Annotated in this window: 42 protein-coding genes (2 of these 42 only partly in view); 8 read left to right on the top strand and 34 right to left on the bottom strand. The window is 69.6% G+C overall.

Annotated features, from left to right (window positions below):
• The 23 genes from AC3A6B_RS08975 to tssK form a co-directional block, all read right to left on the bottom strand.
• Positions 1-1,505, bottom strand: the 5' portion of a protein-coding gene (locus AC3A6B_RS08975; protein WP_487836368.1) for a type VI secretion system Vgr family protein. 877 nt of this gene lie to the left of the window's left edge; only the first 1,505 of its 2,382 coding nucleotides appear in the window; it begins with the start codon at positions 1,503-1,505; its stop codon lies off the left edge, out of view.
• Between the two features lie 31 nt (positions 1,506-1,536).
• Complete coding sequence (locus AC3A6B_RS08970) at positions 1,537-1,932, bottom strand: DUF4150 domain-containing protein (RefSeq protein WP_487836367.1); 396 nt, start codon at positions 1,930-1,932, stop codon at positions 1,537-1,539.
• Between the two features lie 15 nt (positions 1,933-1,947).
• Positions 1,948-2,583 (bottom strand): DUF3540 domain-containing protein, encoded by a 636-nt coding sequence (locus tag AC3A6B_RS08965; RefSeq protein ID WP_487836366.1) that lies wholly within the window; start codon positions 2,581-2,583, stop codon positions 1,948-1,950.
• A gap of 19 nt (positions 2,584-2,602) precedes the next feature.
• On the bottom strand, positions 2,603-3,661 hold the full coding sequence (locus AC3A6B_RS08960; protein WP_487836365.1) for a pentapeptide repeat-containing protein: 1,059 nt from the start codon (positions 3,659-3,661) through the stop codon (positions 2,603-2,605).
• A gap of 9 nt (positions 3,662-3,670) precedes the next feature.
• Positions 3,671-6,307, bottom strand: a complete 2,637-nt coding sequence (locus AC3A6B_RS08955; RefSeq protein WP_487836364.1) for a DUF2169 family type VI secretion system accessory protein — start codon at positions 6,305-6,307, stop codon at positions 3,671-3,673.
• Positions 6,308-6,338: 31 nt separating this feature from the next.
• Positions 6,339-8,714 carry a type VI secretion system Vgr family protein gene (locus AC3A6B_RS08950; RefSeq protein WP_487836363.1) on the bottom strand — a complete coding sequence of 792 codons (2,376 nt, stop codon included), beginning with the start codon at positions 8,712-8,714 and terminating at the stop codon, positions 6,339-6,341.
• Positions 8,715-8,737: 23 nt separating this feature from the next.
• Positions 8,738-10,096 carry a tetratricopeptide repeat protein gene (locus tag AC3A6B_RS08945; protein WP_487836362.1) on the bottom strand — a complete coding sequence of 453 codons (1,359 nt, stop codon included), beginning with the start codon at positions 10,094-10,096 and terminating at the stop codon, positions 8,738-8,740.
• Between the two features lie 37 nt (positions 10,097-10,133).
• Positions 10,134-10,940 (bottom strand): hypothetical protein, encoded by an 807-nt coding sequence (locus AC3A6B_RS08940; RefSeq protein WP_487836361.1) that lies wholly within the window; start codon positions 10,938-10,940, stop codon positions 10,134-10,136.
• A 41-nt stretch (positions 10,941-10,981) separates the two neighbouring features.
• Positions 10,982-13,657, bottom strand: coding sequence for a type VI secretion system ATPase TssH (tssH, locus tag AC3A6B_RS08935; protein ID WP_487836360.1), 2,676 nt, complete (start codon positions 13,655-13,657; stop codon positions 10,982-10,984).
• Between the two features lie 38 nt (positions 13,658-13,695).
• Positions 13,696-14,787: a type VI secretion system baseplate subunit TssG gene (gene tssG / locus AC3A6B_RS08930; RefSeq protein WP_487836359.1), complete on the bottom strand. Its 1,092-nt coding sequence runs from the start codon at positions 14,785-14,787 to the stop codon at positions 13,696-13,698.
• Positions 14,751-16,655, bottom strand: coding sequence for a type VI secretion system baseplate subunit TssF (gene tssF / locus AC3A6B_RS08925; protein ID WP_487836358.1), 1,905 nt, complete (start codon positions 16,653-16,655; stop codon positions 14,751-14,753). The genes tssG and tssF overlap by 37 nt, the downstream gene beginning before the upstream one ends.
• A 100-nt stretch (positions 16,656-16,755) precedes the next feature.
• Positions 16,756-17,256: a type VI secretion system baseplate subunit TssE gene (gene tssE, locus AC3A6B_RS08920; protein WP_487836357.1), complete on the bottom strand. Its 501-nt coding sequence runs from the start codon at positions 17,254-17,256 to the stop codon at positions 16,756-16,758.
• Entirely contained in the window at positions 17,249-18,052 is an 804-nt protein-coding gene (locus tag AC3A6B_RS08915) for a type VI secretion system accessory protein TagJ (RefSeq protein WP_487836356.1), read from the bottom strand. The genes tssE and AC3A6B_RS08915 overlap by 8 nt, the downstream gene beginning before the upstream one ends.
• Positions 18,053-18,060: 8 nt before the next feature.
• Positions 18,061-18,615 (bottom strand): hypothetical protein, encoded by a 555-nt coding sequence (locus AC3A6B_RS08910; RefSeq protein WP_487836355.1) that lies wholly within the window; start codon positions 18,613-18,615, stop codon positions 18,061-18,063.
• A gap of 9 nt (positions 18,616-18,624) precedes the next feature.
• On the bottom strand, positions 18,625-20,583 hold the full coding sequence (locus AC3A6B_RS08905; protein ID WP_487836432.1) for a caspase family protein: 1,959 nt from the start codon (positions 20,581-20,583) through the stop codon (positions 18,625-18,627).
• A 2-nt stretch (positions 20,584-20,585) separates the two neighbouring features.
• A complete protein-coding gene (locus AC3A6B_RS08900) occupies positions 20,586-21,677 on the bottom strand; it encodes a hypothetical protein (RefSeq protein ID WP_487836354.1) in 1,092 nt (363 codons plus the stop codon).
• 24 nt (positions 21,678-21,701) lie between these two features.
• Complete coding sequence (locus tag AC3A6B_RS08895) at positions 21,702-22,466, bottom strand: hypothetical protein (RefSeq protein WP_487836353.1); 765 nt, start codon at positions 22,464-22,466, stop codon at positions 21,702-21,704.
• 4 nt (positions 22,467-22,470) lie between these two features.
• Positions 22,471-24,108 (bottom strand): murein transglycosylase A, encoded by a 1,638-nt coding sequence (gene mltA, locus AC3A6B_RS08890; protein WP_487836352.1) that lies wholly within the window; start codon positions 24,106-24,108, stop codon positions 22,471-22,473.
• Positions 24,109-24,161: 53 nt separating this feature from the next.
• Positions 24,162-26,036 carry a serine/threonine-protein kinase gene (locus AC3A6B_RS08885; RefSeq protein WP_487836351.1) on the bottom strand — a complete coding sequence of 625 codons (1,875 nt, stop codon included), beginning with the start codon at positions 26,034-26,036 and terminating at the stop codon, positions 24,162-24,164.
• Positions 26,033-26,680, bottom strand: a complete 648-nt coding sequence (gene tagF, locus AC3A6B_RS08880; RefSeq protein ID WP_487836350.1) for a type VI secretion system-associated protein TagF — start codon at positions 26,678-26,680, stop codon at positions 26,033-26,035. Before tagF ends, AC3A6B_RS08885 begins: the two co-directional genes overlap by 4 nt.
• Positions 26,677-30,276, bottom strand: a complete 3,600-nt coding sequence (gene tssM, locus AC3A6B_RS08875) for a type VI secretion system membrane subunit TssM (RefSeq protein WP_487836349.1) — start codon at positions 30,274-30,276, stop codon at positions 26,677-26,679. Before tssM ends, tagF begins: the two co-directional genes overlap by 4 nt.
• On the bottom strand, positions 30,273-31,598 hold the full coding sequence (locus AC3A6B_RS08870; protein ID WP_487836348.1) for a DotU family type VI secretion system protein: 1,326 nt from the start codon (positions 31,596-31,598) through the stop codon (positions 30,273-30,275). The genes tssM and AC3A6B_RS08870 overlap by 4 nt, the downstream gene beginning before the upstream one ends.
• 33 nt (positions 31,599-31,631) lie before the next feature.
• Entirely contained in the window at positions 31,632-32,963 is a 1,332-nt protein-coding gene (gene tssK, locus AC3A6B_RS08865; RefSeq protein WP_487836347.1) for a type VI secretion system baseplate subunit TssK, read from the bottom strand.
• A 193-nt stretch (positions 32,964-33,156) separates the two neighbouring features.
• Between tssK and AC3A6B_RS08860 the strand changes: the two genes are divergently transcribed.
• A complete protein-coding gene (locus AC3A6B_RS08860) occupies positions 33,157-34,614 on the top strand; it encodes a caspase family protein (RefSeq protein ID WP_487836346.1) in 1,458 nt (485 codons plus the stop codon).
• 1 nt (position 34,615) lies between these two features.
• Here AC3A6B_RS08860 and AC3A6B_RS08855 read toward each other — a convergent pair whose 3' ends face one another.
• Both AC3A6B_RS08855 and AC3A6B_RS08850 read right to left on the bottom strand, forming a co-directional pair.
• Positions 34,616-35,635, bottom strand: a complete 1,020-nt coding sequence (locus AC3A6B_RS08855) for a Bug family tripartite tricarboxylate transporter substrate binding protein (protein ID WP_487836345.1) — start codon at positions 35,633-35,635, stop codon at positions 34,616-34,618.
• Positions 35,636-35,702: 67 nt separating this feature from the next.
• The gene (locus AC3A6B_RS08850) at positions 35,703-36,779 is read right to left on the bottom strand and encodes a CAP domain-containing protein (protein WP_487836344.1); all 1,077 of its coding nucleotides are present in this window, start codon (positions 36,777-36,779) and stop codon (positions 35,703-35,705) included.
• Between the two features lie 180 nt (positions 36,780-36,959).
• On the opposite strand from AC3A6B_RS08850, the gene AC3A6B_RS08845 reads away from it, so the two are divergent.
• The gene (locus tag AC3A6B_RS08845; protein WP_487836343.1) at positions 36,960-37,235 is read left to right on the top strand and encodes a DUF4242 domain-containing protein; all 276 of its coding nucleotides are present in this window, start codon (positions 36,960-36,962) and stop codon (positions 37,233-37,235) included.
• A gap of 24 nt (positions 37,236-37,259) precedes the next feature.
• On the opposite strand, the gene AC3A6B_RS08840 is transcribed toward AC3A6B_RS08845, so the two are convergent.
• Positions 37,260-37,892 (bottom strand): LysE family translocator, encoded by a 633-nt coding sequence (locus AC3A6B_RS08840; protein ID WP_487836342.1) that lies wholly within the window; start codon positions 37,890-37,892, stop codon positions 37,260-37,262.
• A gap of 71 nt (positions 37,893-37,963) precedes the next feature.
• On the opposite strand from AC3A6B_RS08840, the gene AC3A6B_RS08835 reads away from it, so the two are divergent.
• Complete coding sequence (locus tag AC3A6B_RS08835; RefSeq protein WP_487836341.1) at positions 37,964-38,338, top strand: VOC family protein; 375 nt, start codon at positions 37,964-37,966, stop codon at positions 38,336-38,338.
• A 24-nt stretch (positions 38,339-38,362) separates the two neighbouring features.
• Here AC3A6B_RS08835 and AC3A6B_RS08830 read toward each other — a convergent pair whose 3' ends face one another.
• The 4 genes from AC3A6B_RS08830 to phnD form a co-directional block, all read right to left on the bottom strand.
• Positions 38,363-38,992 carry a hypothetical protein gene (locus AC3A6B_RS08830; protein ID WP_487836340.1) on the bottom strand — a complete coding sequence of 210 codons (630 nt, stop codon included), beginning with the start codon at positions 38,990-38,992 and terminating at the stop codon, positions 38,363-38,365.
• Positions 38,993-39,211: 219 nt separating this feature from the next.
• Positions 39,212-41,281 carry a hemagglutinin repeat-containing protein gene (locus AC3A6B_RS08825; protein ID WP_487836339.1) on the bottom strand — a complete coding sequence of 690 codons (2,070 nt, stop codon included), beginning with the start codon at positions 41,279-41,281 and terminating at the stop codon, positions 39,212-39,214.
• A 186-nt stretch (positions 41,282-41,467) separates the two neighbouring features.
• Complete coding sequence (locus tag AC3A6B_RS08820) at positions 41,468-42,529, bottom strand: phosphate/phosphite/phosphonate ABC transporter substrate-binding protein (protein WP_487836338.1); 1,062 nt, start codon at positions 42,527-42,529, stop codon at positions 41,468-41,470.
• Positions 42,489-43,517, bottom strand: coding sequence for a phosphate/phosphite/phosphonate ABC transporter substrate-binding protein (gene phnD / locus AC3A6B_RS08815; RefSeq protein ID WP_487836431.1), 1,029 nt, complete (start codon positions 43,515-43,517; stop codon positions 42,489-42,491). The genes AC3A6B_RS08820 and phnD overlap by 41 nt, the downstream gene beginning before the upstream one ends.
• 236 nt (positions 43,518-43,753) lie before the next feature.
• Between phnD and AC3A6B_RS08810 the strand changes: the two genes are divergently transcribed.
• The 4 genes from AC3A6B_RS08810 (at position 43,754) to AC3A6B_RS08795 (ending at position 49,596) form a co-directional block, all read left to right on the top strand.
• The gene (locus AC3A6B_RS08810) at positions 43,754-45,646 is read left to right on the top strand and encodes an ATP-binding response regulator (protein ID WP_487836337.1); all 1,893 of its coding nucleotides are present in this window, start codon (positions 43,754-43,756) and stop codon (positions 45,644-45,646) included.
• A gap of 170 nt (positions 45,647-45,816) precedes the next feature.
• Positions 45,817-46,818, top strand: a complete 1,002-nt coding sequence (locus AC3A6B_RS08805; protein WP_487836336.1) for an ABC transporter substrate binding protein — start codon at positions 45,817-45,819, stop codon at positions 46,816-46,818.
• Positions 46,815-48,800, top strand: coding sequence for an ATP-binding response regulator (locus AC3A6B_RS08800; RefSeq protein WP_487836335.1), 1,986 nt, complete (start codon positions 46,815-46,817; stop codon positions 48,798-48,800). Before AC3A6B_RS08805 ends, AC3A6B_RS08800 begins: the two co-directional genes overlap by 4 nt.
• Positions 48,801-48,816: 16 nt before the next feature.
• Positions 48,817-49,596 (top strand): hypothetical protein, encoded by a 780-nt coding sequence (locus tag AC3A6B_RS08795; RefSeq protein ID WP_487836334.1) that lies wholly within the window; start codon positions 48,817-48,819, stop codon positions 49,594-49,596.
• A gap of 9 nt (positions 49,597-49,605) precedes the next feature.
• Here the strand turns inward: AC3A6B_RS08795 and AC3A6B_RS08790 are convergent, their stop codons facing one another.
• Positions 49,606-50,010 carry a RidA family protein gene (locus tag AC3A6B_RS08790; RefSeq protein WP_487836333.1) on the bottom strand — a complete coding sequence of 135 codons (405 nt, stop codon included), beginning with the start codon at positions 50,008-50,010 and terminating at the stop codon, positions 49,606-49,608.
• A gap of 143 nt (positions 50,011-50,153) precedes the next feature.
• Between AC3A6B_RS08790 and AC3A6B_RS08785 the strand changes: the two genes are divergently transcribed.
• Positions 50,154-51,071, top strand: a complete 918-nt coding sequence (locus tag AC3A6B_RS08785) for a LysR family transcriptional regulator (protein WP_487836332.1) — start codon at positions 50,154-50,156, stop codon at positions 51,069-51,071.
• A gap of 15 nt (positions 51,072-51,086) precedes the next feature.
• Here AC3A6B_RS08785 and AC3A6B_RS08780 read toward each other — a convergent pair whose 3' ends face one another.
• The 3 genes in view from AC3A6B_RS08780 to AC3A6B_RS08770 are tightly spaced (at most 1 nt apart) and all read right to left on the bottom strand, a layout consistent with a single transcriptional unit that may run on beyond the window.
• Positions 51,087-54,839: a two-partner secretion domain-containing protein gene (locus AC3A6B_RS08780; RefSeq protein ID WP_487836331.1), complete on the bottom strand. Its 3,753-nt coding sequence runs from the start codon at positions 54,837-54,839 to the stop codon at positions 51,087-51,089.
• A 1-nt stretch (position 54,840) separates the two neighbouring features.
• Positions 54,841-56,511: a ShlB/FhaC/HecB family hemolysin secretion/activation protein gene (locus AC3A6B_RS08775; protein ID WP_487836330.1), complete on the bottom strand. Its 1,671-nt coding sequence runs from the start codon at positions 56,509-56,511 to the stop codon at positions 54,841-54,843.
• Positions 56,508-57,671: the 3' portion of a CHAT domain-containing protein gene (locus AC3A6B_RS08770; RefSeq protein WP_487836329.1), read on the bottom strand. It continues 948 nt past the right edge of the window; 1,164 of the gene's 2,112 nt are visible here — the last part of the coding sequence; the start codon falls outside the window, past its right edge; it ends in the stop codon at positions 56,508-56,510. The genes AC3A6B_RS08775 and AC3A6B_RS08770 overlap by 4 nt, the downstream gene beginning before the upstream one ends.

Genomic DNA, 57,671 nt, shown 5'->3' with positions numbered 1-57,671 from the left:
TCGTTGTACACGCGCCCGACGATGATCGGCCGGTCCGGGTCGCCGTTCAGGAAGTCGACGATCACCTCCTGGCCGATGCGCGGAATGAAGTAGCCGCCCCAGCCCTTGCCGGCCCAGGGCTGCGACACGCGCACCCAGCAGGTCGATTTTTCGTCGCTCCCGTCGTAGCGGTCCCAGTGGAAATGCACCTTCACGCGGCCGAAGTCGTCCGCGTAGATCTCCTCGCCCTTCGGCCCGACCACGATCGCGCTCTGCGGGCCGGGCATGGCCATGCGCGGCGTCAACCGCGGCGGCCGGAAGGGCACGTCCAGCGGCAGCACCGTCAGCAGGAAGGCGCTCGCCCCCGGCGTGCCCGCACGCAGCACCGGAGTGCTGCGCACGAGTTCCTCCAACACGTCGCGCGTGTCCGCATTCACGGCGTCGCCGGCCAGCGCCTCGTGCAGCAGCGCGGCCACGGACTCCGAGCGCGCCGGCGTCGTCTCCACGCTCTCGTAGCCGGGGTGGCTGGCGACGAAAGTGCAACCGGCGATCAGGTAGTCGCCATCGCGGGTCTGGTCGGGGTCGTCCTTGAAGGTGAAGGTCTTGCCGACCGTTACGTCGGGCCAGCTCGTCAGCGCCCAGTGGCGTTGGCGACGGGCACCGAGTTCCTCGCCGCGCACCTTGGCCTTCCCGTCGGCATCGTCGCCGGAGAAATAGCCGCCGGCGAACTCGAAGGCCTCGAGATCGGCCAGCTCGTGCGCGTCCGGCTCGCCGCCGCTGGCTTCGAGCAGCTTCCGGATGGCCTTGAAGTCGCTGTCGCGCGAGTCGAACTTGCCGGTGTCGAGCTGGCGCGCGCTGATCCATCGCGTGATCTCGTTGTGGCGCGCTTCGCTCACGCCGCTCGCGATGTAGCGCAGCGTGTCGGATGCGGGCAGCTTGTCGTGCGCCACGTCGCTCGCGTCCGACAGGTGCATGGTGCCGGGCGCGTCGTGCGCATCGAACCAGTAGTAGATGCCCTCGTCCTCCAGCAGGCGCGAGACGAAGCGATAGTCGCTCTCCTGATGCTGCACGCAATAGCGCCGCGCCTTGTGCGCGCCGATCACGCTGTCGGACCGGGTCTTCTTGAAGCCCCTGATCGGACTGTCCTCGAAAACGGCATCGATCACGTCGAGCACCGGCTTGTCCTGCAGGATGCGCGAGTTGGTACGGCGCGTCAGCAGCCAGAACCACGAGCACAGCCGGATGCGGTATTCGAAGTAGCGCCCCACCTGCTCGGCCCGCATGAAGCGCACCGCATGCCCCTGGCAATGGCGCTCGTGCCGTCCGTCGTCGGCATCGAGGAACTCGATGCCGACGTCGAAGGCGTGGCCGAGGATGTCCTCGGCGGCGATCTTCTCGTTCTTCGAGAGCACGGCCAGTTCGTAGAACGAAGGGCGCGAGAGCGCTTCGTGCCCCACCACGCGCCAGAACATCAACTCGTCCACCGCGGGCGAGTCGCTCTTGATCTGGAACGAGGTCTCTGCCATGGCGAGTTGTCCAATCTACGGGTCCTGCGGTTCAGGGGGCGAGCAGCAGTACCTTCACCTGGCTCGGCACCACGCGGCAGCCGGGCGCGTTGGTGCTGTTCTGCAGCGACATGCTGGTCATGCGCGTGGCCGGCATGCCCTTGAGCAGCACGGTGAAGGCAGCGGTGAGATGCCGGCTCGGCCCCATCACCATGCCCGAAGCGACGCCGGTCGCGAGCCCAGCGTTGTCGCCGTTCGTCATCGGGATGGTGGTACCCATGTTGTGCGCCGGCGCGCCCGTGAAGAGGATGGTCGGCACGTTGGGCACCGCCATCGGCCCCATCGCGATGTTCGGATAGGGAATCGGCACCGGGCCTGCTGGGCTCGGCGTGAGGCAGACGTCGGGGAAGGCCGTGTCGGTCCCCATGAGTTGGCAGTTGGCGAACATGTGGTGCTCCCGTGGTCAGCCGAGGTGGATCTGTTCGCCGTCGACCTTGACCAGGTTGGCGGCATTGGCGAGGAGGTTGTCGGCCTGCAGCTGCAGCATCTGCTGCGCGCGGTAGTCGATCTGCCCGGCGCGCACCTGGTCCGTGCCCTCGACCGTGCGCTGGCTCCAGCGCGAGAACTGCAGCAGCCGCTCGGCAAAGGACTCCAGGAGCTCGCTGACGATCCTGATGCTGCCGAAGGAACAGACCGCCTCGCGGCCGACGCCGGTCAGCTTCTGCACGCTGAGCGCGGCGTCGTCGGCCTGCACCGACAACTGCCGGCTCGCCAGCCTGAGGCTGTCGGCATGCAGCGTCAGCGCGCCCTGCGCCACCTCGAGGCTGCTGCCCGGCGGCAGGCAAACGCGCGGCGGCGCGGCCTCGCTGCGCTCCAGGATCGCCGTCACGTAGAGGCCCTGCTCGAGGTCGCCTGCGAGCCAGACCCGGTCGCCGGCCTGCGGCGCCAGGAAGCAGCTCGCGGCTTGCCTGGCGCCCAGCTCGCCTTGCAGGGTGCGGACCGCGCAGACGCCCCTCTCCTGCGCGACCGACACCACCGTGCCGACGCCCTGCAGGGGCATGGCGCAAAGCTGCATCAAGGGGTCGTCTCGTGTGCTCATGGTCAAACGCGCTCCATCGTCATGAGGTCAGGGGAACCGGCTGCCATCGCTCGGCCGCCAGCAGTTCGGGTTCGCTCTCCAGTGCACGGACCCGGTCGGTGTATCGCGCGCCCGCGTCCGTCACCGCGTGCAGCCTGGCGCGGAACATCTGCGCCCCGCGCAGGTCGGCGTTCGTGAGGTCGGCATGCGAGAAATCGGCATAGGTCAGCTCGCAGCCGCTGAGCACGGCGCCCGGCAGCATGGCGCCGGTCCAGTTGCTCTGGTACAGGTCGGCCGACGCGAACCGCGCCCCCGGTGCCTTGGCGCCGACGAACAGGGCCTGGGTCAGCACGGCATGGTCGAAGCGCGCCGCCGCCAGGTCGGCCTCCATGAAGATCGCATTGGGCGCGTGCGCCTTCTCGAAGCTGGCCTCCACCACCTTGGCGCCCTGGAAGTTCGCCTGCGGGATGCGCGCGTGCGAGAAGTCGCATCCGCTGAGGTCGGCGCCCATGAACTGCGCGTTGACGAAGGACTGATGGGCAAAGCTGCGGCCCGCCAAGTTGCACTTGATGAAGACGACCGTGGAAAACGCAGCGCCTTCGAAGCGGCATTGGCGCAGGTCGCACCCCAGCAGCACCGTGCGTTCCAGCTTCGCGCCCGACAGATCGATCTCGCCGGTCGCGCAGTCGGTCAGCGTGACCTTCTCGAGCGCGGCATTCTTCAGTAGCAGCTTGTGGAGAGCGCACTGCGCGAAGTTCACGAAGTCCAGCGTCGCGTCGTTCAGCACCAGCGCCTGAACGTCGCACTTGTAGAAGGTCACATTCTTCATCGCGGCGTGGTCCATCACCACGCGCTCGAAGGCCGACTCGGCAAACACGGTCCCGAAGGCATTGCAGCCGCTCATCGCGCTGCGCACGAAGCGGCAGTGGAGGAACTGCGTGTCCGTGAGGTCCGCGCCATTCATCTGCGTGCCGTCGAACACGCAGCGATCGAAGACGGTGGCCGACAGGTCCTCCCGCGAGAGGTCCAGGCCGGAGAGATCCTGCTCCATCACGGGCTCGGCACGTTGCACGCAGCGCAGGATCTCGGCCTTGTCCATGGCTGCTTCTCAGGCCGCCGCCGGCGGCCGATGGCGCGGAAGGGTGCGCATCCGCGTGGTCAGCGCCGCGTCGAAGCGCAGCCCGGCGCCCAGGCGCACCCGCGCGAAGTCGCTCTGGAACAGGTTGGCATGCCGATAGTCGGTTTCGTCCAGCTCGGCGTGTTGGAAGACTGCCTCCATCAGGTTGGCGGCCGCGAACAGTGTGCGCGCCAGCCCGGCGCGCACGAAGCGGGCCTGGCGCGCGTCGGCCTGCCGGAAATCCGCCTGCGAAAGATCGCATTCGCTGAAGTCCGAACCTTGCAGGGACGCGCCCCGAAACACGGCACCCGCCAGGGCCGCGCCGCGGAAGTTCATGTTGGCAAGCCGTGCGCCTGTGAAGTCGGCCCCCGTGAGCGCGCAGCCCTGCGCGAAGCAGCCCGACGCGATGTGCAGGCCCTTGAACACGGCGCGCTCGGCCTTGAGCTTGACGAAGCCGCACTTCTCGAACTCGGCGTCGGACAGGTCCGCGCCGGACAGGTTGCATTCGATGAAGGCGCATTGCTTGAAGCGCGCACGCGCGAAGCTGCAGCCGCGCAGGTCGCGCCGGAAGAAGACGAGCATCGCCTCGCTGACGGCGCCGCTGCAATCGAGCCCGGCCAGCACCGCGTCGTCGATGCGAATGCCGTCCAGCCGCGCGCCGCGCAGGCTCACGTCGAGCAGGCGCGCCTTGACGAAGATCGCGTCGGTCAGATCGCCACCGGCGAAATCGGCCTTCTCGATGCGTGCACCGCCCAGGTTGGCGCGCGCGAGCTTCGCGCCCTGGCATTGGGTCGACAGCAGCGTGGCGTGCGCGAGCACCGCGTCCTGCAGATTGGCTTCGGCGAGGTTGGTGCCGGTCAGGTTGGTGCGCTCCATCAGCGCGCCCTCCAGGTCGGCGCCCTTCAGGTCCATGCCCGAGAGGTTGGCGCCGGTCAGGTCCCAGTTCCTGAAGCTCTGATGCTGCGCATGGTGCGCCGCCACGCGCCGACGCAGCGCCTGCCCCGCCTCGCCCTCGACCGGATCGGCAGGGATCTGGTAGTGCGCCAGCAGGCGGTAACCCATCATCTGTTTCCTGTCGCCGTCCTGCCACTGGCGCTGGATCTTCTGGTCCACCACCATCTGCTCGAGTTCCGACACGTCGCCCTTGGCTGCCTTGCCGCGTTCGATGAACTCGTTGAAGCTGGCCACCAGGGCCTCGGCAAACGGCTTCGGCGGCCCGCGCGTGTCCATGCCCGACATCTCGCGCTCGATGACGCCGAAGTCCATCTTCTCGCGTTCGAAGATCGTCTTGATGTCATGCAGCGCCGCGGCCTTGGCCTCCTCGCCCTGCTTGCGCATCGCTGCGCTCTGGGCCTCCATCTTCTGCTGCACCTGCATGAGGTCGTCCAGCGACCGGATCTCCGGCTGCGCAGGGCCCTTGACCGCCGGGGCATGCCCGTCGTCCGGATCCATGCCGTGGGCCTCCACCGTCTTGCGGGCTTCCGCGCGGTGCGCCTCGGCCCGCTGCTGCCAGCGCGCCAGGGCCCGGTTCTCGACCGGTGCGAAATCGATGAGCGGCACCACCAGGTCGGCCGGCATCAGGTCGTCCTCGCGCATCGATTCGATCGCGCCGTGCGTCCTGTCGAGCCGCTTGTCGCGCACTGCGAGGTAGTGCTCGGCCGGGCGCGGCTGGTCCAGATATTCCAATGCGGCCATCAAATGGACGATGTCGGCCCCGTCGTCCTCGGCGATCTCGTGCATGCCCTGGAACGCCAGCACCGCACGCTCCGCATCGGGAAAGAGCCAGAGGGTGTTGAGCCGAAGCCGCACTTCCTTGAACTTCTCTTCCCCGCCCGCGCGATGGGTGACGAAGGCGCGGGCGCGCAGGCCCGGCAGCATCCCTTCGAGCACGGGCCGGGCCGGGTGCATGTTGCGCAAGGCGTAGCGTTCGTCGCCGCGGAAGGGCTCGATCTGCTGCTGGTCCTCGGGCGCGATGTTGAAGAAGCGCCAATCGGTATCGGAGGCGATGGCCGGGAACTCGTTCTTGAGCCAGGCCTCGTCATAGCGGCCATGGAAGGCCGCGCGCTGCGGCCAGCTCTGGTCGATGGGGCCGAAGCCGGCCGGCGTGCCGGCCTGCGAAGGCAGGGACAAGGGCTGGCGCGGATCCTCGATGTTGGGCAGGAAGTGCAGCTGCGTGCCGTCGACCTTCACCGGCGCGGCGCCCTTGCCCAGCGGATTGGCTGCGAAGCCCTCGCCGCCGTATGCGTGGGACCAGCGCAGCGGCATGCGTTCGAAGGGGCGGGGCGCTGTCGCCTGCTCGCCTTCCCACAGGCGCTCGCCACGCACCAGCAGTTCCTTCTGCAGCTGGCCGACTTCCGCTGCCACGGCGCAGGCCCGCCCGTCGGTGCCGTGCGGATAGGCAAAGCCGGAAACGAGGTACTCCGCGCGGGCGCGGAAGATGCCGTCGTCCAGCGGCGCCTCGGCCTCGGGGCGCCCGGACCAGAACTGCCACAGGTCCTTTTCGAGATGCACCCTGGCCGGCCGCCCCAGGTCAACCATCACCAGGCCCGTGACGCCCATCCAGCAGCGCCCGCGCTGCTCGAAGCAGCGCACGAGCGGCGAGACCGTCAGCGGCTTGAAGACTTTCATGAGCGCAATCCCCTCGGCATCCGGCGGCTCGTCACAGGTGGATCTGCATGCTGGACAGGAGCATGAAAGCGGCCACCGTCGCCACCTTCGCGGCCGAGATCGCCTCGGTGCGGAGTTCCTTGGTCGAGATGTCGGCACCCAGCTTCTCGAACTTCAGGCCAAGGAAGGCGTTGGTGGAGCCGGTCATCTCGACCTTGACCGCATTGCCTTCCAGGTTCAGCAGGTTGTAGTTCAGGCCGCTCGCGTACGACTCCAGGATGACGCCGCCGATCCGGTCGAGGGACTTGTCGATCACCTTGGTGCCGCCGGGTGCGACGATCGTGAAGCCGCCGGCGGCGTTGAAGGTCATCGGCCCGCCGGACGACACGGTGATGGCGCCGCCCACCGACTGGGTGTAGCCGGCGCCGATCGATTGCGTCAGCGATGCACCGACCGTGTCGGTGCGCGATGCGGCGACGGTGATCGACTCGCTGGCACCTACCGTCTTGGTGTCGTCTGCGCCGATGGTGTGATCACGCGCCGCGCCGATCGTCACGGTCTCGCTGGCGCCGACGGATTCGGTACGGTTCGAACCGACGGTGATGTCCTCGTTGGCGCCCACGGTCTCGGTGCGGTTGGCGCCGATGTCGATCTTCTCGTCGACGCCGACCTTCTCGGTGCGGTTGTTCTTGATCTCGTTGGTCTCGTCGTTGTCCACCGTCTTCCTGCGGTCGTGGCCCACCCAATGCGTCTCGTCGTTCTCGACCTCGATGTCCTGGTTCTTCTCGGCATGCAGGAAGACCTGCTCCGAGCCTTTCTTGTCCTCGAAGCGCAGCTCGTTGCAATTGGCCGCGCTGCCCTTGGGCGTGGAGCGCGTGCGGAAGCCGCTCTGCGTGTGCGAGTCGAAGGGCTTGGGCTGGTCGTCGTTGTACACGCGCCCGACGATGATCGGCCGGTCCGGGTCGCCGTTCAGGAAGTCGACGATCACCTCCTGCCCGATGCGCGGAATGAAGTAGCCGCCCCAGCCCTTGCCGGCCCAAGGCTGCGACACGCGCACCCAGCAGGTGGACTTCTCGTTGCTCTCGTCGTAGCGGTCCCAGTGGAAATGCACCTTCACGCGGCCGAAGTCGTCGGCGTGGATCTCCTCGCCCTGGGGGCCGACCACGATCGCGCTCTGCGGGCCGGGCATGGTCACGCGCGGCGTCAGCCGCGGCGGGCGGAACAGGGTTTCGGCCGGCAGCACGGTGAGCAGGAAGACGCCGTTGCCGCGCACCGGTTGATGCAGCTCCGGCGCGCCGCGCGCGATGTCCTGCAGCGCCTCGATCCAGTGGGCGTTGATCGGGTCCTCGCGCAGCAGCTCGAGCAGCACCTGGCCCTGCCGGTCGACCCGGCTGTCGTTCTCGCTCATGCCCTCGTAGCCCGGATGCGTCACGACGAAGGCGCAGCTCGCGATCAGGTAGTCGCCGTCGGCCCCGCCCGCCGGGTGGCCCTTGAAGCTGAAGTTCATGCCGGCGGCCACGTCGGGCCAGCGCGTGATCGCCCAGTTCAGGCGGCGGCGCGCCACCAGTTCCTCGGTGCGCACCTTGGAGGCGTCTTCGGTATCGGCTTCGCGAAAGTAGCCGCCGGGAAATTCGAAGCTTTCGAAATCGGCCAGCTCGTGGACGTCGGGGTCGCCCTTGTCGGCGCTGAGCTTCTTGCGGATGGCCTTGAAGTCGCTGTCGCGCGAGGCGAAGTTTCCGGTGTCGAGACGCCTCGAATCCACCCACAGGCTGATCTCGTTGAAGCGCGCCTCGCTGGCACCCGGAGCCACGTAGTTCAGCGTGTCGACGACCGGCAGCTTCTTGTGCGCCACGTCGCTCGCGTCGGCAAGATGCATGGTGCCGGGCGCGTCGTGCGCGTCGAACCAGTAGTAGACGCCCTCGTCCTCGAGCAGCCGCGAGAGGTACTGGTAGTCGCTCTCCTGGTGCTGCACGCTGTACCGCCGCGCATCGTGCGTGCCGATGACCTTGTCGGTCTTGATCTTCTTGAAGCGCTTGATCGGGCTGTCCTCGAACACGGCGTCGAGCAGGTCCAGTACCGGCTTGTCCTGCAGGATGCGCGAGTTGCTGCGCTTGGTAAGCAGCCAGAACCACGAGCGCAGCGTGAAGCGGTATTCGAAGTAGCGCCCCACGCTTCCCTTGCGCATGAAGCGCACCGCATGCCCCTGGCAATGGCGCTCGTGCTTGGCGCCGTCGGCATCGAGGAACTCGAACACCACGTCGAAGGCACGGCCGAGAATGTCCTTGGCGTCGATCTTCTCGTTCGCCGACAGCACGGTCAACTCGTAGATCGCCGGACGCGACAGGCTTTCCTGGCCCACCACGCTCCAGAACATCAGGTCGTCGTTGACGGGCGAATCGCTCTTGATGATGAATTGCGTATCGGCCATGTTTTTTCTTTCCGGGTGCTTTTCTAGGACGAACGGGAGGCCGCCGCTTCGCAGGCTTGCGCCGACACGATCCAGCCGTCGACCGGCTTGCCGCCTTCGATGCGCAGGTGCGCGGCCGCCACCGCGCCGACGGCCAGTCCCGCATCCGCGAGCACTTCGCGCAGGTAGCCTTCGCGATGGCTGTAGCGGCCGTGGTGGTTCAGACGGAAGCCGCCCTCTGCGGGCGCATCGAGCGCCTCGACGGTGAACACCAGCCATCCGCCCGGCCGCAGCGCCCGGGCCGTGGCCTTCGCCACCGCGCGCAGGTCGCCGAAGTAGCACAGCGTGTCGGCAGAGATGACGAGGTCGTAGGAGGCCGGCGCCGCGCTTTCGATGAAGGCCGTGAGTTCGGCCTTGGCCAGCGCGTCGTAGACCTGCCGCAGCCGGGCCCTGGCCAGCATCCGCTCCGAGAGATCGACGCCTTCCAGGCGTCGAGCGTAGGGCGCGAGCAGCGGGCCGCACAGCCCGGTGCCGCAGCCGGCGTCGAGCACGGCGAGCTCGCCCTGCGGCTCGCCCAGCAGTCCGGCCACGGTCTGCGCGATCAGCTCCGGCGCGCGGTAGTGCAGGTGCGCCAGCTTGGCGTCGAAGCTGTCGGCAAAGCCGTCGAACACCTTCTCCACGTAGTCGTCGGCAGCGCGCGCCGGCACGCCTTCGCCCGAGCAGGCCGCGAGATGATGGCGCGCCGCCGGGTTGCCGGGTTCGTCCTTCAGCCAGTCGCGGTACACCTGCGCCGCCTCCTCGAAACGCCCGAGCGTGTAGTAGGCCAGCCCGAGCGCTTCGCGCGCCGGCGCATGGCCGGGCTTCAGCAGCAAGGCCTCGCAGAAGCAGCGCATCGATTCCTCTTCGCGTCCCACGCTGTTGAGCAGGCGGCCGAGATTGGTGTGGGCCTCGACGTTCTTCGGATTCAGCTCGATGGCGCGCCGGTAGGCGCTCTCCGCTTCTTCGCTGCGGCCCTGCTCGCGCCGCAGCACGCCGAGGTTGTTGTGGATGTCGGCGCGCGCAGGCGCCAGGCGCACGGCCTCTTCGTAGGCATCGGCGGCAGCGTCGACCTGGCCGGTTTCAAGCAGCACATTGCCGAGGTTGTTGTGCCAGTCGGGCACCGCGGCATTCAGCGCGATCGAGCGGCGGATCAGTTCGAGCGCCTCTTCGCTGCCACCGCGCTGGTGCCGCAGCACGCCCCTGAAGTGCACCGCATCGGCGCTGTCCGGAGCCGCCTCCAGGATGCGTGCGTAGAGCTCATCTGCATCGTCGAGGCGATTGGCCCGGTGCATCGCGATCGCGAGCGCCAGCGCCTCATCGAGGCGCAGATGGGTGGCGGGCTCGTAGCCTGCGGGGATCGTCATGCGGCTCACGGTGTGCTTCTGTTCTCCCAGGAATGCGTCAGGGCAGCGAGAGGTTCTTCAAGCCCTGATAGTCCAGGGCCTGATCGGCTGCGATCGACATCGCCGCATAGGCGAAGCTGTCGGCATTGGTCAGCATATGGTCCGGGGTCTGAAAGTCGTAGTTCGCGTCGTGGCAGTACTTGACGTCGAGCGTGTAGCAGAAGGTGTGCGTGGCCTCGTGGATGATGATTCGCGCCATCTCTTCCGGCGAATAGCTCTTGGCCAAGTCGAAGGCCACGTGAATGGGTCCGGAGGACGATCCTCCCAGCGTCTTCAGCACGCCATCCCGCTTCTGGACATAGCCTTCGATGTTCGTGGAGACCACGTGCGTTTTCGCGCTGCCCACAGGCGCCGCCTGCTTCCAGCCGGCGTCCAATGCATCGATGTCGAAATCGCCGACGATCGTGCGATGCCCGGCATCCACATCCAGCAGATAGACCCCGGTGCTGAGATGAAAAGACACCGACAGCATCACCTTGCGGACCTTGCCGAGAAATCTTCTGCGGTTCTTGCTGTTGACCAGCTTGTTGTTCGCGCGCGTGCTGGCGTAGCCGGCGTCGCGATTCAGGCAGAAGTGCTTGTCGAGGATCGCGCTCATCACCTGCGACTCGTCGCGATGGAAGAGCACGATCTTGTCGACCTCCCAGACGGTCGAGCGCATGACCCGGCCCGCCATGCCGACCGACTTGCGCAGGAAGCGCCTGGTCGCATCGTCCGGCGGCCGGGCCGAGTGGTACTTGAGAACCAGGTTCGGGGCGATGATCTCCCGCGTGTCCAGGTGCTTGGGTTGGGCCTTGGTCGGCATGAGTTGCTCCAATCGTGAGAGGTGCCGGGCTCTTGTCGGCGTCAGTCGAAGGTGTAGCCAAAATTGCCTTCCCGCACGCCCACTTGCACCCTCTCGATCGCCTTGCCTTCCATCATCCGGTTCAGGAACTCGCGGCTGACGTCGGGCAGCATGGTGTTGGTGAGGATCGCGTCGATCATCCGGCCGCCCGATTCGCTCTCGGTGCAGCGGCTGACCACTAGCTTGACGACCTCGTCCGAGTAGTCGAAGGGGATCTGATAGCGCGCCTCGACCCGCTTCTTGATGCGCTTCAGCTGCAGCTCGACGATCTTGCCCAGCATCTCGTCGGACAGCGGGTAGTACGGGATGGTGACCAGCCGGCCCAGCAGCGCGGGCGGGAAGATCTTCAACAGCGGATCGCGCAGCGCCTTGGCCATGCCCTCGGGCTCGGGCATCAGTTCCGGGTCCTTGCACATGCTGGCGATCAGGTCGGTGCCGGCGTTGGTAGTGAGCAGGATCAGCGTGTTCTTGAAGTCGATGCTGCGGCCTTCGCCGTCTTCCATGAAGCCCTTGTCGAAGACCTGGAAGAACAGTTCGTGCACATCGGGATGGGCCTTCTCCACCTCGTCCAGCAGCACCACGCTGTAGGGCCTGCGGCGCACGGCCTCGGTGAGCACGCCGCCTTCGCCGTAGCCGACATAGCCGGGCGGCGCGCCCTTGAGCGAGCTCACGGTGTGCGCCTCCTGGTACTCGCTCATGTTGATGACGATCATGTTCTGCTCGCCGCCGTACAGCGCCTCGGCCAGCGCGATCGCGGTCTCGGTCTTGCCCACGCCGGAGGTGCCCGCCAGCATGAACACGCCGATCGGCTTGCTCGGGTTGTCCAGCCCCGCACGCGAAGTCTGGATGCGCTTGGCGATCATCTCCATCGCATGGTCCTGGCCGATCACGCGCTGGCCCAGCAGCTTCGGCAGGTTGAGCACGGTCTCGATCTCGTTGCGCTGCATGCGACCGACCGGGATGCCGGTCCAGTCGGCCACCACCGAGGACACGGCTTGCGCATCGACCGAAGGCAGGATCAGCGGCGACTCGCCCTGCACGCTGCTGATCTTGGTTTGCAGTTCGTGGAGTTCGGCGAGCAATGCGGCGCGGTCTCCATCTTCTGGTGTCGCCGCATCCACCGGCTTGTTGCCGGCGCGCAGCTTGCCGCGCAGTTCGAGCAGCCGGTCGATCAGGCCCTTCTCCTCCTTCCAGCGCGCATTCAGCTTCTCCAGCTCGGTATTGGATTCGGCGAGCAGCGCCTGCACCTGCGCGGAGCGCTTGCTCACGTCGATGCCGATCGCCTCCTCGCGTCCGATGATCTCGCTCTCGACCGTGAGCGCCTCGATGCGGCGCTGGCAGTCTTCCACCTCGGGCGGCATGGCGTGCTGCGACACCGCGACGCGCGCGCAAGCGGTGTCGAGCAGGCTCACGGCCTTGTCGGGCAGCTGCCGCGCGGGGATGTAGCGGTGCGACAGCTTCACTGCCGCCTCGATGGCCTCGTCGAGCAGCTGCACGCGGTGGTGCTTTTCGAGCACGCTGGCCACGCCGCGCAGCATCAGGATCGCCTTGGTCTCGTCGGGCTCGGGCACCTGCACCACCTGGAAGCGCCGCGTCAGCGCCGGGTCCTTCTCGATGTACTTCTTGTACTCGGCCCAGGTGGTGGCGCCGATGGTGCGCAGGTTGCCGCGCGCCAAGGCGGGCTTCAGCAGGTTGGCCGCGTCGCCGGTGCCGGCCGCGCCGCCCGCGCCCACCAGCGTGTGGATCTCGTCGATGAACAGGATGATCGGCGTTGGCGAGGCCTGCACCTCGTCGATCACCTGCCGCAGGCGTTGCTCGAACTCGCCTTTCATGCTGGCGCCGGCCTGCAAGAGGCCGATGTCGAGCGTAAGCAGCTTCACGTCCTTGAGCTGCGGCGGCACGTCGCCGCGCGCCAGGCGCTGCGCGAAGCCTTCCACCACCGCCGTCTTGCCGACGCCCGCCTCACCCGTCAGCAGCGGGTTGTTCTGGCGGCGCCGCATCAGGATGTCGACGATCTGGCGGATTTCCTCGTCCCGCCCGGTCACCGGATCCATCTCTCCCTTCTTCGCCTTCTCCGTGAGGTCGACAGCAAACTTCTTCAGCGCATCGCCCTTGCCCATGGCGGCCGGCGCCATCGCGCCGCTCTCTTCGCCGGGGGCGCCGCTTCCCATGCCGGTGCCGTCCTGCGCGCGCATCTTCGATTCGGGCGAGGCATCGCAGATCCTGGCGAAGTTGTCGGCCAGGTCCTCGACCTTGACCTTGTCGAACTGCTTCGACAGACCGAGCAGCGGATTGCGCAGGCTCGGCGTCTTCAGCATGCCGACCAGCAGGTAGCCGGTGCGGACCTGCGCCTCGCCGAACTGGAGCGTGGCGTAGGTCCAGGCGCGCTCGATCGCGTTCTCGATGTGCGGCGAGAAATCGCTGATCGCGGTGGCGCCGCGCGGCAGGCGGTCGAGCGCGGCCGTCATGTCCTTGGCGATGACGGAAATGTCCAGCTGGTAGTGCTGGATCACGCGGTGCAGGTCGGAGTCCTGCGCCTGCAGCAGCTGGGCGAACCAGTGCTCCAGTTCCACGTACGGGTTCCCGCGCATCTTGCAGAACACCGTGGCGCCCTCGATCGCCTTGTAGGCCAGCGAATTGAGCTTGCCGAACAAGGCAGTGCGGCTGATTTCACTCATGAGCTTCTCCGTGTGTGCATGACGAACAACCCTCGTGTTTATTGAAGAGCGGCATGCGAAAGAACGGCATCGCCGTCGATGCGGACATCGGGCGCATCGCGCTTGCGCTTGCACTCGCCGAGCCACGAAGCCCAGCCCAGGCGCGGCGCGTTGCCCTTCCGCTCGCCGAGGCGCGTGGGCGGCACCTGCTGCTTTTCAAGAATCAGCTCGGCATCCCAGTACAGCTCGTCGCCCAAGAGCTGCTGCATCCAGCGCTGCAGCGCGGGCCGTGCCGAACTGTTCGGCAGGAACATGCGATAGCGCTCGAAGCCGAGTGGCCCGAGATGCAGCCGCACGCGGTGCTGGCGATCCCAGGCGCGCCGGCCGAGCATCGCGCCCATGCCCAGCGAACGCGAAGCCTCGCCGCGGCCCAGGCGGGTGAGCTCTTCGGGCGGCAGCGTCATCCAGTGCCCGACCCAGCGCTCGAGCCGCACCGGCACGCCGAAGTAGCTTTGCAGCACCGCCTCCACGCCCTCGGCGTTGTGCACGCGGCGCGCGAGCCAGCCCGAGAAGTGCAACCGCGCGTCGTCGTGGATCTCGTCGCGCTCCTGTCGCGCGGCGGTGCCGATGCCGACCAGCGCACCCACCTGGCGGCGGAAAGCGTCGTCCTTCGGCCGGTCCAGTCCGACCGCCGGCCTGGCCTGCGCCCAGGCGCGGTAGAAGAACAGGCTGAAGCGGTGCGCGAAGCTGTCGAGGAAGGCGAGCCAGGTCGGATCGCCATGGTTGATCGTGCGCTCGCGGATGAAGTCGCTCAGGTGCACCGGCAGCGGGCCGTTGGGCCCGAGGTAGCCGAAGAAATGCTGGCGCAGCCGCGGCGGCGAGTGCGCGCCGGCCGGCTCGAAGCTGCTGAAGCTCGCCGGCGCGAAGGACAGCGATGGCTCCTGCCCCACGCGCACCGGCTCGGCGCCGGGCAGCAGCGCGCGGCCCCAGCGCGGCGACGGCGCGGCCAGCGCCTCGAGCCGCCGCATGAGCGCGAAGTAGTCGTAGGCCCAGGGCTGGTCCGCGCACGCGTGCAGGCGCTCGGCCACGCTCTCGGGCCGCGCCGCCGGCACCGCTACAGGATCGGGCGTGCCCCGCACAGCGGCCTCCATCGCATGATCTCGCCCTTGCCCGAGGCGGTGAGCACGGTCTCGACGAAGTGGTTGACCTCCACGTGGCGCGCCAGGTAGCGCGCCATGACGGCGCCGAACAGGAAGGCGCTGTGGCCGTGGAAGGCATTGCGGTCGACCTCGAGCGTGACTTCGAGCCCGCGGCCGAAGGCGATCGGCCCGGCCAGCGGCAGCCGGCGCGCCACCGGCCTGGCGCGCACCGACAGCAGCCCGCGCACCTGGCTCTGGCGCACCTCGTCGGCATGCGTCGCATAGAGCATCAGCATCTCGCGCAGCGCCGCGGCGCCCTCCTCGCGCGAGCTTTCGGCGAGCGACAGGTAGTTGAGCGCCAGGTGGTCGACCACGCGCCAGCCCAAGCCCTGGCCCACCACCGGCGAGACCGGCCGCGAGGGGCCGCGCACCATGCGTATGCGCTGCACCGGAGACGAATCGATGCAGTCGAAGTCGCTCTCTCGGCCCAGCGGCATCAGGAGCGGCAGGTCGCGGTTGGTCACCAGCGCAGTCACGGCCAGTTGCCTCAGCGCGCCGGAATAAGGCGCCTGCTGCGGATCGACGATCTGCATGTAGAGCTCGGAGCCGATGTGGCTGCTGCGATGCCCCTCGGTGCGCTGCTTGACCGAGAGCATGCGCGGCTCGCGCGTGGTGGTGAAGTAGGCCGGATGGCTGTGGCGGCTGCCGTGGAAGGCCGCGTAGAAGGGCAGGAAGGGCTGCTCCAGCGCCGCGCCGGTGGTGCCGGGGTTGCCGTGGCCGACCACCTCGGTCACAGTGTGCACCTCGAAGTCCTGCGGGCGCGTGCGGTCGGGCACCAGGTGGAACTGGCTCACGCCCTCGGTCACGGCCACGCGGTCGAGCCGCTTGCCGAAGAGGTTGACGACCGGCACGCAATGCAGCTGCACGTTGTCGGCGCTCACCAGTTTCTCGAGCGCCGCATCGCCGCGCGAGAACAGCACCACGATCTCCACCTCGGTCACCGCCATCGACGCGAGCACGCGCTGCAAGCCGGTGATGCGCGCGAACTGGAAGCGCTGCGGAAAGGCGAAGTACTCCTGCACCAGCCGATGGCCGGAGAAGCCGGTCGCGGTGACGGGCAGGAGCGCCTCGTCGTCCTCGAAGCCCGCGGGCTGCACCGCGCTCGCGGGCAGGTGGCGCACCGCGCTGCCGGCCGCGCCCGTGGCCGCGCCGCCGGCGGCCAGCGGCTGCACCATCACGCCGATGGGTTTGCCGAGCATGCACTCGTGCAGCTGCCAGGCGACGTCTTCGGCGCCGCCGAAGTGGATCAGCAGTTCGTCGAGCGGGATCTGGTCGAACTTGAGGCCGGCGGTGGCGCGCAGCGCGATGCGCAGGCCGCCGCGGATCTCGCGCGACTGCGCATGCTGGGCGAGCGGCAGGTCGGGCGCGTAGCTGAAGTACTGTGCCCGCAGCACTTCGATTGGCCAGAGGCGCAAGGCCCGCGCGGTGCGGAACTCGCAGTGCGTGTTCTGCCCGACGGCCTGGCGCGCGCGCAGCCCGCTGCCGCGCGGCAGCGTGGGCCCGGTCGCGAGATTGGCATCGTCGGGGTCGACCGCCATCGACACCACGGCCATCGATGGCGTGGGCGCCATGAAATGCGGATAGACGATGTCGAGCAGATGCCCGGTGAAGCGCGGGTACTCGGCATCGAGCTTCAAGGCGACGCGCGCCGACAGGAAGGCGGTGGCCTCGATCAGCCGTTCGACATAGGGGTCGGCGACCTCCTGGCCCTCGATGCCCAACCGGTTCGCGATCTTCGGGAAGGCGCGCGCGAACTCCGCCGAGCTCTCGCGGAAGTAGCGCAGTTCCTGTTCGTACAGGGTCAGCAGGCGCGGGTCCATTTGCGTCAGATCCGGACGCCGCCGGGCCGCCCCAAGGCGGCCGGGCCTCCCCCACGGGGGGTGGAGTTACACGAGCGGAGCTCGTGAAAAGCCGGGGGGCTCATGTCTCCTCGATCTCGATACGACCTTCTTCGAGGTCGATCCGGCTGCGCATCAAGAACTCCAGCGGCACAGGCTGGGCCCAGAGCATGCCGCGGATCCGAAGGCCGATGCGGTTGTGGGAATCAAGTGCCGAGCCTTCCATGACGAGTTCAACTTCGAGTGTGCGAGGCAGGATGCGGGGCTCGAACTGCAGGATGGCGTTCTTCAGAGCCTGTTCCATGCTGACACGCTGAACGGAGGACGTGAACTGGCCGGACAGCATAGGCAATCCGTAGTTGAGCACCGAGCGCGCAGCATTCGGAAAACGCTTGTCGTCGAAGGCGAGGCCGTGGCCCGTGGCATTGAAGAGCCAGCTCAGGTCGCGCAGCACGGCCTGGCGCAGCGCCTGCCGGGTCAGCGTGCGCTTGTCGTCGCTCTCGCGCTGCTCGCCGGGCGCATGGTCGACCAGGCGATCGAGCAGCGAGGGCTGCAGGCGTTCCTGCGCGGTGAGCTCAGGCATCGCCGGTCGAGAACAGGATCTCGCGCACGTCCATCAGCGCATGCTCGGCGCCATCGCTGCCGCTCAGCATGCGCTGGCCGAGCCCGGCCCAGACCTCGGGCTGCAGCTCGCGCCACTCGGTCTTGCGCGCGAGCTGCAGTGCGCCGTCGCCGCTCTTCTCGGTGCCTTCGTAGCGCACGGGCACCAGCGCCAGCGTCTCGCCGCCGTTCTCGAACTGCAGGTGCGCCGGCAGCCACACGCAGTCGCGCAGGTCTTCGGGCGGATCGAGCTTGACGTGCGCCAGCCGCGCATAGGGGATCCAGTAGTAGCGGCCGTTCACGAAGGCTTCGAGCACCGGGCCCAGGCGCATGTCGGCGTCGGCGAGCCATTCGAAGGGCTGGCCGTCGAGCGTGCCCGCGGTGGCAGGCGCGGCATCGAAGGCGCGCTGGCGCAGGTCTTCGGCCATCGTCGCGTCGCCCGCGCCCTGGCGCAGCAGCGATTCGATCAGGAGCGCCAGCCACTCGTCGGGCTGGCCGAAGACCATCGGTGTGCGCGTGCCGGCGAACACGTCGGCGCGCAGGCCCTCGCAGCGCACGGCCTCGCCGTAGACCTGCTTCATCGGAATGGCCATCGCATCGAGCTCGGCCGCGACGTTGAGCTGGTTGAGCGCGCGCTCCCACTGGCCGAGCACGCACAGCAGCTGGGCCAGGAAGACGCGCAGCTTGCTGTCGGCGGGCTTGGCGCGCACCTCGTCGGTCAGGGCCTTGAGCGCCGCCGCGGGGTCGGCGGATTGGAGATATTCGGCAGAGTTGGTCATGTCCGGCCTCACTTCTTGATGGTGCAAGTTCTGACGGCGCCGCGCAGGCCCGTCTCGCTCTGCGGCGCGGAGCGGATCTCGAGCCCCTGGTATTCGATCTGGATGATTTCGCGCGGCCGCGCCGACCTGGCGGCGGTGAGCATCGTGTGGTTCAGCAGGCGCGCCTGGGTCAGCTCCAGCTCCAGGTGCGGCTGGAGGTCTTTGGAGGTATCGCCGCCGGCCTTGTAGACCGAGATCACCACCTTCAGGTCGCTCACCTGGTCGCGCAGCAGGCTCGCGATCGAAGCGCTCGCGGCATCGCAATCGCGAACGACGAAGACCGCGGCGGCGCGCAGCTGCCCCTTGGTGGAACCCGGCGGCGAGAACACGTCCAACTGGTAGCGGAAGCCCCCGACCTCCAGGCGCGGCTTTCCGTCCGCGAAAGGGCGCGCCGAATCGCCTTCGATCGCCTTGCCCTTGGATTCGAGCAGCATCCAGTAGTCGTCGCCCGCCTCTTCGGAGACCAGGTCGAGCAGGCGCAGGCCCTCGTCCGGGTCCACCGAGCCATCAGAAGTCCAGCCCATGTCGATCTCCTAGAAAAAAACCACCGCGGCAAAGAGCTGCCGCTCCTTCAGTGCATTGAACAGTCCACGCACGCGCAGATCGGCCAGCGCCGGATCGACGCCCGCGCCGAACAGGCGCGGCGCGCTGTGCGGCACGGCCGGCGTCGCCAGCACGAAGAGGCGCGCACCCGCGCCCGCCAGCCACGGCAGCTCGAAGTGCTTGGCCGCCGGCAGCTCGCGCGTGCCGCGTTCGAAACGGTTGCTCGCGCCCGCAGCGTCGGGGTACACCGGCCGCAGGGCGCCTTCCGCGTCGATGCCGACGATCACCATGTCGAGCGAGCTCCCGCCGGTGTTGCGAACGTGGAGCACGAGGCGCTCGCCCGCGAGCAGCGGGTTCGGCGTGGCGCCGCGCGCGAGGGGCTCGCTGCGCAGCATGCGGTCGGCGCGCCAGGTTTCCAGCGCGGCCTCGAAGCCGTCGAGGCGCGCGCCGCCGGCCAGCCGGTTCAGTTCGCCGAGCCACTTGAGACGCGCCAGGCCCTGCAGCCGATCGCGCAAGGCCGCAGGGTCGGCCGCGACGCCGCTCGTGCCCGCGCCGAGCGCAGGCGAGAGCAGCTCCAGCCGATGGCCGGCAGCGCCGAGATCGGTCCAGCGCAGATCGGCTTCGCTCGCGTCCTCGCCCGCGCGTGCCAGGCGTATGGAGGCGGGGTAGTCGAAGCTCAGTCCCGCGGGCAGGGGCCTGTCGGCGCGCACGCGCAGCGCGAAGGCGGCCGGCTCGGCCAGCGGCGTCACGCTCCACAGCGCGCTGCCCGGTACATCGCGCAGCGCGGCCGGCACCAGCAGCTGCGCGCTGCCGAGTTCGAGCTGCGCGAGCGCGGCGGGGGCGCTACGCCGGGTGCCGTCTTCCAGGGTCGCGAGCACGCGCAGTTCCTGCCGCGGCACCAAGCCGTCGAGCTGGCCGGCCTGGATCGCGAGGCTTGCGCCGCTGCGCTGGGCACGCCACGCCGGCCGCGTGGCGAGCGGCTGCGCGCCGTTGGCGAACAGCGGCGCATCGAGATTGCCCTCGGCCACCGGCGAGGGCAGCTCGCGTTGCGGAAAGCGCGCCTCGAGTTCGGCGATCACCGGCTGGTAGAGCGCGAGCACGCCGTCGAAGAGTTCGCGCCAGGTTGCGGGCCGGCGCTGCAGCGCCTCGGCCACGGCCCAGGTGAGCAAGCCCTGGGGCTGCGCATCGCGGCTCCTGCGCGGCAGCCTCAGCTCGGGCGTGACCTGGTGGCTTTCGGATGCGAAGAAGGCCACGTAGCGCGCCCGCGGCACGGCTGGCGACGCGGGCGCGGGGGGCATGGCGGCGCCGGCAGCGCCCTGCGCCAGCAAGTCGGCGCGGATGCCGCGAAAGCGCACTTCGTCGTCCGGCGGACCCGCAACGACCTCGGCGCCCGCGGGCGCACGGCCGCGCGTCATCGAAGCGGCCGAGCAGGTGTCGAACACCGACCAGACGAACACGTTGCGCGCCAGGAAGGCCTGGACCCAGCCGTCGATATCCACGTCGCGCAGGCCGCCCGGCAAGGCGCCGCTGCCGCCCACCGCGCCGCGCACATCGCGCGCGAGGAAGTTCTCGGCCAGGCCGTCCGGCTCCTGGTAGCGCTTGCCGGCGTCGCGCCAGCGCGTGCCGTGGCCCGAGAAATACAGCAGCACGAAGTCGCCGCTTTGCGACTGCTCGAGCAACCGGGCCAGCGCCTCGTGGATGCGCTGCGCCTCGGGCAGCGCGGCGCCGCTCACGCCATCGGCCAGCACCGCGATGTCGACGGCCGCAAAGCCCTGCTTCAGCAAGGCCTGGCGCATCAGCACCACGTCGTTGCGCGGCGCCTGCAGCCACAGCGACGCAGGCTGGTTGACCAGTTCCGACACGCCTACCAGCAAGGCGCGCTGCGCCGCACCCGCGCAGGCGGCTGCGGCCAGCATGGCCAACAGCAGCACGACGCGCAGGGGGCGCATCGTCACGGCGGCCCCACCGATTCGACCAGCGGCGAACCCGCCAGCACGGCGCGGCCCTGCGCCGCATCGGCCAGGAAACGCAGGCGCCAGCGGCCCTCGGCATCCGGTCCGTCCACCAGCTCGGCACCGGCCGAGCGCAGCAGCGCGTTCGCATCGTCCATGCGGACGCCGGCCTTCCAGCGCAGGCTCAGCTCGGCCGGCGCGGCGGAAGTGACCGGGCCCTGCACCGAACGGAACCGGACTGAGTCGTCTTCGGCGCCGGGCCGCAGCAGGGTCGCGTTCTGCACCACGAGCACCAGCGCCAGCAGCGCCAGCGCGGGCCGCACCACGCGGTCGGCGCCGAACCAAGCCTTCACGCGCGGCCACCAGCCCTGCGCAGCCGGCGCCGCGACCGACAGGCTGCTCGGCTTCGGCGTGACCTGCAGCGGCGTGGCGAGACGCGCCGCGGCTTCGAGGTAGAGGCTCTGGTAATCGGCGCGCGGATCGCCCACGCCCAGCGGCGTGCCAGAGAGCACGGAGAACACGCCGCCGGCCGTGCGCAGCGCGATGCGGCCGGGCTCGGGCTCGATCGCCAGCGGCTGCTGCACGGCCCATTCGTCGTGCACCGCGCGGATCGCGGCCAGCCGCGTGGCCGAGACCTCGCCGAGCACGCGGGCGCAGAGCTGCGGCGTCTGTTCGAGCGTGAGCACGTTCCAGGTCTGGATCAGCCCGAACATGGGCTCGAAGGGTTCGTCGCCGGGCTCGAGCAGCACGTCGTAGGCGCTGGCCCAGTCGGCCTCGCCGGCGGCCATCCAGCCGCGCCACAGCGTGTCGTGCAGGCACTTGTCGAGCATCACGCCGAGCAGCCGGCCTTCGTGCAGCACGCTCACCAGGCGGCCCGGCGCCCAGCGGGCCGGAAAGGCGCGCTGCGCCACGGCCTCGCGGCGGCGGGCGAGCTCGGTCATGGGCAGCAGCAGGGTCTGGTCGGACTGGCGCGCCGGGATCGCGGCCGGCTCGGCCAGCGTGGCAGCGCCCTCGCCCGCAGCGGCAAGATCGCCACCGCGCCCGAGGGTGCCGCGGATAAGGCTGAGCGGGGGCCAGAGGTCGATGGGCATGGTGTTCCTGAAAGTCCTACGTCTTCAGGCGTAAGACGCTTCAGCGCCCAGGATTTTGAAAACCTGCAGGATCGTGCCCATGTTGCCGGCCTCGATCGCGATGCCCAGGGTCTGCGAGATCCACTGGCCCAGGGTGGTGCGCGCATAGTCGGCCGGCAGGCCTTCGCGCTTGTGCACCAGGCCGAGCCGGCCGGCGCGGTAGTGGTAGGAGGCGATGGCATGGCGCGAGGCCACGCCCGACAGGCCGCCCGCCGCCTCGCGGCCGAAGCCTTCGCACAAGAGGATGCGTTCGGGCTCGGGCAGCCCCGCGATGAAGGCGCGTGCCGCCGCGTGCACCGAGGGCGCGCTGAGGCCGTGCTCGGCCAGCTCGTCCTGCGCGTTGTCGGCCGCGCCGACGTGGGCCTCGAGCTGGCTCTCGGTGATCTGGTCGCCGATCGAGAGCTTGCGGCGGAACGCGCTCGCGCGCGTGCAGTCGATCAGGTAGCGCCGGAAGTAGGCGCACAGCGCGAAGGCGCTCGAGGGCGCGCTGCGGCTCGCGGCCTCGCTGCGCGCGGCATCATCCGCTTCGTCCGGATCGGCATCGAGCCGCAGCACCTTGACGTAGATGAACTGCGCCACCAGCTCCTGCCGGCCTTCGCCGAGCACGCGCAGCTCGGGCGGGTTGCAGCTGCGCAGCGCGTCGCCGACCATGCGATACATCTCGCCCATCTCGTCGGGGGACAGCGTCTGCCTGCGCCGCCAGAGGCGGACGAGTTCGACGCTTTGCTCCGATGAGAGAGTCTCCTGCATGGCTTCAGTCGTCGACGCAGGCGCCCTCTTCGGGGACGAGGCATTGCGGCAAGTCCGCACCGACCGCAGCCCCACGCGTGCGGATGGTCGAGGTCGCGGCCGCCGCAACCGCGAGCCCGCGCGGCAGCAGGATCCAGAGCTGGCCGCGCTCCTTCATGCGTCGGGCCTGGGTCGCGGCCTGCTGGCCGTTGCCGAAGAAATAGTCGGCCCGCACCGCGCCGCGGATCGCGCCGCCGGTGTCCTGCGCGATGGTGAGGCGCTGCATCGGCGTGCCGGTGCCCGGCGCACGCGTGGAGACGAAGACCGGATAGCCCAGCGGCGTGCTGCGCGGATCGACCGCGATCGAGCGGCCGGCCGACAGCGGCACGCCGAAGGCGCCGACCGGCCCGCCGCCGGTGCTCGGCGACTCCTTGAAGAACACGTAGCTCGGGTCCTTGATGCCGGTGCCGATCACCGGCCCGGCCACGCGCCGCCCCGGCACCACGACCGCGCCGCTGTTGACCGGGCGCGCAAGCGTGAAGCCGCGCGTGCGGATCACCGAGGTGTCGTTGCCGTCTTCCTCGTCGTCGCCGTCGTCGAGCTCGAGCTCGATCGCGCCGCCGCGCACCTTGACCGGACTGCGCGCCTTGCCCGACGAGGACTGCGCCAGCGTCGGCCGGAAGGGCTGGCCGTTCTGCTCGGCATAGGCGACGCGGATCACGTCGCCGTTGGGCAGGCGGATGCGGCCCGATCCCTGGATCTGCATCTCGTAGAGCGCGGTGGCGCTGTTCACGAAGGCCAGCACGCGGGCGTTGGGCGCGCCCTTGGTCTCGATCTCCTCGCGCGTGTAGTAAGGCAGGAGGCGCTTGCCCTCGATGCGCAGGCGCACCTTACGGTCCAGCGTGTCGCGCGTGATGGCCGAGAGGTCGAGCGCATAGAGGCCGGGCGCGCCCATGTCGCGCGTGCTGAGCCCGCTCTGCACCACCACGTTGCGGCCTTCGACGCGCGCCGCCACCGTGCCGCTGCCGGCCGGCAGCTTGCGCGCGTCGGCGAACAGCATGTCCTCGGGCTGTCCGTACACCGGGTAGATGAAGGGCGGCGCGTACTGCCGGCTGCCGGTGATCTCGGGCTCGAAATAGCCGGTGACCACGCCGTCGGGCCGGCGGTCGTCGTCGCGGATCTGGTAGGCCGAGAACTCGCGCTCGAAGAAGCCGCGGATGGCCGGGTTGCTCTTGTCGTCGACCGCGCGGGCGCGCTCGCAGACCTGCCGCCACTCGGTGCCGCGGCCGGTCAGCACCCTGCAGCTGCCGAGGAAGGCAGGCCAGCTTTCGGCGAAATCGTCGCGGCCCCAGCCCGGCACCGCGTCGAAACCGACCGAGGTGTAAGTGGCGAGCTGGGTCGAGAAGGTGCGCGACTGGCCGGCCACGCTGGCGCCGGCAGCATCGGGGCGCGGGGCCGGGGCCGGCACGGATGCGGCCGGTGTCGGCGCGGGTGCCGCGGGCGCGACGACCGAGGCGCTGGCCGAGGCCGGCGCCGGTGTCGCTGCGGAACCGGTGGCGCCCGGCCCCGGCATCGTGCCGCAGGCCGCGAGCGCAGCCATGGCGACGGCGGCGGCACCCCAGAGGGCGGATGAAGCGAAGATCGGCGAAGAGGGCTGGTTCATGAAGAACTCCTGGTCTGGGGGCGGGGCCTGGCAGGCCGCTGCCCCACAGACGATTACTTCTCGGTGATTCTGAAAAACGCCGTGCCATAGACGTCGTTGCACGGTGTGTTGGGCGCGCACGCCGGCTTGCCCGCCAGCGGCGGCGGCCCGCTGCCGCGCGCGGCCTCGAGCGCGGCCAGCACGGGCAGAGGGAACTGCGGGAACACGCCGTCGTTCTGGATGCCCGAGGCGCTGAAGTCGCGCTCGTGCTCGCTGACCAGCACCGCGAACTGGTTGATGCCGGCCGGCCCGCCGGCGTCCATCGGCCACGAGGCGCGCGGCAGCGAGAGCGATGCGCCGGCAGCGATCTTGTTGTGCTTGTCGAGCAGGTTCGGGAACAGCAGGAACATCTCGCCGCCGCTGGACAGCAGGTAGACGTAGACGAAGCCTTCGCGCTTGCTGCGCACCTCGAAGCCGAGCCGGTCCTTGCCGATCGCGACCTCGGCCTTGCGCGGGCTGGCCGTCACTTCGAACCCGGGCGCGGCGCCCTCGGCCAGCGACTGCAGCGACTCGGCCGGCGTGCGCGGCTTGGCCGGCGGCGGGGGCGGTGGTGGCGGAGGCGCCGGTGCCTGGGCCACTTCGGCGGGTGGCGGGGGAGCGGCACTCACCGGCGTCGTGTCGGCGCCGGACTTGCCCTGGAACCACCACCATCCGCCCGCGGCGGCAAGGACCGCCGCCGAAGCCGCGGCGGCGATGGCCGCGCCCTTGCCCTTGGGAGCCGGCGCGGGTGCGGGCGCGGCAGGACTTGCGCCGGCAGCACGCCCACCCGCCGCAGCGGACGAAGGCGCGGGCGGACGGATCACCGTCCGGTCGCCATCCAGGCCCAGCGCTGCGCGCAACGCCTCCATCGACTGCGGCCGCGATTCGGGCCGCACGCCCAGGCCGGCATCGATGGCCGCGAGCAGCCCGGGGCTGTAGCGCTGCAGCAGCGCCTCGTTGCCCGCCAGCGGCACATAGCTGTCGGCCAGGAGGCGCGCGACCGAGGGCGGCGGCGCGCGGCCGCTGACGGCCACGTGCATCACGGCCGCGAGCGCATAGACATCGGTCCACGCGCCCTGCGACATGTCGGGCATCTCGGCGTACTGCTCGATCGGCGCGTAGCCGGGCTTGAGGATGACGGTGATGGCCTGCGTCTTGTCGGTGATCACGCGCCGCGCGGCGCCGAAGTCCAGCACCACCGGCCGGCCCGAGCCTTCGAGCAGGATGATGTTGTCGGGCGCGATGTCGCGGTGGTAGCAGTGGGCGTGGTGCATCACCGCGAGCGCCTGCGTCACGCCGTCCATGATGCGCATCAGCCAGGCTTCGTCGACACCGCCGGGCATGGTGGCCAGCGCCTGGCGCAGCGTGTCGCCGCGGTAGAAGGGCATCACCATGTAGGTGGTGCCGCGCTCCTGCCAGAAACGGTAGACCTTGAGCAGCGAGGGATGGTCGAACTGGGCCAGCAAGCGTGCCTCGTTGATGAAGCTGCGCATGCCGAGCTCGAAGGTCTCGCGGTGCCGCTCCGAAAGCGGCACCACCGTGCCGTCCAGCTGGCGCGTCGAGAGCGAGGTCGGCAGGTATTCCTTGATCGCGACCACGCGTTCGAGCGTCGGGTCCCAGGCTTCGTAGACCACGCCGAAGCCGCCCTGCCCGACGATGCGCGTGACCTCGAACTCGGCGAGCCGGCTGCCCACCGGCAGCAGTCCGGCTTCGGCATTGCTCGGCGCCTTCTCGGCGCGCGTGATGCCGGCCACGGTCGGCATCTCGCTCGAAGGCGGCGCGGTGCCGCCGGAGATGAGGGTCGCGCCTTCGTCCGGCGTGGGCGCAGCAGGCCGGCCGGTGACGACCTGCGTGCGGTCGTCGCCCTCTTGCGGCGGCGTGCCTGGCGGCCGGTCGTCGTCGGGACTCACGCTGTATCCTCCTGCGCCGCCGCATCGGGCCCGAAGCCGAACAGCGCATCGAACTGGTCGTCCTGCGGCAGGCCCTTGCTGGTCATGCCGGGGCCTCTTTCGGCCACCGGGTCGGTGAACCACAGCGAGTGGCGCGTCACGGGCAGCGCCAGCGGCGGCCCATCGCCCTCGCCCGCTTCGGCCGCAAAGCCCGCAAACAATTCCTGCAGACGCGCATCGAAGCGCTGCGCATCGAGATCGCGCTCCAGCCCTTCGAGTGCGGCCTGCGCGGCCAGCGTCCACCAGTGCTGCGTGCGCGCCAGCACCGCGCCATGGAGCTCGGGGCGCGAGGACACCAGCTCGGCTGCGATCGTGAAGGGGAAGTAGCGCCCCACGCCGTCGACCGAGGGCATCATCACGCCGAGCCAGCCGCCGGCGCCGATCACGCCTTCGCCCAGCACGAAGCACCACAGCGGCGCCTGGAGATAGCGATCGGTCCAGTCGTCGCGACGCGCGCGCAACCGCGCCAGCCCTTGCTGCAGCCAGCGGTCCCAGGCGCTGCGAAAGGGCTCGGGCAGCCGGCGGTTCGCAAAGTCGCCCATGCCGGGCAGCTTGCCGAACCAGCCCGGCGCCATGTTCGAAGCGGCATTCTGTTGCGACGTCACAGCCCCTCCGGACATGCGAACTCGCGCAGCTCGCGCAAGCGGATCGGATGCTGCACGCTATTGGTCGTGACCTCGAAGCGGGTCTTGCGCGCGCCGATCTGGAAGGTGATGAAGAACTTCTCGGGCGCGTCGCCGGCTTCGAGCTGGCCGTCGTCGAGCACGCGGAACAGGGCCCAGGGCCCGTCGACCGCCATGCCCGAGCTGCCGCTGGTCGAGGGCGGGCTGACCTGCACGCGCACCTGGTTGCTGCCCTTGGGGCCGGGCCACTGCACCGCCATCGGCACCACCGGGCCGTGCGCGTACTTCACGAGCTGGCCGTCGACGTCGAGGATGAACTGCGTGATGCCGGCATCCATCTCGACCGGCTTGAAGTCCAGCCGCATCGAGGGCCCGCGGCCGCCGGCGCGGAAGAAGATGTCCTTGATGCGCGCCGCGCGCTCGAACTGCGCGATCGCCTGCGCCGTGATCGCGCCCTGCTCCGCCACCGGCTTGTAGCGCCAGGGCCGCGTGCTGGTGTCGACCAGCGTGGCCAGCCGCTTCTGGAAGAACTCGTCCATCAGGCCGCCGGGGCCGAACATCTGGCCGAAGTCCTCGGGCAGCACGTCGCGCTTGCTGCTCTGGACGAAGGGATAGCGCCCGGCGATCGCGCGGGTGCAGAACTCGGTCACCGGACGCAGGTCCTGGCTCAGGCTGCCGCGCTCGGCGACGCGCGCCTGCGTGGCACCGGCCTGGCTCAGGTTCTCGACCATCGTGCGCACCGGTTCCGGCAGGCGCCCGGCATCGGACTTGAGCTTGCCGGCCACGTCGCCGGGCGGCGGCGAGCTGCGGCTCTTGACCGCCGTGTCGACCGCGGTGAGGTAGACGTAGACCTCGTTGAAGAGCTTGAGCGCGTCGTCGATCGGCGCCGGCCCGTTGGGCGTGGGCGAAGTGACAAGGCGGCGCAGCGGCTCGAAGCGGTCATCGACGATGCTCTCGATGCGCTTGCCGACGGGCAATTGCTTGTCGGGCTCGTTGCCGAACAGGTTCTCGAGGTTGCGGCGCGTGTTGCGCACGGTGTCGGCGGCCTTGCTCACCGCATCCTTGCCGGCCTCGGCCGGCGTCAGCGTGGTCTCCTTGACCACCGCGCGCAGGAAGTTGGAAAGCGGCGAACCCGTGCCCGACAGGATGCGCGCGGTCTCGATGTTCTTCTCCAGGCCGGTGGCGCGCACCAGGCGCACGTCGGACAGCAGCGCCTCCCAGACCTTGACGTATTCCTCGAGGTAGAGCCGGCGCACGCGGTCGGTCAGCGCGCCGAGCGCGGCGGCGTCGCGCAGGCGGTCGGCCGTGCCGCGCTCCTGGCCCAGCACCCACGGGTCCTCGTTGGCGAGCAGGCCGGTGAGCACCGTGACCTCGTTCTGGAAGCGCTTGTGGTAGCCGTCGTAGGTGAACATGCCCGGCACGCCGTCGGCCAGGGGCTTGCCGCTGATGCGCTCGAACACCAGCGGGCCCGCGGGGCCGGCGGCCGTCGCCACGCTGAACGGCGGGATGTCCTTGCCCAGGCGTTGGCGCTTCAGGCGGCTGAACACGCGCTGCTCCAGCGGATAGCTAGCGAGCACGGCGCGCACGTTGCGCACCAGGTTCTCGTCCATCTTGAGCGGCGAGCGCGGCGGGCCCTGGGCGATCAGCACGTCGAGCTGGTCCTCCAGCAGCTTGCGCTGTTCTTCGGGAATGCCGCGATCGAGGCTGCGCGCCCAGTCGAGCGTGATCCAGGCCTTGAGCGCATCGGCGTCGAAGCGCTCGGGCTGGTGCAGCATCAGGTAGGTCTTGAGCGCCTCGTAGCTGAATTCGAGGTTGTCCTTCTGCGCGGTGCGCAGCTGGTCCTCGATGCGCTTGGCGAGCTGCGGCAGGAAGGCCTCGTTGAGCGCGCGCTGGTGCGCCAGCATCGCGGCGGCATCGAGCTTGTCGCCCTGGTAGAGGCCGAGCGTCATCGACAGCGGCTCCTCGCCTTCGCGGTTCTCGGGCGTCTTCCAGATGTTGCGCAGGGCCTGCAGCACCGGCGCCACCTCGACCAGGTTCGACACGCGCGCGGGCAGCGCCGCCAGCGTCTGCTTCGCCGGCTCGACCCTCGCCTCGACCGCCTTCAGGTAGTTCATGTTCTGCCAGGTGCTGTAGCCCCAGGCGGCGAGCAAGGCGACGGTGACCAGCGTCATCGCGCCCACGCCGGCTAGGCGCAGCGTGTTGCGGCGGCGTTCGAGCTTGACGTCGGCGCCCGCGAGGCGCTGCTCGGGGAACACCACGTCGCGCAGCAGCGAGGTGAGGAAGTAGCTGCGCCCGCTGCTCTTCTGCGGCGGGAGCATGGCGCGCTCGAGCCCGAAGCTGCGCGCGAGGCTGCCCATCACGCGGTCGATCGGGCTGCCTTCCTGCGTGCCGCTGGTGAAGTAGACGCCGCGCACCCATGGCGGCTGCGCGAAGCGCGAGCCGGTGAAGACCTGGTCGAGCAGGTCGGACAGGAGCGGCCCGATGGAGCCGAACTGCGCCGGAAAGCCGAAGATCGCGGCGCGGCGCGTGCCGTCGGTTTCGCGCTGCATACGCTGGATCAGGGCGTCGTTGACGCGATCGTGCAGCAGGCCGAACTCGCGCTGGAAGGCGGTGGCGAGCCCCTTCTCGTCGACCTGCGCGCCCTCCTCGGCCGGCAGCGTGAAGCCGAAGACCTGGGCGCGCTGCTCCTTGCCGAGGTCGGCGAAGTATTCGCTGAAGCCGTAGAGCAGGTCGCTCTTGGTCACCAGCACGTAGACCGGCAGCCGGGTCGTGAGCTTGGCGTCGAGCTCCAGCAAGCGCGCGCGGATCGAGGCCGCGAGCGTGCTGCGCGCCTCGGCGCCCTGGCTCAGCAGGTCGGCCACGCTGACGGTGAGGAACACGCCGTTGAGCGGGCGCCGCGGCCGCACCTTCTTCAACAGGCCGAGGAAGCCTTCCCATGCGCTCTTGTCTTCGGTCTGGTGGCTGTCCTGCGTGGTGTAGCGGCCGGCGGTGTCGATCAGCACCGCGTCGTCGGTGAACCACCAGTCGCAGTTGCGCGTGCCGCCGACGCCGCGGATCGCGCCGGGGCCGAACTTGTCGGCGAGAGGGAACGAGAGGCCGGAGTTGATCAGCGCCGTGGTCTTGCCCGCGCCCGGCGCGCCGATGAACACGTACCACGGCAGGTCGTAGAGGTAGCTGCCGCCCGAGAGCGAGAGCCAGTCGCGCCACCCCGGCTTCTTGCCGGCCGCGTGCAGGCGCATCTGCTTCAAGGTGGCCACGGCCTCGGTGAAGCGCGTGTTGAGCACCTTCTGCTCGCCGTCGTCGGCGGCCGCCGCGGGCTGCGCGGCCGGCGCCTTCATGAGGCCGTCGGTGAGATGCCGGCTGGCCTTGCGCGTGCGCCAGCGGCGGTACACGGCGCGCAGCACCACCAGCAGCACGATGGCGCCGATCAGCACGGCACGCGCGAGCTCGCTCTCGAGCGGGGCCAAGGCGCCGATCTTGATCAGCGGGCCGATCCACCAGATCAAGAGCGCGACGACGACCAGCGCCAGCGCGGTCAACAGCAGGGGATGGAAGAGCCATCCGAAGAGCTTTTTCATCGCTTCGCTCCCGCGAGCTCGGCGGCCACCTGGTCCGGCGGACTGAGCAGCACGATGTCGACGCGGCGGTTGCGCGCGCGGTTGGCCGGCGTGTCGTTGGCCGCGACCGGCTCGGCATCGGCCTTGCCGTCGGAACGCATGCGCGCCGGTTCGACGTAGTTGGAGAGCGCGCCCTTCACCGCATCGGCGCGCGCGGCCGAGAGATGCCAGTTGGACGGATAGCGCATCGAGCGGATCGGCTGGTTGTCGGAATGGCCGGTGATCAGCACCTCGCCCTTGACCTCGGCCAACGCCTCGCCGACGCGCTTCAACACGGGCAGCGATTGCGCCATCGGGTCCGCGCTGCCGGAGCCGAAGAAGCTGTCGCCGCGCAGCCGCACGGTGCTGCGGTCGGCCTCGTCGGTGACGGTGACCAGGCCCTGCTTGATCTCGGGCTCGAGGAACTTCGCGAGCCGCGGCGACTTCGCCAGGATGGCGGGCGGCGCGATCTGCAGGTGGGGCACGCGCAGGCTGGACACGGCCGCGTAGGTGGTGTCGGAGCGGTGGTTGAGCGTGAGCCGCAGGCCGAACCACGCGAGCGCGAGCAACAACGCGAAGCCGGCCGCGAACACCCACATCGGCAACGACTCGCGCAGGCGCGCCGAGCCCGTGCCCTGCCCGCGCCAATGCGGCGAGAGCTCGGGCTCGACCGGCGGGCGGTCCTTGGCGATGAGGTCGGCCAGGCGCTGGCGCACCGTGTCGAGCTGCGCTTTGCCGTTCTCTATCACGCGGTAGCGGCCTTCGAAGCCGAGCGCGAGCACGCTGTAGATCAGCTCCAGCAGCTGGCGGTGCGTGGGCACGTCCTGCGCGAGCTTGGCCAGCAGCTGGAAGATCTTCTCGCCGCCCCAGGTCTCGTTGTGGAACTGCACCAGCAGGCTCTGCTTGTTCCAGCCGCCCTGCACGCCCCAGGGCGTGTTGGCCACCGCCTCGTCGAGCGAAGTGCAGAGGATGTAGCGCGCGGCCAGCACCGTTTCGTTGGAGATGCCGGCGCGGCGTGCAGCGGCGTCGAACTGGTTCACCGCATCGGCCGTCGACGCCCGTAGCGCCGGCACATTGGGCGGCTGCACGATGTTGCGCAGCTTGCCTATCAAGACCAGGAGCTTGGCCGCGGCCGACACCAGCGGATTGAGCAGGCCCAGCTCGCCGATCTCGGCGGGCAGCGGATCGGCACCGCCGATCGAGGTGGGCGGCACGGCCGGCGTGCTGCTCCCAGGGCCGCGCGGCTTGGGCTTGATGACCGTGCGCTCCGACTCGAAGGCGGCGAAGGGGTCCGGGGTGGTCATGGTGGTGCTCCGGCTATTGCACGGATGAAGCGGCTACGAGCGGATGGCCCAGAACGCGAGGTCGAGGCCAGGGAAGTCACCCGCGATATGCATCGCGACGCCGCCCGACTGCTCGAGCTGGCGCCAGAGATCGCTGTTGCGCGTGTCGAGCTCGAAGTAGTTGGCCCCCGAATGAAAGGGAATCTGCCGCGGCGCCACCGGCAGCGGCATCAGCGTGACGCCCGGCAGCGCGAGGTTGACCAGGTCGCGGATGCGCTCAACCGGCGCGATCTTCACCTGCGTGGGGAAGCGCGCGCGCAGCGCCTCGCTCGGCATCTGGGCGTTGACCGCCAGCACGAAGGTGGCGTTGCGCTGTAGCTCGATGTCGGGAATCACGGCCACGCGCACGCCGTGCTTGCGGTCGTGTAGTTCGATGCGGATGGCCGACTGCTCCAGCACCATCGAGAGGCTGCGCCGCAGGTCGTCCATCACCGGCTTGAAGCTCATCGCCAGGTCGTCATGCACGTAAGGCCCGAAGCGTGCGACGCGGCGCGAATCGCGAAAGCTCGCCAGGTCGCCGGCCAGCGCGAGCGCGTGTTCGTAGAAATGCTGCGGATGCAGCATCGCGCTCCTTACCAGGTGAGCGAACACGGCCTCGTTGCGGTTGACCGTCTGCAGCAACATGAAGTCCGCGATCTCGGCCACGCCGCCGGTGCCGCCCTGGCTCATGCGCCCGGCCAGTGCCTCGCCGCGCTGGCGCAAGAGGCCCAGCAGCTCGTCGAGCCAGGCGCGGATGACGGCATGGCCCGCCACGTCGAGCAGCGGCGGCAGCAGCACGCGGTCGAGCTGGATCTGGTTGTCGACGCGCCGTTCGAGCACGCGCGCGACGTTGAGCGTGGTCCACGCATCGGTCGCGTCGCCGGCGCGCATCAGGCGCGTGTGCAACTGGCCCAGCTGCAGCATCGCCGTGCGCTCGCCGGCAGTGTTGGAATCGGGCACCTCGGACTCCAGCACGCGATGGCGCACCAGGTCGTCGTAGGTCTCGGCATCGGCCTCGCGCGCGCCCGCGCGGCGCAGCGGCAGGGCCAGCACGACGGCCTCGTCGCGCATCGTGCCCGGGATGTCGATGGGCTCGGGCAGCGGGTCGACCGCCGGCATGTCGAACACGGTGCCGTCGCCGAACACGCCGACCGCGCGCACCAGGGCGAGCTTGCCCAGCGAAAGCGCGGCCTGATCGATCTCGAGCTCGGCAAAACCCCAGGCATAGGGCGTGGTGCTTCGCAACAGAAGATGCCGCGCATGATCGGCATGGCGCTCGCTTTGCTGCAGGTGCTGAGGCTGCAGCAGCATCCCCTCGCTCCAAACCACTTTAGTTCGCCAACTCATCCGCGCTCCGTCGACGGCGGGGCTCCGCCTGAATGGAAACATCTAGTTTCCGGCGCGAGGGAGCCCAGGCAAATCTGGCTAATGGCCTAGGCGGAGCACGCGGGATAGTGCTAAGGGGCTAGGCGCAATGCAGCACGCGCCCCTGCAGAAATGCGAATTGCCATTACGTCGGCGCGGGCGGATATTCGACGGCATGTCCGTCCCGCACGCCGCCGACGATCCAGGCTCCATGGGCGCGGTCGTGCGCGGGCTGCTGGGGATGCTGGCGCTGGGTCTCGTGCTCGCATTCGGGCTGGACGCCGCGCAGGCCCAGCCGGCCGACAAGCGCATCGCGCTCGTGATCGGCAACGCCCGCTATCCGAAGGTGCCGCTGGACAATCCGGAGAACGACGCGCGGCTGATCGCTGCCAACCTGCGCAAGCTGGGCTTCGACGTCAACGAGCAGCTCAATGTCAACGTGCTGCAGTTCAGGCGCGCGCTGCGCGAGTTCGCGCGCCGCGTGCAGGAGGACGATGCGATCGCGGTGCTGTACTACGCCGGCCACGGGGTGCAGATCGACGGCCGCAACTACCTGCTGCCGGTCGACATCAACCTGCGCGACCAGGAAGAAGTGAAGGACGAGTCGGTCGACATCGAGGAGCTGTTCTTGAGCCGCATCGAGAAGGCACGCTCGCACCCGCGCATCGTGATCCTCGACGCCTGCCGGGACAACCCGTTCGCCGGCAAGACGCGCAACATCCGCTCGGCCGGCGGGCTGGCGGAGATGGGCGCGCGCGGCACCTTGATCGCCTTTGCATCCGCGCCCGGCGCGCCGGCCGAGGACGGCCCGAGCGGCCGCAACAGCGTCTACACCAAGCACCTGGCCACGGAGATGATGGTGCCGGGCCTGGAGGTCGAGCAGATGTTCAAGAACGTGCGCGTCAAGGTGCTGCGCGACACGCGCGAGCGCCAGCTGCCGTGGGTCAACACCTCGCTGACCTCGAACTTCAGCTTCAATCCGGCACGGGATGCGCAGCCGGCAATCCGCGAGCAGCCGGCGCGCGAAGCAGCGCAAAAGCCGCCGGCGCGCGAGCCTGCGGGCCGGCGCTTCGAGCCGAACGAACTCGAGAAGCAGCTCGAGCGTGCGCAGCGCGAGCTCGATGCGCGCGCGACAGCGTCGCCACAGGCCCAGCCGCCTGCGCCGGCGCAGCCCGTCGCGCCACAGGTCGCACGGCCGTCCCCGCCACCTGCCCCTGCCCCGCAAGTCGCAGCGCTGTCGCCTCCCGCGAGCAGCACGCCGGCACCGCTTTCGCCCACGCGCAAGTTCCTGGACCGCGCCGAGATGGAGCAACTCCTCGTCGGCAAGACGCACACGCTCAAGGACATCGGTGCCGGCTACCTGATGCGCTGGGACATGCGAAGCAGCGGCCTCATCTACTACAACAGCCTGAGCATCGGCAACGCGAGCAGCAACGGCTCGGGCCGCTGGGAACTGAAGAGCGACGGCAGCCTCTGCGCCCGGTTCAACCCCGTGCCGCCGGGCCGGCTGACCGACGCGCGCAGGCCCGACGACGGCTGCTGGTATTTCTTCCGCGACGGCGAGAAGCTCATGCGCGCCAGCGCCACGGCGCCCGAGGCACAGCCGCAGGCGGAGATCGTGAGGATCCAGTGAGCTATTCGGCGCGAATGTCGTTCGCCTTGACCACCTCGCCCAGCAGCTTGTAGTAGTCGCGCGTGAGCTGCCCCAGTTGCTCGGGCGTGCCGCCGCCGGCTTCGTCGCCGCGGTCGGCGATGGTCTTCTGCACGTTCGGGTCCTTGAGGGCGCTGTTCATCGCCGCGTTGACCTTCTTCACGATGTCGGCATTCAGGCCGCCCGGCCCATACAGGCCGATGAAGGAGATGACCTGGAAGTCCTTGATGCCCTTCTCGGTTGCGGTGGGCACGTCGGGGAAGGCCGGCACGCGCTTGGCGCCGGTGGAAACCAGCGCCTTGAGCTGCCCGGACTTGAGGAAGGGCGCGACCACGGACGAGGCGTCGAACATGGCAGGGATGCGCCCGGCGATCAGGTCGGTCATCGCCGGGCTGCTGCCCTTGTACGGCACGTGGCTCATCTTGGGCTTGCCGATGCGCTCGCGGAACAGCTCCATCGCCGTCTGCACCAGGCTGCCCGGGCCGCCCGAGCCGTAGTCCACCGTCTTGCCCTCCTTGTCCTGGGCCTTGACCCAGGCGATGAATTCCTCGAGGTTCTTGACCGGCAGGCTGGCCGGCACGACCAGCATCAGCGACGAGGTCAGCAAGAGGCCGATGGGCGTGAGCTTGAGCGGATCCGCCACCGGCGTGTTGCGGTAGGTGTGCGGGTTGAGCACCATGTTGCTGCCGTTGCCCACCAGGAGCCTGTAGCCGTCGGGCGGCTGCTTCGAGACGAAGTCGGTGGCGATGTTGCCGTTGACGCCGGGCTTGTTGTCGATCACCACGCTCTGGCCCAGGCTGGCCTGCATGCCGGCGGTGAGGATGCGGCCCGCGAAGTCCGTCTGTCCTCCGGGTGGATAACCCACCACCAGCGTGATCGATTTGGTGGGCCACGCGCCCTGGGCGGCGGCGAATCCGGGCAGCATGCTCGCGCCGAGGCCTCCCAATGCGAGTTGCAGCGCGGTGCGCCGCGAAAGAGAGGCGTTCGACTCGATGGGCATCATGGTCTTCTCCAGACGTTGGCAGGTGTGAGCGGCACATCTTAGGAGCGTGCCGGGTGCCCCACAAGCCTCATCGGGCCGCGCCGGCGCCGGTCGAGAAATTGAAGCTCTTGACGAAGGACACGCCGTCGTTGGTGCCGGCGACCCTCACCGCGTAGTCCGTGTTCGGCAGGAGAGAAGCATCGGGAATGATCAGCGCCTGGTTGGCAGCCAGCACGGCATTGGGATCGTTGTCCCGGGTCATCGTCGGCCGTAGAACCACGGGGACGTTCCCCGACACCGTCTGGATCGTGGCCAAGGAGATCGCGAGCGTCTGCCCGCTTCGCACGGCCACCAGCAGGCCGGGGCCGATCGGGCTGGCCCGCAGGTCGCGGCCCGGCACGGGATTGGGGGTTTCGTTGGTGACCTCGAAGAAGATGCCGCTCGTTCCTTCGCACGGATAGGTGAGCACCTGGTCGCTGGCCGGCTCCTGGCGGCCGGCGTCGCGCGTGAAGCCGAGGTTGAACTGCTGCACGGTGCGCGGGCCGAAGGTGCCGCTGGTGCCGAGCTCGTCGCTGCCGCGAATCCCGATCCCCACATCGCGATAGCCTGCCAGCATGCCCGTCGCGTGGTAGGGCAACGCAAGCAGCGCGCGCACGGCGAACACGCCGGTGCCCGCGGTCGAACCGGAGTAGAAGAGGCCGGAGATCTCGTCGCCCACGCCGCCCAAGGGGTAGCCCGCTGCGGTGACGCGCTCTGCCGGGGTGGCGCCGGTGAAGCCGGTGGTGCCCGGCGTTTCGCTGTGACTCAGCTGGTTGTTCAGGATCTGCCAATCCGCATGCGCCGTGGCGGCGCGGTCGAGCTGCGCGTTCTGCGCCAGAAGACCGAATCCGCAACGCCCGCGTTCCGCGTTCAGCAGCACGAAGGCCTGGTGCGCCTCCGACGATGCGGCGTAGCTGTCCGGCGGGACGGAACTCACCAGCGTGGAAGGCTGCCCGCCGTCGGCAGGCGCGCTCGGCGGGGTCGACACCGTCGTCCCCGGCGGCAGCGCCGCCACGCCGCCGCCCCCGCCGCCTCCCCCTCCGCAGGCCGCGATCAAGGCGCAGAAGAGGGCCGCGAGCAGGTGGCGGCGGTAGGCAGATGGGGAAGAAGAAGGCGAATGCGTCATGGCGCCATGACGTCACGAAATGGCGATCGCTCCTGTCAGAGCGGGGCCATCGTTCACGTAGGCAGCTGAACCCGGGAGATCCCCGATCTAGGCAAGTCCCGGACAGACGCTGACGGCATCGCCGGCTAAGCTGAAACCGACGGCGCATTCCTGCCGTGGCCACTCAACCAAGGAGTCGACATGCCTCGCTATGTAGTCGAACGCACCTTTCCCGAAGGCCTGGAGATCCCGGTGACCGATGTCGGCGCGCGCGCCTGCGGCATGGTGATCACCAACAACGCCAAGAAAGGCGTGACCTGGGTCCACTCCTATGTGAGCAAGGACCATCGCAAGTCCTTCTGCGTCTACGACGGCCCGAACCCGGAGGCGATCCGCGAGGCGGCCGGCGACAACAGCCTGCCGGTGGACATCATCACGGAAGTGACCGTGCTCGATCCGTACTTCTATCGAGCCTGAGGCGCCGCGGCTCTTGCTTCAACTTCAAGCGTCGCGCGCAGCAGAAAGCAGCTTGGCGCCAAGCAGCACCATGATGCCGCCCGCCGCGCGGTCGATCCAGCGCTTGTAGCGCAGGTACGCCGAGCGCGGCGCGGCCGACGACAGCGCCAAGGCCACGGTGGCGTACCAGCCGGTCTCGATGCAGAAGATGACGACGGGCAGCGCGAGCGCCAGCGACAGCGGCACCTCGCGCGGCAGGAAGGCCGCGAAGATGCTGGCGTAGACGACGGCCGTCTTCGGGTTGCTGATCTGCGTGGCCAGGCCCAGCAGCAACGCACGCCGGCCGCGCTGCCTGCCGCCCGGCGCCTGCGCTCCAGCCACGTCCAGCGGCTGCTTCGCGCCGCGCCAGATGCGGGTGCCGAGATACACCAGGTAGAGCCCGCCGAGCAGCTTGATCGCGAGATAGAGCGCCGGCACCGCCAGAAAGGCCGCCTGCAACCCGACCAGCGCGGCAACCGCGAACGCAATACCGCCGAGCCCCATGCCCAGCGCCGCGGCCAGCCCGTCGCTGCGCGACGCGACCGCCGTGCGCGCGACCATGACGAAGCTCGGGCCGGGACTCATCGCGCCGACGATCATGGCGCCGGCGATGCCGAGCAGCGGAAAGGTGATGTCCATGGTTGTGCTTTTGCTCCAAAAGCGCGATGGTAGGTGCTTGTCTTCAGGCCCGCGGATCACAGGAGAAAGCCATGCTTCAGAAGTCACCGATGTACGCGTACATCCCGGCGCAAGACGTCGCCCGTGCGAGGCAGTTCTACGAGCGGAAGCTCGGTTTCAAGCCCACGGCGGAAGTGGACGGCGGCGTCATCTACGACTGCGCAGGAGGCACCAGCTGCTTCCTGTACCCCACGCCCAACGCCGGCACCTCGAAGGCCAGCCAGGCCTTCTGGCATGTCGAGGACATCGAGAGCGAGGTGGCCGACCTGAAGGCGCGCGGCGTCGTGTTCGAGGACTACGACATGCCGGGGAAGGACGAGAACGGCATCGTGAACCAGGGCGGGGCCAAGGCCGCGTGGTTCACGGATACGGAGGGGAACATCATGGCGGTGATACAGGGCGTTTGAGTTCGCCGATCACTCGCCCGCCGTTCATGGCGCGGAAGAAACCCGCGCAGGCGCCGGCTCGAACTGCTCGCGAATGTTCTTCGCGATCGTTGCGGCCAGTGCGTCGACCGCGTCTTCATAGCTCTGCGCAACTTCTTGCGGCTTGCCGACCAGTTCGTCGAAGCTCGCCCAGCGGTGGCGAGTGTCCGCGGGAACGCTCCAGGATGCGCTGCCTCTCGAATCGGCGCCGTAATAGATGGTCTCCCCATAGAGCGTGTCTGCATCCTGCGGACGAATCAGATAGGCGCTCAGGTTGACGCGCGGCACATAGTCCATCGAGAAGCGCGAGGAATACATGCCGACTTCGTTGAAGTAAATGTGCAGCACCGGGTCGGTGACCGGCAGGCCCGTGTAGTCGATGTTGTCAGGTGAGGATGCCGGCCGGCGAATACCCTCGATCACTTCTGCTTCGTAGCCCTGCGTACGCAGTTGCCTGACCAGCGCAGCCGTCATCCTCGGCCCCATGTCCTTACGCATTGCCTCCATACGATCGTTGAAATCCGAGCTCTTGATGCGGTCGGCGATCGACTGCCACAGCACGCCGATCGGGATGCCCTTGTTCTCAGTGTGCAGCTTGGCGATGGGCGTCACTGGGATCACCAGGATGCGCGTCATGGTGGGCGGCTGGACGGGCTCAACGGGCGCGACGGGGGATCGGGCGCAGCCTGCCAGCAGGCAGAGTGCAAGGAAGGAAGTGAAGAGAGATCGCATGTGAGTGGAGGCGGGGGAGCGGCGCATTCTGGAGTGCGCGCCTGTGGTCTTGGGCTGGGGCCGAAAACTTTCCAGGCTTTCGTGACTGAATGCGCGGCCATGCGATGAGCCTCAGTGACCGTCTTAAATCGTTCGTGCTAACGCGACACAAACGCTGCATCGACGTCGCTCCGCCGCTCCGTTGGTCGCGGTGGCGAGGTTGTTCGGCAGGAGCCCAGATGAGCTGAGTCCCTGCAGCGCCCCTGCCGTGACCATGGCGGTGGCGATGTTCTTGATGCTCTCGCTGCTGCCCAGTTCCTTGAAGACGGCGCCAAGATCGCCGTTGTTGTTGGCCAGCGAGATCGTCGCCTGGCTTGCCATGGATGTGATGCCTGCTTGCAGGGCCACTGTGGTGGCGGGATAGGCTGCTGCGCTTGCGCCCATCACGGCCGTCCCTGCGCCTGCCGTCGCTACGCCCACCACCACGCTCACGAGGATCGCAGCCACCGGCCCCATGCCGCTCTGGTGGTACGCCCACTTCTCGTGCTCTTCCTTCACGCGCTGCCACTCGACGCTGTTGGCAAACGCAGGGTCGCTCGTGAGTTGATTGACCCATGCCATGCCGGGCTGCTGGCCCAGGGTGGCGAGGCTGTCTCGCTCGCCGATCTGTGCCTTGATGCCGCCATCGGCCTTGATGTTCAAGGTCGCCACATTGAAGCGGTTGTAGTTGCTCGTCTCGTCCACGCGACCGCTGCCCGAGGCCGATACGAAGGCGGCGTCGCCCTCATTCTCCTTCTGGCTCATCGCGCTGGTGGTGCTCTGCGTGAGCAGGTTGAGCTTGCCGCCGGCCTGGATGCCCAGGCTCTCGGCGTTGGCCTCGATCGCGCCGAGCGTCATATCGCCGCCGCTTCTGAGCTGGATGTCCGTTGCATTGAGGGTGGTGCGCGCCAGCGTGGTCTCCTGGCTGTCGGCGTCCAGGCTGTAGTGGCTCATGCCGCTCTTGGTGGCGTGGCGGGTCTCGGCGCTGGCCTGGTTTTCGCCGGCGTACAGGGTCAGCTTGTCGCCGGCATCGAGGCTGAGCGTCTCGCCGGCACTCAGTGTCGCGGCTCTGGCCGTGAGGTCGCCCCCGGCCTGCAGGCTCACATTGCCGGCGCCGCTGACGATGCTGCCGGTCTCCTGGCTTTGCAGGCCCTCGCGCGCGTTCTTCTCGCTCCAGCGGATGTCCTCGCTGCGCCCGCTGGTCACGCTGTCGAGGTTCATGTCGCGCCCGGCCGAGAGGCTGGCGTCGCCGGCGCTTTTCACCTCGGCACCGGCGAGGGTGATGTCACGGCCGGCCACCGCCATCAGGCTGCCGCCGGGGTTGGTGACGTAGAGGCCCGCCACGCGGTCGAGCGTGACGGCGGCGAGGTCGGTGCCGCTCGCGGCATCCGAGTACGGCAGCATGCCGGTGCTGCTGCGCGAGTCGCGCGTGGTGGTCACGATGTTGATGTCGCGCCCGGCGATGGCCGTGAGGCTGTTGGCGGCATCGATGGTGCCGCCGATCACGTTGAGGTCGGTCTGGGCGATGACGGCCACGTTCTGGCCGGTGATGCGTCCGCCCAGGTTGTGGATGTTGTCTGCGGAGATGACCACCGCGGTGCGCCCGGCGATGGTGCCGCTCGCATTGGTGAGATCGCCCGCGAACTGCATGTTCACGCTGCTGCCCGACAGCAGCGCGCCGGAGCCGTCGATGTCGCCTTCCTTCACGCGCACGTAGAGCTGGGGTACCAGCACGCGCTGCGTGCCGCCGTCGGCGAGCGTCACCTCCTGCTCGACCAGCCAGACGATGTCGCTGGTGAGCTGCGCCATCTGCGCGGCGTTGAGGGCCACGCCGGGCTTCAAGCCGTACTGCTGGGCGAAGGTGACGCCGGCGTTCATGAGCGCCACGTACTGGTCCTCGTCGCTGCTGTAGCCATCCAGGTAGCGGTAGCCGGTGAGTTGAGCCACCTGCTCGCGGATGAGGCGTTGCTCGTAGAAGCCATCGCCAAGGCGTTTCTGGGTGGTGTTGGGGTTTAGCCCGAGGTTGTTGAGCAGGTAATCGCTGGACGGCCAGTTGCGGTAGTTCGCGAAGCGCGGGTCGGTCTCGATCAGGTAGCGGCTGGTCGATTCGGGGTGGGTGGCGAACAGGCTGGCGGTGGGCAGTGTGGCGTTGGGCGTGATGGTGCGTACGAACATAGGGACCGTGCGCGTGGTGACCGTGCTCGAAGCTTGCTTCTTGTTGAGGCGCGCATTCTGGCGGCCACGGTCGAGGCTTCAACCTGTGCGCAAGGAATCTCCGCGCTTTCGTGACCGAATGCGCAGCGGCGAGATTCCGCGAGAAAGCTCGCTTAAGTCGTTCGTGTTATGAGGCCGAGGCCGCGCTCAGAATCCGCCGCGCAGCATGGCCGCCTGTTCGGCGTAGCGGTTCTCGATGCTCGCAAGCCGCGCGCGGCGCGCCGCTTCGCTGACCCACCTGGCGCTCAGGGCCTGCTGCTTCGCGAGCCGGTAGTCGAGGGCGGCGGCGGGCAGCAGCGCCGCGTTGTCCGCCGCCTCGTAGCCGAGCGCCGCATGCAGGGACTTGAGCACTTCGCGTTCGGCATCGCCGCGCGGTCCCTTGGCTCGGCCGTAGTCCTCCAGGAAGGCCTGTAGCGTCTTCTGCAAGGCCACAGGATGTTCCCGCCGCACCACGAACAGGGCAGGCGGCGTGGGCTCGGACCGCCAGATGATCTGCAGCCGATCGGCCTCCGCCGGGAACTGCTGCTTGAATCGTCCGAAGTCGGTGGTGTTGTTGGTGGCCACGTCCGCGTCGCCATTGGCGACCGCGAGCGCGGTGCCCTGCTGCGTGTCGACGATCTCGCTCTCGAAGCGCGTTTCCATCGCGATGCCGCGAGGCAGGAAGAGCTCGAGCTGCGGCACCATGAAGCCCGACACCGAGCGGGTGTCGCCGCGCGCCAGCCGCCAGCGCTCCGGCCGCGCGAGCACGTCGGCCAGCGCAGGGCCGGTCTTGCGCGCCAGCAGCACGGCGCGATGCTCGGGCGCACCCTCGTGCCGGGAAACCTGCGCCAGCACGTTCATGCGTCGCTGCGTGACCGCGTCGAGCGCCAGCTTGCCCGGCAGCAGGGCCAGGTCGACCTCTTTGCGCTGGATGGCCCTGTCCAGCGATTCGTAGGACGTGAGGGACAGCATGCTCACTGGCCGTCCGATCGCGCGGCCGAGCTCGTCGAGCAGCGGCGTCCAGTGGGTGCGGGATTCAACCGCCCCGCCGACCGGCAGCACGCCGAAGCGAAACGGCGGCGCCGGCTCCGCCCGAACGCCCTGCGCAAGTACCGCACCCGGCGAGCCCAGCAGCGCGGCCAATGCGCAGCGCACCGCGGTGCGCAGCACGCCGCGTCTTGCGCCGCCCTCAGGGTGCGCCGTTGCGCAACACTGCCACCTGCTCGGCATAACTGCTCTCGATGCGCTGCAGCCGGGCCTGGCGCGCCGCCTCGTTGACCCATTGCGAGGTCAGGGCGCTCTGCCTGGCGAGCTGGTAAGCCAGCTTGGCGGCCGGCAGCAGCGAACTGTTGTCGGCCGCGACGAAGCCGGCGAGGTCGTGCAGCGACCTCAGCACGGCGCGCTCGGCGTCGCCGCGCGGCCCCTTGGCGCGCGCATAGTCGACCAGGAAGGCCTGCACCTTCTTCTGGAACTCCGCGCTGTACTCGCGCCGCACCACCAGTTGCGCGTGCGGGATCAGCTCCGACTCCCAGATCACCTGCAGCCGCTCGGCCTCGGCCGGGAACTGGAGCTTGAAGCGTTCGAAGTCGGCCGTGTTGTTGGTCGCCACGTCGGCCTCGCCGTTGGCCACGGCCAGCGCCGTCGCCTGGTGCGTGCCCACGACCTCGCTGGCGAAACGCGTTTCCATGGCGATGTGGTTCGGCAAAAAAAGCTGGAGCTGCGGCACGATGAAGCCCGACACCGAGCGGCTCTCGCCGCGCGCCAGGCGCCAGCGCTCGGGCTGGGCCAGCAGGTCCTTCAGCGTAGTGAGCCGCCCTGTCTTGCGCGTCAGCAGCAGCGCGCGGTAGCCGGGCAGGCCGTCGTGGCGCGTGACCTGGGCCACCACGCTCATGCGGCGCTGCGTGACGGCATCGAGCGCCATCTTGCCGGACAGGAAAGCCATGTCGACCTGGTCGCGCTGGATCGCCTGCTCGAGCGCCTCGTAGGAAGTGACCGAGAGCACGCTGACCGGCCGGCCGATGGCGCGGCTCAGGTCCCCGAGGAGCGGCTCCCAGTCGTTGCGCGATTCGAAGGCGCCGCCCAGCGGCAGGATGCCGAAGCGCAGCGGCGCCGTCTTGGCGGCGGCCGCGCCCGAGGTCTGGGCCGCGGCCGCGAGCGGCGCGCCCAGCAGCAACGCCAGCGCGCAGCGCCCCAGCAGGGCGGCGGCGCGCCGTGCCATCATCCGCAAACGCCCGGAATGCGGGGCGGGAGAAGCAAGGGGAACACCGGCGGCGCAACGGACAGGAAATTGCATCTTCTTCTGGAACGCGTTGGCTGGGGGCCTCGGGGCTGGTCAAAGCGGTTCTGTCGAGAACACAATTAGAAACCAACTTCGATCGGATTCGTGACGTTTTTCCCTAGACATGTACCTAAGTCGGTGGTTGACATTCACGTCGCCGCGCGTCTGATGCGCCCATGAACTGGCCCTTTCGCGCCCTCCGCCTGCTCGTGCGCCTGACGCTGGCGCAGCAGCTCGTGCTGCTGGCGCTCCTGCCTGCCATGGTGGCGACGCTGGGTGCGATCGCGGTGCTGACGCGCCAGCACCTCGCGAGCGTGACCGAGCTGATGCGCGCCAATGCGCAGACCGTGGCGCTGCAGGTGGCGACCGTGGCCCAGATCCAGCTGCAGCACATGGACCGCCGCGCCCTGCAGCGCACCGCGCAATCGGGCAGCTACCAGCCGCACGTGCAGCAGGTGCAGATCTGGTCGGAGGACGGCGAGATCCTGGCCAATTCGGAGACCGCCGACCGCGAGCGCAGCGAGGGCCTGCAGGTGGTGGCGCCGATCATCGGCGACGACGGCAAGCACACCGGCAAGGTGATGGTGGAGATCAGCCTCGACGCGGTTGAGCGCGCCAAGCAATCGGTCTGGATCAACGTGGTGCTGGTGCTGGCGGCCAGCCTGGTGGGCGTGGGGCTGGCCGGCTGGTGGGCGGCACGCCGTATCAGCGCGCCGATCCGCACGCTCGGCGAGGCGGTCGACCGGCTGGGCGCCGGCGAGGACGCGCAGGTGGCGGTCGCAGGCACGGCCGAGGTGCGGCGCCTGCAGCACGGCTTCAACGAGGCGGCGCGCGCGCTGTCGGAAAGCCGCGGCGAGCTGGAAAACCGCATCGCCCGCGCGACGGCCGAGCTGGCCAGCAAGAACCAGCAGCTCGAGGTGGCGAGCCAGGCCAAGACGCGGCTCCTGGCCGCCGCCAGCCACGACCTGCGCCAGCCGCTGCACGCGCTCACGCTGTTCTCCGACGGCCTGGCCAACGGCGAGACCGACCCGGTTCGCCTGCAGCGCATCGGCCACATCCGCGAATGCGTCGACTCGCTGGACCGGCTGTTCTCGGAGCTGCTCAACCTCTCGCAGCTCGATGCCGGCGTGCTGCAGCCGCAGTGGGCGGACTTCGCGCTCGACCGCCTGCTCGACGAGATCAGCCGCAACTTCCGGCCGGTGGCCGAGCAGCAGAACCTGCGGCTGGTGGTGCGCAAGACCGAGCTCTGGGTGCGCAGCGACTACGTGATGCTCTCGCGCATCCTGAACAACCTGGTGTCGAACTCGCTGCGCCACACCACCGAAGGCGGCGTGCTGATCGGCGCGCGCCGGCGCGGCCGCGGCATCCGCATCGACGTGGTGGACACCGGCATCGGCATCGCGGCGCATCACCAGTCGCGGGTCTTCGAGGAGTTCTACCAGGTCGAGTCGCACGGCCGGCAGGGCCGCGACGCGCGCGGCATGGGCCTGGGCCTGGCCACCGTGCAGCGGCTGGCGGCGCTGCTCAACACGCGCGTCGAGCTGAGCTCGCAGCCGCACAAGGGCACCTGCGTGCGCGTGCTGGTGCGCGCCGCCGAGCCCGCGGCGGCGGCGCCGGCGGCCCCGCCGGCCCCGCTCTACGGTGCCGGCAGCGAGGACGAGCCGAGCCTGCGCGGCGTGCGGGTGCTGGTGATCGACGACGAGCGCACCATCCTCGAGGGCCTGCAGGTGGTGCTCTCGAACTGGGGCGTCGAGGTGATGGCCGCGCAGACGCGCAACGAGGCGCTCGCGCTGGCCGACGAATGGGAGCGGCCGCCCGACCTGGTGGTGAGCGACCTGCTGCTGCAGGGCGGCGACAATGGCCTCGATGTGCTGGCCGCGCTGGAGCGCCATCCGCGCGGCATCGGCGAGGCCACCGCGCGCCTGCTGGTGACCGGCGAAACCAAGCCCGACCGGCTGCGCGAAGTGGCGAACTCGGGCGTCGCCGTGCTCTACAAGCCGGTGTCGCCGAAGCTGCTGCGGCAGGCCATCAACGCGCAGCTGGCGGCGGTGCGCCAGGCGGTGCTGTAAGAAGGCCGTTGGCAGGGATACGACGTCAGAGATAGGCCGACAGGCCGCGAGCCTGTGCGGTCCTGCACGGCAATCCACCGCCGTGCAGGCCGACATAAGCCCTCCGCCTTATCGCGCGAAGCAGGCCGCCTCCGTACATTGGGTCCATCACCCACTGCAGGTGCAGTTTCATGTTTGCGAATCGATTTCCAGCGCTCTTTCAGGGGCTGCTCACCCTCGCGGGCATGGCCTTCGCCGCCCTGCTCCTCGCCGGCGGCGCGCACGCGGCCGGACTCACGGTGCTGGTCGCCGACGAGCTGGCGGCCCACACGGAATTCGTGCGCCTGCTGCGCGAATCCCAGGAGGCCGGCAGCCGCTTCGACCTGGTTCGCCTGGGCGCGCCGGCGCCGGAGCTTGCGAGCGCCGTCGAAGACCGCGTGACGGCCGGCGTGCGCACCCGCGGCATGCGGCCGAGCGCCCCGGCGGACATGCCGGTCACGATGGCCGTCGGGCCGGTGGCGGCGCGCGCGGCGATCGAGCGGCCGGGCCAGGATCCGCTGGTGCTCGCGATGCTGAGCCGGCTCGACTACGAAAGCCTCAAGGCGAGCCCCGCACTGCGGCGCACCGATCGCCACGTCGGCGTGCTGCTGCGCGAGCCGTCGATGGCCGACCAGCTGACGCTCATCGATGCGGTGCTGCCGCACAAGCGCCGGCTCGGCGTGGTGGCGACGGCCGAATCGGAGCCGATCGTGCGCGAGCTGCAGCGCGCGGCCAAGGGCTGGGACCTGCAGGTCGAATACGCGCCCGACGCGGCCTCGCTGGCCTCGGTGCTGCGCGTGCTGGTGCCGCGCAGCGATGCGCTCATGGTGCTGCCCGACCTGATCGGCGACAGCCAGGCCGCCACGCTGTCGGTGCTGCGTGCGGGCGCCGGCGCCGGCCTGCCGGTGTTCGGCACCAGCGACGGCCTGGTCCGTTCGGGCGGGCTCGCCGCCGCGGTTTCGACGCCCGGGCAGCTCGCGCTGCAGGCGCGCGCGCTCGGGCAGAAGGTGGCCGCCGCGCCGGCCGGTGCCGGCGTGCTGGTCGAGGCGGCGACGCCGGCCACAGTGCGCGTCAACACCACCGTGGCGCGTGGTCTGGGCCTGCGCATTCCGGAAGAGCGGGAACTGACCGAGCGGGTGACCGCCATCCGATGACATCGCCCAGCCACGGTCTGGCCGTGCCCGCATCCACCGCACGACCGACGGACCCTCCGGCGACGGACGGCCGCACCCTCGTGGTCGGCGGCAGCCTGCAGCGCGACCTGTTCCGCCTCGGCGTGGTGCCCTGCGCGGCCGTGGCCATTGCGCTCACCGCCTGGTTCACCCACAGCCGCCTCGAGACGCTCGAAGCCGCCTTCAATGCCGAGGGCCAGGCCGTGGCGCGCCAGGTGGCCGCGATGTCCGACCTGAGCCTCTACGCCGGCGACCTGCCCGCGCTGCAGAACGTCGCCAACGCCGCCTTGCGCGGCGGCCAGGTGACGCGGGTGGAGATCAGCAACAGCGCCGGCGTCTACGTGACGGCCGGCCCCAAGACCGCGCCGCTGGCGCTGCTGCGCATGTTCACCGCGCCGGTCACGCTGCGCGAGGCTTCGCGCGCCAGCGCCTTCGCGCCCGAGGGCTCGACCGCCGCCGGCGAAACGCCCATCGGCCTGGTGCAGGCCTTCCGCGACACCACGGCCTATGCGCGCGAACGCACGCGTTCGCTGATGGCGGGCATCGGCATCGCGATGATCGCGCTGCTCGCGGCATGGGCCTGGGTCCGCCACACGGCGCGCGCCGTCGCGCAGCCGCTGCGGCGCATCTCGCGCACCGTGGCGGCGCTGGAGGCGGGCCGGTTCGACGCGCGCTGCGACGTCGTCGCGCGCCATGCAAGCGAACAGGAGGGCGAGACCGGCGCGCCGCGCGCGCGCCACGAGCTCGCCAGCCTGGCGCACGACATCAACCGCCTGGCCGAGCGCCTGCAGCGCAACCGCCAGCAGAGCGAGAAACAGGTGCGCGAGGCCACCGCTGTCGCGCTGCAGCGCATGGCCGAGGCCGAGCAGGCGGCCCTGTCGCGCGCCCGCTTCCTGGCCGCGGCCAGCCACGACCTGCGCCAGCCGCTGCATGCGATGGGCCTGTTCATCGACGGCCTGCTGCCGACGGCCACCGAAGCGCAGCGGCCGGCCGTGCTGCGCCTGCAGGAAGGCGCCGAGTTCATGGGCGTGCTGCTCGACGACCTGCTCGAGATCTCGCGCCTTGATGCGCAGGTGCTGACGCCGGCGATCACCGACGTCTCGCTGGCCATGCTGTTCGACCAGCTCGACGCCCAGCATGGGGCGCGCGCCGCCGCAGCGCGCGTGCGGCTGCTGTGGATGGACCGCGGCCTCGCGGTGCGCACCGATGCGGCGCTGCTGCTGCGCATCGTCGGCAACCTGGTCAGCAACGCGATCCACCACACCTCGCCCGACGGCACCGTGCTGGTGCTGGCGCGGCGCCGCGCCGGCAAGGTGCGCATCGAGGTGCGCGACAACGGCGTGGGCATCGCGCCGATCCACCAGGCGCGCATCTTCGAAGAGTTCTACCAGGTCGCGAACACCGAGCGCGACCGCCGCCAGGGCTTCGGCCTCGGGCTCGCGATCTGCGCGCGCATCGCTGCGCTGCTCGGCACGCGCATCGCCCTGCGCTCGGCGCTGCAGGCCGGCAGCAGCTTCGCGCTGGAACTGCCGCGCGCGAACCCGCGCGACGTGCTGCCGCCGGCGCTCGAGCCATTGGCCGCGTCGCCGCTGGCCGGGCTGCGCTGCCTGGTGGTGGACGACGACCCGGCCATCCTCGATGCCAGCCGCGCGCTGCTGCAGCAGTGGGACTGCCAAGTGGAATGCGTGGCCACCGGCAGCGAGGCGCTCGCCCGGCTCGCCGACGCGGGCACGCGCTTCGACGTGCTGCTGTGCGACCTGCAACTGGCCGGCGACGAGGACGGCATGGAAGTGATCGACGCGGCGCGCCGGCTGCAGCCCGATGCGCTGGCGGTGCTGGTCTCGGGCGCCACCGGGCCCGAGGTGCTGCAGCGGCTGCGCCAGGGCGGCGTGATGCTGCTCACCAAGCCGGTCGCGCCGGCGAAGCTCAGGGCGTTGTTGTCCACTCGCCGCAGCAACGCATGAGTTCAATAATGCAGCGATGCTCGACATCTCCGCCCTGAAAGACATCCGCCCCTTCATCGCGACGCCGAGCTACAACGGCGCGATGAGCTCGAGCTACGTGCGCAGCCTGCTCGGCCTGGTGAACCTGGCCTGGAGCCATGGCTTCGCGATGCAGACCCGCTTTCTCGACGGCGACAGCCTGATCCCGCGCGCACGCAACCGGCTGGTGGCCGAGTTCATGGCCGACGCGCGCTGGACGCACCTGTTCTGGATCGACGCCGACATCGGCTTCGAGGCCGAGGCCGCGCTACGGCTGCTGCTCGCCGGCCGCGATGTCGTGGCCGGCGTCTACCCGCTCAAGAGCGACGGCTGGCCGGCCGAAGGCCTGCACGCGCCGTTGCCCGCGGGAACCACGCGCGAGCAGTTCGAAGCTGTCCATGCGCGCTTTCCGGCCAACGCGCTGGATGGCGAGCGCGCGGTGGACGCGGACGGTTTCGTCGAGACGCTCGATGCGCCCACGGGCTTCATGCTGATCGCGCGCACGGTGTTCGAGCGGCTGGCCGCCGCCTGCCCCGAACTGCGCTACTCGCCCGATGCCGCCGCGGGCGATGTGGCCTCGCGCGCCTGGCCGCACTACCGCTTCTTCGACGTGATGGCCGAACCGGACAACGGCCGCTACCTGAGCGAGGACTACGCGTTCTGCCGCCGCTGGCAGTCGGTCGGCGGCAAGATCTTCATCGATGCGCGCTCGAGGCTCACGCACCAGGGGCTGCGCACCTACACCGGCGACTTCGGCCGGGCGCTGGCGGCGCGATGAGGCGCAAGATCAGCCATCACTGGTCTCGGGAAGCTTCGCGATCACCTTGATCTCGAACTGGAAGCCATAGAGCCACGTCACGCCGACGCCGGTCAGCGTCGGGTGCGGCGCCTTGCCCCAATACTCCGGCACCACCTTCCAGATGGTGTCGAAGCTCGATTCGGGATCGACGATGAAGACGGTCACGTCGACCACATCGTCGAACGTGCAGCCTGCGGCCGCCAGGATCGCGTTCAGGTTGTCGAACGCGAGCCGGACCTGCGCCTCCAGGTCGGGCTCGGGCGAGCCGTCCTCGCGGCTGCCGACCTGCCCTGAAACGAACAGGAAGCCGTTGGACCGGACCGCCGGCGAATAGCGATTCCTTTCATAGAGCGCCTGGCGCCCGGGCGGAAAAACGACGTCACGCTGAGTCATGGATTGCCTTCTTGAATGGGTCGAAGCCGACCCGGTTATCACGATGAAGGGACTTTAGGGACCCGTGCCTCCCAGATAAACGAGCAAGACCAACAATCACTATTTGCAGAATCCAAACAATCTTCCAAGCATCTGGAGCAGTGATGGACCGTTTTGACGCGATGCACGCATTCGCTCGCGTGGTGGAAACACGCAGCTTCACCAAGGCGGCCGAGACGCTTCACATGAACAAGACCAGCGTGACGCAATTGGTGCAGCAGCTGGAGGCACGGCTGCGCGTCAAGCTGCTCAACCGCACCACGCGCAAGGTCAACGTCACGGCCGACGGCGCGGCCTACTATGAGCGCGTGGTGCGCCTGCTGGCCGACATGGACGATGCCGAGACCAGCCTGTCCAGCGCCTCGGCGTCGCCCAGGGGCCGGCTGCGGGTGGACGTGCCCAGCCCGCTGGCTCGCATGATTCTGGTGCCGGCGCTGCCCGCATTCCACGCGCGCTACCCCGACATCCAGCTCGACATGGGCGTGAGCGATCGCATGGTGGACCTGATCGGCGAGAACGTGGACTGCGTCGTGCGCGGCGGCGAACTCACCGACCAGTCGCTGATGGCACGCCGCGTGGGCGACCTGCAGCTCAGGGTTTGCGCGGCGCCGAGCTACCTGGAACGCGCCGGCACGCCCTCGCACCCCCGGGAGCTGGAAAACACGCATCACCGCATCGTGGGCTTCCTGTGGTCGCGCAGCGGCAAGCCCTTTCCGTACGCCATGCACCGCGACGGCGAGAGCATCGAAGTGCAAGGCCGCTACGTGTTGGCCGTCGACGACGGCAATGCCTACCTCGCGGCCGGCTTGGCCGGCCTGGGCGTGCTCTGGCTGCCGGACTACATGTCCAAGGCGCACCTGGCACGCGGCGAGCTGGTGCCCCTGTTCGAGGGCTGGCGCTTGGATCCGATGCCGATGTACGTGGCGTTTCCGCCGAACCGGCATGTCAGCACCAAGCTGCGCGTGTTCATCGATTGGGTCGCTGAGCTGATGGCACAACACGCGCCTGTCACCGTCCGATGAGCGTCGACGGAAGGCTCAAAAATCAGCGCAGCCGTCGCGTCTTTCGGTATCGATGCAATTGGTCAGGTTCGGTCGCGAGCGCACCCGCGACCATTCGCGTGCCAGCACGTCGCCGCCCTGCGCGGCGCGGTCGCCGCCCAGCGGCGCGGTCGCGAGGCAGATCGGCGCCGGGCCGATGTTGCGGTCGTAGAGCCAGGTGCTCTGGTTCTCGCGCACCACGTCGGGCTTGATCAGTTCCACGAGTCCACCCACCGTCAGCAGCCCCGGCACCACGCTGACCGCGTAGCCCTCGGCCGAAGTAAAGCTGCCGTTGATCGCGTAGAGGCCCGGCAGGCTGAACGGCGTCGCCGGACTCGATGCGGCGCCGGCAAAGCCGGCGCCGGTGTCGCCCAGGATCAGGCCGGTGATGCTGTAGGTGAACAGCGGGTTCGGCACGCCGCCGGGGCGCGCGGCGTTGTGGATGAAGACGACGGCGCTCGGCTGCTGCGCGTAGATGAAGTGGTTGGCGCCCGCGGGCACCGACACCGTGCACAGGCCCAGGTAGGCGCAGTGGTAGAGGTTGGGCAGCAGGCCCGAGCCGGCGAGTCCGCCGCGCGTCTCGCCGGCCCAGGTGTCGGCCCAGACGCGCCAGGGCGCACCGGCGATGGTGAAGGCCCCGAGATTCTGGAAACGCGCTGCCGCCACCAGGTCGGTACCGCTGCCGCTCGCGACATGGGTGCCGAGCGAGAGGTCGCCGGAGAACGTGCGCACGAACACCGTGTCGGCCGCCATCGAGGTGGCGGAGACCGGCTGCGGCAGGTTGCTCGCGGCATCGAAGCCGGTCACCGTCACCGGCCCGAGGGTGACCGCGTCGGCATCCACGTAAGCGAAACTGCCCGCGGCGCCGCCGCCGACCGTGCCCACGTTGTTGAGCGGATCGCGCAGCTCCACGCTGCCGCCGGTCGAGCGCGCGAGCAGCGTGCCGGCCGTGATCGCCGCGGCGGCGGCCTGCGTGATGTTGCCGGCGCTGAGCAGCCCGAGCTGCGGCGTCGACACCGCCGCGCCGAGGTTGATATTGCCGCCCGCGCCGTTCTGCAGCGTGAGCGCCGAGGCCAGCGCGAGCGGGCCCACCACGTTGATGTCGGCCGCATGGGTGTTGCTGCCGGCCACGATGGTCGGCGTGTTGAGGAGCGCGAACTCGGCGGCCGAAACCGCGAAGCCGGTGGCCGCCGCGCCGCCGAGCGTGATCGGCACGTCCGGGCGGTCCAGCCCGTTGCCTGAAAGGTCCACGCCGCCCGGCCGCAGGTCGAGCGTATTGCCCGCACGCACCGTGCCGCCGATCGCGAGTGCATCGGTGCTGCCGTCGTTGACCGCGCGCAGCACGACGTTGCGGTTGCCGTCGATGCGGCCGGCCGGCGGCGCGGTCGGCGAGGCCTGGGGCGCGATGTTCACGCCCGCGGCACCGCCGTCGGACTGGCCCGTGACGATGATGTCGCCGCTGCCGGTGGTCTGCAACAGCGCACCGTCGCGCAGCAGCACGCCGTTGCCGGCCGTGTCGCCGTCCAGCCGGCGTCCCGTCACCGTGATGTTGCCGTCGACGGTGGTGATGGTTTCGCCGTTGATCACGACACCATGGCCCGGCGGCTCGGAGCTGTTGCTCGAGAAGCTGCCGATGCCCGTCACCGAGACGTTGCCGCCGGTGGTGATGATGGTGGTGCTGGCGTCGAAGCTTTCGAGCTGGACGCCGCTGCCCTCGCTGCGCGCGCCGAACATCGTCACGTTGCCGGTGGCGGTGATGATGGTGCTGTTCTGCATGAACACCGCGCCGTTGACGAAGCCGCCGCCCGTGCCCGTGTCGACGCCGGTGAGCTGCACCGATCCGCCGATGCCCGCATTGCTGCCGCCGGTGTACACCCCGGCGACAAGAGGAGCCACCCGCTTGTTGCCGGTGCGTGTGTCGATCAGCGCCGTGTTCAGGCAGATGGTGCAGCTGGCATCGACGCTTCTTCCCGACATCGCGACATTGCCGCCGTTGCTGTAGATGGCGCCATTGACGGTGACCGTGCCGCCGCCGAAGGGAGCGGAGGTGCCGTTGGCGTCGGCGTTGAGGATCACGTTCAGCGGATCGCCAACGGAGGCGATGACCGATGCGCCGTTGACGAGGATGTTGCGATGGGCGTCGAGCTGGAAGGTCAACGCCCCTTTGCTGCCGCTGTATTCGATCTGCACATCGTCCAATGTGATGGTGCCCTGGTCAGGCAAGCCGGCCGCGGGATTGCCGGTGGTGATGCGCACGCTGGTGCCGCCGTTGAGCGCTTCGTTGATGTCGCCATCCTGGATGGTCGAGGTGGCGACGGGGTCGAAAGGATTGCCTGTCAGGCTGCCGCTCTTGGTGCCGCTGACGATCGTGACATTGAAGGGGTCGATCAGCCATTGGCCGGCCGTTCCGTTCGGTGCCGAGGCATCGGTGCGCAGGCCGGCCAGGTCGATGCCGCCGTTGTTCTCGCCCGAGGGCATGGCGTAGCCGCCCGAGGTCTCGATGAAGCCGCCGTTGCCGCCGCTCAGGCCGCCCTTCGCGCTGATGGTGCCGTAGGCGCGCAGCGTGCGCTCGCCCAGGAGACGAACGTCGCCGCCGTTGCCCGCGGCCGTGGCATCGGCGCCGATGCGGCTGCCGGCGGCGACCGCGATGGCGCCGGTCTGCGGGTCGCCGCCGACCGCCGCGGCGTGCAGCCGGATGCGCCCGCCGCCGGCCGCGCCGCTCGCGTCGATGACCCCGTCGCCCGAGGGCGGAAGCGCCGCCAGTGCCGCGAACGCCAGCGGAGGCACGTAGGGCTGCAGCAGGATCGTGCGCCCGCTGACATCGACCGTGCCGCCCTGGAGACCGTTCTCGTTGCCCGCGACCGAGAGCAGGCCGCCATTGATGGTCACGCCGGCCGCCGAGCTGCCGCTGTCGAGCACGATCTCGCCGTTGCGCGAAGCCAGCGAATCGGCGCGCAGCACGCCGCGCGTGTTGACGACGCCTTGCGCGAGCTGGCTGGCCGCGGTGGTCATCAGCACCACCCGGCCGCCGTCGGCCTGCACCAGGCCGCTGTTCTCGACGTTGCCGAACAGGCCCGGCGAGACTTTGAAGGTGGTGAGGCCGTCGCCGGCGAAGTCCACCGTCACCGTGTCGGCCGACACCAGCGCGGCCGTGCCGCCCTGCGCAACCATGCTGCCGCTGTTGACGGCCGCCCCGCCGACCAGCGCCACGGTGCCGCCGTTCGCTGCCGTGATGCTGCCGCGGTTCTCGACTGTGCCGAGCGCTGTGCCGTCCTGCCTGAACACCACTCGCTCGCTGCCACCCATGAAGTCGGCGTCGCTGGTGCCCATCTTGAGCGTGGAGGCGACCAGGCCGCCGACATTCACGCTCGATCCATTCGCGAACAACACGCCGTTCGGATTGACCAGGAACACGCGTCCGTTGGCATTCAACGCGCCGGCGATGGTGGACAGCTCGTTGCCCGTCACGCGGTTGAGCAGCACGCTCGCGGCGCCCGGCTGCGCGATGTTGACCGCATGGCCCGGGCCGATGGAAAAGCCCTGCCAGTCGACGATGGCGCGCTGCGTGCCCTGCACGATGCCCAGCTGCGTGCCGCCGGCCGTCGGCGTGCCGACCGCGACGGCGCCGCCGCGCACCTGGAAGTTGTTCCAGGTCGGCAGTTGCGCAACGGCCGGGGCAGCGCCCATGCACGCCAGGGCCAGCGCCACGGGACGCATGCTGAAGCGCGCGGAGCTATGAATGTGTTTCATGTCAGAACGCCTTTTGCGCTTGCACATACAAGCGCGGATTTCGTCCGCCGCCATCGGTCTGCGCCGGCCGGGTGCCGTCGCGCCAGGCGAGCGTCGCGTTGATGGCGAAGTTGCCGGGCCGCGCCCACGAGACGCCGACGCCGTAGCCGCGCAGGCTCAGGCGGTTCACGCCGTCGAAGAGCGCCGGATCGCGTGCCAGCTTGCCGCGCGCCGCGTCGTAGAACACGAAGGGCGTGAGCTCCTCGTTGTAGGACCAGCGCCATTCGACGATGCCGATCAGGCCCTCGTCCGCCAGCACCTCGCCCGAGGGATAGGCGCGCACCGCGCGCGCGCCGCCGAGCGCCAGCTTCTCCGAGGCGTCGAGGTTCTTGCTGGCCCACTGGCCGCCGAGCGACAGGAAGAGCGAATGGCGCGGCACGACGGCCTGCAGCCGCGAGACCAGGAAGCTGAGCTTGGTGAAGTCGCCTTCGGTGCGGCGGCCGCCGACGCTCTGGTCGAAGGCGAGGGTCTGCGGGTCGCGGATGTCCAGCTTGCCGCGGTAGAGCGTGCCCGAGCTGGCCCAGTAGCCGCCGCCCAGCAGCTCGTCGCGCCGCTCCCAGGTCCAGCCGAGGCCAAGGCCGTGCACCCGCTTCTTCGATGTGAAGCCCACCGCCTGCAGCTCGTCGGTGAGGTCCTTGACGTCGGCGCCGAGGCGCAGGAAGAGGTTCTGCTGGCGCTGGCGGATCAGCGGGTAGTTGAGCGAGAAGTCGAGCACCTCGGCCGTGCCCTGCGCATCGAGGTCGGCGAACTGGCCGCCGAGCTCGTAGTTGACGCGCGCGAGGCCCACGCCGGCGCGCAAGCCCCGGCTGCCGATCGGGGCCTCGTAGGCGGCGCGGCCGAACACCAGCCCGCTGTCGTTGGACACCATCGCGCGCAGATCGAGGTTGTCGCCGATGCCGAAGGGGCTGAGCCAACGCGCGCTGCCGCCGATGCGGTAGCGGCCGGACTCTTTGGTGCCGTGGTTGTCGGCCTCGGCGGTGAAGACCCAGCGCCGCGCCGCCGTCACCTCGACCGAAAGATCGGTGGTGCCGGGCTGCGTGCCCTCCTGCAGGCCGGAAGCGACGCGGATGCCGGGCTGGTCCGACAGCAGCAGCATCGCGCGTTCGTAGCTTTGCGCGTTGACCGCGTCCCCCGGCTGCACCGGCGTGAGGAAAGCGCGCACGCGAGCCTCCGCGATCGGTGCGTCGGGCGCCACGGCGACATCGATCTTGCCGAGCCGGCCTTCGATCACGCTGATCTCCACCACGCCGCCCTGCACGGTCTGCACCGGCACCACCGCCTGCGCGAGGAAGTAGCCACGCTCGCGGTAGCGGGCGGTGATGGCCTGCGCCAGCGCCTCGAGGTCGCCGAGCGTCACGTCGCGGCCGATGTAGGGCCGCGTGATGCTCTGCAGCTCTTCGTTGCTGAGCGCCTTGACGCCGTTCAGGCGCAGATCGTTGAGGCGGAACGCGGCCGCCGGCACGGGCGGCGCGGGCAGGCTTTGCGGCGCGCCCGATGCCTGGGCGAGCGGGCGGTCGCAGCTGCCGCACGGGTCCTGGGTGGGCAGCAGCGTCGTGGCCTCCTCGTCGGCCGCCTGCGCGACCTGCGCGGCCAGCGCCAGCGCGACAGCCACCACCGAACCGGCGCCCCTCATGCCGGGCTCCCCACCTTCAACCGCCAGTTGCCGATCAGGTTGAACGGGGCCCAGAAGAACGGATGCGACATGCGGGGTTCCTTCAATACGGCCAGCTGCCCGGCCTGCATGGCCTGCTGGATGTCCCGGCCCTTGGCCAGTTCGGCATAGAGCGTGCTCATGATGATGGCGGTGGCGTCGTCGGACACCGGCCACAGCGAGGAGATCAGGCTCGAGGTGCCTGCGGAGAGAAAGGAGCGCGTGAAGCCCAGCACCTCGTCGCCCTGGGCGATGCGGCCCAGCCCCGATTCGCAGGCCGACAGCGTGACCAGCGCGGTGCCCTGCATCGGTAGGCCCAGGATCTCGTGCGCTTCCAGGAAGTTCTGCTTGCCGCCTTCGTTGGCCAGCAGGATGCGCGAGTACAGCGGATCGATCTGGTCGGCTTCGGCATGCGCCGCCACGTGCATCAGCGGCGCGCGCGCGGCCACGTCGCGGAACTGCGTCTTGGTGGCGGCCGCACCCATGTAGACGTTGTTGCGCGGGAACAGCTGCGCAAGCTGCTTGACCTCGACCTCTGCGCCGGGCAGGTCGTACTTGTCCTCGATGCGCGGATTGCCGAAGGCGATGAGCGCGGCGTCGACGCGCGGCGAGCGCTGCGCGAGCTGCACCGCGATGCTCATCGAGGGCGCGACCGAGACCGGATTCGTCTCGATCAGGTAGCGCCCGTTCAAGCGCAGCGCCTGGAAAGGCAGGTAGTGCAAGGGCCCGTGCGGCACGACGACCAGGCGCTCGCCCGGCTTCAGCGCCAGCGGGCCGAGCAGCGCGGCGCCCAGCTTGTCGGCATTGGCGATGGCGGCGCGCCGGCCGCGCACCACCGAGTTGCGAAAGGTCTCCACCAGCTCGGTCAGGTCGTCGCGCTTGATCGCGATGCTCTTCGCCTCGATGCCTGCGGGGCTGACCACCCAGGCCTGCAGGCGGTCCGGCAGCGCATGGAACTGCAGCACGCGCTCGTCGGGCGCCAGCGTGCGCTGCAGCGTCGCGAGGTCGATGGTCGTGGCCGCCTCGCTGCTCACGCGGGCCCGGCCGCGCACCGCGTCGAGCAGCGCACGCGAGCGGCTGCGCTCGCTGAGCTCGAAAGCCCGGCGCGCGTCGCCGACATCGCTGTAGAGGCCGACCCCGCG

This window comes from Variovorax sp. Soil_C_33 (assembly GCF_057656935.1).
This window is presented reverse-complemented; position numbering and strand designations above follow the sequence as displayed.

Excerpts from the sequence above, each read along its gene's own strand:
- AC3A6B_RS08970 (WP_487836367.1), bottom strand. The coding sequence starts at position 1,932 with ATGTTCGCCAACTGCCAACTCATGGGGACCGACACGGCCTTCCCCGAC.
- AC3A6B_RS08965 (WP_487836366.1), bottom strand. The coding sequence starts at position 2,583 with ATGAGCACACGAGACGACCCCTTGATGCAGCTTTGCGCCATGCCCCTG.
- AC3A6B_RS08960 (WP_487836365.1), bottom strand. The coding sequence starts at position 3,661 with ATGGACAAGGCCGAGATCCTGCGCTGCGTGCAACGTGCCGAGCCCGTG.
- AC3A6B_RS08955 (WP_487836364.1), bottom strand. The coding sequence starts at position 6,307 with ATGAAAGTCTTCAAGCCGCTGACGGTCTCGCCGCTCGTGCGCTGCTTC.
- AC3A6B_RS08950 (WP_487836363.1), bottom strand. The coding sequence starts at position 8,714 with ATGGCCGATACGCAATTCATCATCAAGAGCGATTCGCCCGTCAACGAC.
- AC3A6B_RS08945 (WP_487836362.1), bottom strand. The coding sequence starts at position 10,096 with ATGACGATCCCCGCAGGCTACGAGCCCGCCACCCATCTGCGCCTCGAT.
- AC3A6B_RS08940 (WP_487836361.1), bottom strand. The coding sequence starts at position 10,940 with ATGCCGACCAAGGCCCAACCCAAGCACCTGGACACGCGGGAGATCATC.
- tssH (WP_487836360.1), bottom strand. The coding sequence starts at position 13,657 with ATGAGTGAAATCAGCCGCACTGCCTTGTTCGGCAAGCTCAATTCGCTG.
- tssG (WP_487836359.1), bottom strand. The coding sequence starts at position 14,787 with ATGGAGGCCGCTGTGCGGGGCACGCCCGATCCTGTAGCGGTGCCGGCG.
- tssF (WP_487836358.1), bottom strand. The coding sequence starts at position 16,655 with ATGGACCCGCGCCTGCTGACCCTGTACGAACAGGAACTGCGCTACTTC.
- tssE (WP_487836357.1), bottom strand. The coding sequence starts at position 17,256 with ATGCCTGAGCTCACCGCGCAGGAACGCCTGCAGCCCTCGCTGCTCGAT.
- AC3A6B_RS08915 (WP_487836356.1), bottom strand. The coding sequence starts at position 18,052 with ATGACCAACTCTGCCGAATATCTCCAATCCGCCGACCCCGCGGCGGCG.
- AC3A6B_RS08910 (WP_487836355.1), bottom strand. The coding sequence starts at position 18,615 with ATGGGCTGGACTTCTGATGGCTCGGTGGACCCGGACGAGGGCCTGCGC.
- AC3A6B_RS08905 (WP_487836432.1), bottom strand. The coding sequence starts at position 20,583 with ATGCGCCCCCTGCGCGTCGTGCTGCTGTTGGCCATGCTGGCCGCAGCC.
- AC3A6B_RS08900 (WP_487836354.1), bottom strand. The coding sequence starts at position 21,677 with ATGCCCATCGACCTCTGGCCCCCGCTCAGCCTTATCCGCGGCACCCTC.
- AC3A6B_RS08895 (WP_487836353.1), bottom strand. The coding sequence starts at position 22,466 with ATGCAGGAGACTCTCTCATCGGAGCAAAGCGTCGAACTCGTCCGCCTC.
- mltA (WP_487836352.1), bottom strand. The coding sequence starts at position 24,108 with ATGAACCAGCCCTCTTCGCCGATCTTCGCTTCATCCGCCCTCTGGGGT.
- tssM (WP_487836349.1), bottom strand. The coding sequence starts at position 30,276 with ATGAAAAAGCTCTTCGGATGGCTCTTCCATCCCCTGCTGTTGACCGCG.
- AC3A6B_RS08870 (WP_487836348.1), bottom strand. The coding sequence starts at position 31,598 with ATGACCACCCCGGACCCCTTCGCCGCCTTCGAGTCGGAGCGCACGGTC.
- tssK (WP_487836347.1), bottom strand. The coding sequence starts at position 32,963 with ATGAGTTGGCGAACTAAAGTGGTTTGGAGCGAGGGGATGCTGCTGCAG.
- AC3A6B_RS08860 (WP_487836346.1), top strand. The coding sequence starts at position 33,157 with ATGTCCGTCCCGCACGCCGCCGACGATCCAGGCTCCATGGGCGCGGTC.
- AC3A6B_RS08855 (WP_487836345.1), bottom strand. The coding sequence starts at position 35,635 with ATGATGCCCATCGAGTCGAACGCCTCTCTTTCGCGGCGCACCGCGCTG.
- AC3A6B_RS08850 (WP_487836344.1), bottom strand. The coding sequence starts at position 36,779 with ATGACGCATTCGCCTTCTTCTTCCCCATCTGCCTACCGCCGCCACCTG.
- AC3A6B_RS08845 (WP_487836343.1), top strand. The coding sequence starts at position 36,960 with ATGCCTCGCTATGTAGTCGAACGCACCTTTCCCGAAGGCCTGGAGATC.
- AC3A6B_RS08840 (WP_487836342.1), bottom strand. The coding sequence starts at position 37,892 with ATGGACATCACCTTTCCGCTGCTCGGCATCGCCGGCGCCATGATCGTC.
- AC3A6B_RS08835 (WP_487836341.1), top strand. The coding sequence starts at position 37,964 with ATGCTTCAGAAGTCACCGATGTACGCGTACATCCCGGCGCAAGACGTC.
- AC3A6B_RS08830 (WP_487836340.1), bottom strand. The coding sequence starts at position 38,992 with ATGACGCGCATCCTGGTGATCCCAGTGACGCCCATCGCCAAGCTGCAC.
- AC3A6B_RS08825 (WP_487836339.1), bottom strand. The coding sequence starts at position 41,281 with ATGTTCGTACGCACCATCACGCCCAACGCCACACTGCCCACCGCCAGC.
- AC3A6B_RS08820 (WP_487836338.1), bottom strand. The coding sequence starts at position 42,529 with ATGCCGAGCAGGTGGCAGTGTTGCGCAACGGCGCACCCTGAGGGCGGC.
- phnD (WP_487836431.1), bottom strand. The coding sequence starts at position 43,517 with ATGGCACGGCGCGCCGCCGCCCTGCTGGGGCGCTGCGCGCTGGCGTTG.
- AC3A6B_RS08810 (WP_487836337.1), top strand. The coding sequence starts at position 43,754 with ATGAACTGGCCCTTTCGCGCCCTCCGCCTGCTCGTGCGCCTGACGCTG.
- AC3A6B_RS08805 (WP_487836336.1), top strand. The coding sequence starts at position 45,817 with ATGTTTGCGAATCGATTTCCAGCGCTCTTTCAGGGGCTGCTCACCCTC.
- AC3A6B_RS08800 (WP_487836335.1), top strand. The coding sequence starts at position 46,815 with ATGACATCGCCCAGCCACGGTCTGGCCGTGCCCGCATCCACCGCACGA.
- AC3A6B_RS08795 (WP_487836334.1), top strand. The coding sequence starts at position 48,817 with ATGCTCGACATCTCCGCCCTGAAAGACATCCGCCCCTTCATCGCGACG.
- AC3A6B_RS08790 (WP_487836333.1), bottom strand. The coding sequence starts at position 50,010 with ATGACTCAGCGTGACGTCGTTTTTCCGCCCGGGCGCCAGGCGCTCTAT.
- AC3A6B_RS08785 (WP_487836332.1), top strand. The coding sequence starts at position 50,154 with ATGGACCGTTTTGACGCGATGCACGCATTCGCTCGCGTGGTGGAAACA.
- AC3A6B_RS08780 (WP_487836331.1), bottom strand. The coding sequence starts at position 54,839 with ATGAAACACATTCATAGCTCCGCGCGCTTCAGCATGCGTCCCGTGGCG.
- AC3A6B_RS08775 (WP_487836330.1), bottom strand. The coding sequence starts at position 56,511 with ATGAGGGGCGCCGGTTCGGTGGTGGCTGTCGCGCTGGCGCTGGCCGCG.